Below are 57,671 nucleotides of genomic sequence, written 5' to 3'. Positions count from 1 at the left end.
CTTGAACGAAGTCGCCGTCTTGACCCTGCGCCTGATGGCCCTGGTGCTTTTCGCCGCTGCCGTGACCGCAACGACGACGATCGGCGGCTTCATGGACGAGATCACGGTGCTGCTGACGCCCTTCGAACGCCTGGGCTGGGTGCGCGCTGCCGATGTCAGCCTGGCGCTTGGGCTCGTCCTGCGCTTTGTGCCAGACATTTTCACGCGCTATCAGGCCATTCGCGAAGCACACCGGGCGCGTGGGCTGCCGGTGCGACCGTTGACGATCATCGGACCACTGATCATCCTGACGCTCAAAGATGCGGATACGATCGCCGCGGCGATTGACGCGCGTGGTTTTCGCCGTCAATAAATTCGCGCATCCTAATAAGCAAGGAACCGGAACAGCATGAACACCAGAGATCTCGTCCTTATCGCCCTCTTTGCCGCGATCGTCGTCGTGCTCGGCCTCATTCCGCCGATCACGCTCGGCTTCATTCCCGTGCCGATCACCGCGCAGTCCATGGGCGTGATGCTCGCCGGCTGCATTCTCGGCGCCAAGCGCGGCGCTTTCGCCTTCCTGCTCTTCATTCTGCTCGTCGCCATTGGTCTGCCGGTGCTATCAGGCGGTCGTGGCGGTCTCGCCGTCTTTGCCGGCCCGTCTGGCGGCTTCATTCTCGGCTGGGTCGTTGCCACCTTCGTCACCGGCCTGATCGCGCAGCGCTTCGTCCGGGAAGGCCAGGCTGAACTGCACCAGTTCGTCGGCTTCTTCCTCGCCTCGGTAATCGGCGGCATCGTCGTGCTCTATGCGATCGGCATGCCCTGGGTATCGGCCGTCACCGGCACGCCGCTGCTCGCGGTTGCCACCGGTTCGCTCGCATTCCTTCCCGGCGACCTGCTGAAGGCCGCCATCGCGACGCTTGCCGCACGCGCCGTCTTCGCCGGCTATCCGCTGCTGCCGGTTCGCGCCTGAACCGATGCCGTTTGCCGCCGCCATTGCGCGCCACGCGGAACAAATCCCGCAAGTCCCGGCCTTCCGCATGGAAGGCCGGGTTTTCACATTCCGGGAGCTTGCGCTTTGCGCCGGCCAGCTCGTTTCCGCGTTCGGGAGATTGACGGCAGACACCGGGAATAAAAACGTCCTGCCCGCCACCACAAAGCTGATCGCACTGGAGATCGGCAACCATCCCCTTTTCGCTGCCGCATTCGTCGCCGCAACATCAGGCGGGCATTGCGTTGTTTTGATCGACCCACATCTGCCGGAGACAACGCGGGCGGCAATGCGTGAGCAATTGCGCCCCGACATCACGGTTCGCGCCGACGGCGAGGGGCTGCGGCTCGATGCGACCGCTTCCGGTCAAAGCCTGCTTTTCGCCGCCGGTTCAGACGAAGACATGACGCCGATCGCCATCGGCGCCGATGACGAGCCGTTTCTCGTCGTCTTCACTTCCGGTACCACGGGCATGCCGAAAGCGATCGTGCGCGATCGCGGGTCCTGGCGGCGCAGCCTGAAGATGGGCCAGGATTTTTTTGGCATTAACAGCGACACGCGCACCTTCGCCCCCGGCCCGCTCGCCCATGGGCTGACGCTCTATGCGTTCGCCGAAACGCTTGTTGCCGGCGCCGAATTCGTCGGCATGGCGCATTTCGATGCGGCGCGTGCGTCCGAGACCATCGCCTCGCAGGATGTCAGACGGCTCGTGCTGGTACCGACGATGCTGAGGCGGCTCTGCGCATCGCCTTCCCATGCGGCATTGGCGTCGGTGCAGAAGATCACCGTTGCCGGCGCCAAGCTGACACCCGCCGATCGCGCAGCCGCTGCGACACCGTTTTCGCAAGCTGACATCGTCGAGTATTACGGAGCATCCGAACTCGGCTTCATCAGCGTTGCCGGTCCCGGCGACACAGCATCGGCGACCGCCGTCGGACGCGCCTTTCCCGGTGTCGGCCTAATCGTGCTCGACGAGAGCGAAAAGCCGCTACCGTCAGGCGAAGCCGGCACGATCTTCGTCAACAGCGACCTGATTTCGAGCGGCTATATCGGCACCGGAGATGGTGCGGGCCTCAGGCGTGTCGGCAGGCTCGCAACCGTCGGCGACCTCGGATTCCTTAGTGCCGACGGCACGCTGCATCTCGTCGGGCGCTCCGGCGGCATGGTGCTTTCCGGCGGCAACAACATCTATCCGCAGGAGGTCGAGGCGACGCTTGTCGGGCATGCCGATGTGCATGCGGCGTTCGTTCTCGGACTGGACCATCCCGATCTCGGCAGCGAACTCGTCGCCGTCATCGAGCCGAATGGTGCAACAATCGACCGAGCGGCGCTCGACCGTCATCTCGACAGCCATCTGCCGCGCTATAAACATCCACGACGGATCTGGCTTTGCCATACCTTACCGATGACGCAATCTGGTAAGGTGGCCGCCGGGACTCTCAAGCAATGGATTGTGGACGGACATGACGCCCTTGAGCCCTTCGTCTGACCCATCGCGCACACCGGTGATCGTGGCGGCCCTGCGTACGCCTGTTGGGCGCGTGCGCGGCGTGCTCGCGGAGGTCGAGCCGGCACGGCTCGCTGCGCCGTTGATCACCCGCATCCTCGCCGATGTCGGCCTGGCGGCGGAGGCGCTCGATGACGTCATCCTCGGCAATGCCGCCAACTGCGCCGGCAACCTTGGACGGCTGGCGGCACTTGAGGCCGGACTTCCGGTATCGACACCCGGCCTGACCATTGACCGGCAGTGCGGCGCCGGGCTCGAGGCCATCACCCTTGCCGCCCGTCTCATCCAGTCGGGCGCCGGTCGCTTCTACCTTGCCGGCGGCACCGAAAGCGCCAGTCGCGCCCATATTCGCCTGAGGCCGCCGACGACCCCTGGCGAAGAGCCTCAACCGATCAAGCGTTCGCGCATGGCACCGGACGAGATCGGTGACCCTGACATGGGCGTTGCCGCCGAAAACGTCGCCACAGCCTGCAGCATTTCCCGCGAAAGACAGGATGCGTTTGCGCTCGAAAGCCAGCGACGCGCCGTCGCCGCCCAGGGCGCGGGCCGGTTTACGCGCGAGATCGTACCGATCGAAACGACTGCGGGGATCGTCGAGGCCGACGAATGCCCGCGCGCCAATGCATCGCTCGAAACCCTGCAGCGGCTGAAACCCGTCTTCGTCCAGGACGGCACGGTGACCGCCGGAAATGCCTGCCCGATCAACGACGGCGCAGCGATGGTTCTGGTGACCAGCCTTGCCGAAGCGCGACGCCTGGGGCTTTCCTTTGCGCTCGAATTCATCGATGCGACGACCGCCGGTGTGCATCCCGATCTGCTCGGGCTCGGCCCGGTGCCGGCGATGGAAAAACTGAAAGCGCGCAATCCGGCGCTTGATGTCGATGCGATTGATTTCATCGAATTCAACGAGGCCTTCGCCTCGCAGGTGCTCGGCAGCCTAGATCAACTCGATATTTCGCCGGAACGGGTCAATCTCGACGGCGGTGCCATCGCCCTCGGCCATCCCTATGGCGCATCCGGCGCGATCCTCGTGGTGCGGCTGTTCACGCAGATGCTGGCAGTCCCGCGCGAAACGCAGGCACTGGCGATGATGGGCATCGGCGGCGGCATGGGCGGCGTCGCGCTGTTCCGCAGCCTGCGGCCTACCGAATAGGTTCGTGATGGTTCAGAGAATGTAGCTGCCGAGCCATTCGCGCGTTGCGGCCGGCACCGGCAGCGGCGTGTGCCGTTCGCGATCGACGGCAACCCAGACAATCTCGAGTTCTGCCGCAAGCTGGCCGGCCGCCTCGACGCGCACGGCAAAGCTCACCGAGCTTCCGCCGATCTTGGCGACAGTAACGATGAAGCGCGCCGGCTCGTCATAGCGCAGGCCGCGATGGAAGACACAGGCCGAGCGGCGAACGAGATAGGCAGGCTCATGGACGACCGACGGCCGGTGCCGCCAGAGTTGGGAAAGTGCCGCTTCGGCATGGGCATAGTAGGCGGCATTGTGCATGTGGCCATGCATGTCTATATCGCGAAACGGAATGCGGATTTCCGTGACGTTTTCCCGCTCCCTGCCGTCCATGCGAGGTCCTCTTAGAATGCGCTCCACCCTCGTTAGCCAGTTCGGCGATCCGCGACAAGTGATTGCGCTCGTCGATGCCGAGCGAATCCCGCCGGGGCACGGCGGGGTCGAGATCGCGCTCTCCCTGTCGGCCATCAATCCCTCCGACCTCATTCCCGTCACCGGCGCCTATAGTGCCCGGACGACCCTGCCCTTCGTGCCCGGCTTCGAGGGCGTCGGCACCGTCAACCGCATCGGCGCTGGCGTTACGACCTTGAAGCCCGGCGATCGCGTGATCCCGATCGGCGCAAGCGGCCTTTGGCAGCAATATCTGGTACGGCCGGCCGAATGGTGCTTTGCCGTGCCTGACGATATCGACGACCGCCAGGCGGCCACCAGCTACGTCAACCCGCTGACGACGATCCGGCTCATCGAAGCGCTCAAGTCCCATTTCGGATCGGTGAACGGCCAGAGAATCGGCGTGACCGCAGCGGGTTCGGCCATCGGCGGCATGCTGCTGAAGCTCATGTCGGGCGAAGGCGCAAAACCGATAGGGATCGTGCGCAGCCAACGCAGCGCCGAGCGGCTTGCGTCCGACACACCCGGCAAAATCGTCATCGCCGATAAAGGGCATATCCCTTCGGGCCTTGCCTTCGACGCCATTGTCGACGCGGTCGGCGGCCCGTTTGCCGGCGAGCTCATCGGCCAGACGCTCCAGCTCGGCGCCGCATTCATCCAGTATGGCGCGCTTAGCGGTGTGCCCGTGCCGATACCGGCAATCCAGGCTCGGCCGGATGTACGCTTCTCCTTTCTGTGGCTGAGAACCTGGGTGCACGCCGCCGGTCGGCCAGCGATCGAAGCGGCTTTTGCGCAGAGTTTTGCCGGTCTGCGCACCGGGCTTTTCTCAAGCCGGATTGCGCAAACCTACCCGCTCAGTTGCCTGGATGAGGCCTTGGCGCATCAGGCGGATCCTCGCCGCGACGGCAAGCTGCTGCTTGATACGCGCTGTTGAAAATCAGTGCTTTCGCTTGGGCGCGCCATGGACGTTGGCAGGTTGGAGCACTAGTTTCGGCGCATGACCACGCTGCTCTATGAAAATCCGATCTTCCTGGAACACGAGGTTCCGGAAGGTCACCCTGAAAGGCCGGACCGGCTGAAAGCGCTGAACCTTGCGCTCGAGCACCCGAATTTCGCCGACCTCAAGCGCATAAAGGCGACGAAGGCGAGCGAAGACCTGGTGCTGCTCGCCCATCCGGAGGAGCATCTGCGCACCGTCAAGCGCGCCATCCCCGAAGAGGGCATCGCCAATCTGGAAGCTGACACCTATGCCAGCCCGTTCAGCCTCGAGGCGGCATTGACCGGCATCGGCGGTGCGGTTGAGGCGGTCGATGCAGTTTTCACGGGCAAGGCCGACAACGCTTTCGTCGCGGCGCGTCCGCCCGGCCACCACGCCGAGAAGAACAAGGCCATGGGCTTCTGCTTCTTCAACACCGTCGCGATTGCCGCCCGCCACGCACAGGTGGCGCATGGGGCAGAGCGCGTGGCGATCGTCGACTGGGACGTGCACCACGGCAACGGCACTCAGGACATCTTCTGGGACGATCCGTCGGTGCTTTTCTGCTCCACTCATCAGATGCCGCTTTATCCCGGCACCGGGGCCAAGGACGAAACCGGCGTGAAAGGCAACATCGTCAACGCGCCGCTCTCGCCCAATGCCGGCAGCGAGCATTTTCGCGAGGCGTTCCGCTCTCGTGTGCTGTCGGCGCTGACGAACTTCCGGCCGGATTTCATCCTGATCTCGGCCGGCTTCGATGCCCACTACCGCGATCCGCTGGCGCAGATCAACCTTGTCGCCGAGGACTTCGACTGGGCGACGGGCCGCCTGCACGAGATCGCCGACCGCAGCGCCGGCAACCGCATGGTCAGCCTGCTCGAGGGCGGCTATGACCTGCAGGGACTGGCCGAGTCGGCCGGCATGCATATTTTGAGATTGATGAGAGGGTAACCATGACCACCACCACGCAACCGGACGTTTCGGCCCTCTCCTTCGAGCAAGCCGTCGAAGAGCTGGAGCGCATCGTCTCGGCACTGGAACGCGGCGACGTCGCGCTCGACAAGTCGATCGAGATCTATGAGCGCGGCGAAGCGCTGAAGAAGCACTGCGAGGCGCTGTTGAAGGCTGCCGAAGACCGGATCGAAAAAATCAGGCTCGACCGTGCCGGCAAGCCGCAGGGCGTGGAACCGCTCGACGCGGAGTAAACGACGGGGGATTGGTCAACGTCCGGAAACGCTGCGTCTTCGCCTAGCGCCTACCCGCAACGTGCGTTAGGCGCTAGGCTCAGACCATACGAACAACGGGAGCGTGCACCATGTCCTTCTTTCCAGGCCCCGACCCGCTCGCCGGCGACAAGCCCGCCTGCGACGCCATCGAACACCTGATCATCCCGCGCACCAGCGACATCGGCGGATTGCAGGTTCGCCGCGCACTACCGACAGCGAAGCGGCGGCTTGTCGGGCCGTTCATCTTCTTCGACCGGATGGGACCGGCGCTGTTGCGTGCCGGCGAGGCGATCGACGTTCGGCCGCATCCGCATATCGGCCTTTCGACCGTGACCTATCTGTTCGACGGCGAAATCAAGCATCGCGACAGCCTCGGCACCGAAATGGTCATCCGCCCCGGCGACGTGAACCTGATGACCGCCGGCCGCGGCATCGTTCACTCCGAGCGTTCACCGGAAAACCAGCGCGGGCATGAACGCTCGGTTTCCGGGTTGCAGACCTGGCTGGCGCTCCCCGACCACAAGGAAGAGATCGACCCGATCTTCGACCATACCGAACGGCACATGCTGCCGCAGCTCAATGACGGCGGCATAGATGCCCGGGTGGTGATCGGCAGCTTCGAAGGGCAGAAGTCGCCGGTCTCGGTCTTTACCGACACGATCTATGTCGACCTCAACATCGCGCCCGGCAAAAGCGCGCCGTTTGCCGCCAATTGGGAAGAGCGTGCGATCTATATCCTCTCAGGCGAAGCGATCATCGCCGGCGACCACTTCGCCGACAATCAGCTGCTGGTCTTCCGGCCTGGCGACGAAATCACCGTCACCGCCGGTCCGCTCGGCTGTCATGTCATGCTGTTCGGCGGCGCAGCACTCGGCTCGGCCCGCCACATCTGGTGGAATTTCGTGTCATCGTCAAAGGACCGCATCGAGAAGGCCAAGGAAGAATGGCGCACCGGCCGCTTCGACATCGTGCCCGGCGACGAGGAGGAATTCGTGCCCCTTCCCACCGGTTGAGGGCATCGAACAACCGCGACCGCTTGCCGCTTCCAGTTGCCGCATGCTTCCTTAAATCGATTTCGATTCAGGGAATCATACGGTAGTGTCTAGGACAACGACGCAGGAAAGCCTAATTTTGCATTCAGCAACAATTGCGTCTAAAGAGCCGCTTTAACGGTACCACCAACTATCGCGCACCCGATCCGTGCGGTGCGCATGAGGCATGCAGCGTGACACAACTGCCAACGAACCCGATGCCGGCAACCCCCTTGCTCGACAAGGTGACCTTTCCCGACGATCTGAAGAAGATCGACGACAAGGATCTGCCGCAGCTTGCCGGCGAAGTTCGTGCAGAGATGATCGATGCGGTCTCGCGTACCGGTGGCCATCTCGGCGCGGGCCTCGGCGTCGTCGAGCTGACGATCGCCATCCACAAGATATTCAACACGCCGCATGACCGGCTGATCTTCGACGTCGGCCATCAGTGCTACCCGCACAAGATTCTGACCGGCCGTCGCGATCGCATCCGCACCTTGCGCCAGGAAGGCGGCCTGTCCGGCTTCACCCGTCGCGCCGAAAGCGAATACGACCCCTTCGGTGCCGCGCACTCCTCGACGTCGATTTCCGCCGGCCTCGGCATGGCTGTCGCCGCCGACCTCGACGGCAAGAACCGCAATGTCATCGCCATCATCGGCGACGGTGCGCTTTCGGCCGGCATGGCCTATGAAGCGCTCAACAATGCGGGCGCGCTCGATGCCCGCCTGATCGTCATCCTCAACGACAACGACATGTCGATCGCGCCACCGACCGGCGCGATGAGCGCCTATCTGGCGCGCCTCGCTTCCGGCCGCACCTACATGGGCATCCGCGAAGTCGGCAAGAAACTGACGGCCTATCTCGGCAAGACGGTCGACCGGGCGATCACCCGCGCGGTCGAGCATGCCCGCGGCTACGTCACCGGCGGCACGCTGTTCGAGGAAATGGGCTTCTATCATATCGGCCCGATCGACGGTCACTCGTTCGAGCACCTGCTGCCGGTACTGCGCAACGTTCGCGACAACGCCAAGGGGCCGGTGCTGATCCATGTGGTGACGCAGAAGGGCAAGGGCTATCCGCCCGCCGAAGCCGCTGCCGACAAGTATCACGGCGTCAACAAGTTCGACGTCATCACCGGCGCGCAGGCCAAGGCAAAGCCGAACGCGCCCGCCTACACCTCGGTCTTCGCCGAAGCCCTGACGCAGGAAGCCGGTTTCGACGACAAGATCGTTGCGGTCACCGCCGCCATGCCATCCGGCACCGGGCTCGACAAGTTCGCCCTCGCCCACCCCAAGCGCTGCTTCGACGTCGGAATCGCCGAACAGCACGCGGTGACCTTTGCGGCCGGTCTGGCATCTGAAGGCTACAAGCCGTTTGCCGCACTTTATTCCACCTTCCTGCAGCGCGGCTACGACCAGGTGGTCCACGACGTGGCGATCCAGGGCCTGCCTGTGCGTTTTCCGATCGACCGCGCCGGTTTCGTCGGCGCCGACGGGCCTACCCATGCCGGCTCCTTCGACACGACCTATCTCGCGACCCTGCCCGGCTTCGTCGTCATGGCAGCCGCCGACGAGGCAGAGCTGAAGCACATGGTGCGGACCGCTGTCGCCTATGATGCCGGCCCGATCTCGTTCCGCTATCCGCGCGGCGAAGGCGTGGGCGTCGAAATGCCGGAGCGCGGCCAGATCCTTGAAATCGGCAAGGGCCGCGTGGTCAAGCAAGGCTCCAAGGTGGCGCTGCTTTCCTTCGGCACGCGCCTTGCCGACTGTTTGTTGGCCGCCGAAGATCTCGACGCGGCGGGTCTTTCGACGACGGTTGCCGACGCGCGCTTTGCCAAGCCACTCGACCACGACCTCATCCGCCAGCTTGCCCGCCATCACGAAGTGCTTGTGACCATCGAGGAAGGCGCAGTCGGCGGTTTTGCCAGCCACGTGCTGCAGTTCCTCGCAGAAGACGGCCTGCTCGACGGTGGCCTGAAGGTGCGCCCGATGGTGATGCCTGACATCTGGATGGAGCAGGCAAAGCCCGAAGCGATGTATGCCTTGGCCGGCCTCGACCGCGCCGGCATCGTTTCTACGGTGTTCAAGGCACTCGGCCAGAAGCAGGATATCGGCATCGGCGCTGCCGGCTAAGGCTACGCGATCGAAGGCAGTCCGAAACACCAAAGCCCCGGCGATGAACCGGGGCTTTTGCTTTCTTGTGTGTCGTGGCGACGATCAGAATTCCTGCCAATCGTCCTGCGCCACCGCCGCATTGCCGTAAGACACGGGGCGGGCGGCACTCGCCGAGCGTATCGGTGCAGATGGCGCCGCCATAGTGGTGCCATGGTGCGCAGATCGCTTGGGGCGGTCATGCTGTTCGTGCGGCCCGGCAGCGTGAAGCGGGCGATGAGCTCGCGCAGACGGCCGGCCTCGCTGGCGAGCTGGGCGCTGGCGGCATTGGCCTCTTCGACCATCGCCGCGTTCTTCTGCGTCACCTGGTCCATCTGGTTGACGGCGGTGTTGACTTCGCTGAGCCCCACCGACTGTTCGCGCGCCGAGATGGCGATCGCGTCCATGTGCTGGTTGATGGTGGCCACATGGCCGCCAATCGCCTTCAGCGCCTCGCCGGTATCGCGCACCAGCTTGACCCCGCCTTCGACCTCGACGCTGGAATTGCGGATAAGCTCCTTGATCTCCTTGGCGGCCTTTGCCGAGCGCTGGGCCAGCTCGCGCACCTCCTGGGCAACGACCGCAAAGCCTTTGCCGGCCTCGCCCGCCCGCGCCGCTTCGACACCGGCATTGAGCGCCAGGAGGTTGGTCTGAAAGGCGATCTCGTCGATAACGCCGATGATGTTGGAGATCTGGCCGGAGGAGCTTTCGATCCGGCGCATCGCTTCCACGGCACTCGCCACCACGACGCCGGATTTGGCAGCGCTTGAATTCGCCTCTCCGGCCACGATGCGCGCCTTTTCGGCCCGCCGCGTCGAGCTCGTGACGTTGGCGGTGATCTCGTCGAGGGCCGCCGCGGTCTGTTCCAGCGATGCGGCCTGCTGCTCCGTGCGCCGCGACAGGTCGTCAGCACTTTCGCTTATTTCGCGTGATGTGATTACTTCCCTGTCTCCTTGGGGGTTTTATCACCACGTCTTACCCGCTCTGCCGAGCAGCCGTGCAGCGAGGGGGCTTGCCAATAGGCCGCCAACCCTCCATGAGAAACACATGTCAGAAGAACGCCAGAATGAAGAACACAAGAACAGAGTCCGCCTGGACCAGCTGCTGCTCAACACAGGACTGGTGGCTAGCCGTGCCCGTGCCCGCGACGCGATCCAGCGCGGCACCGTCAAGGTCGACGGCCGCACGGTCACCAAGCCGTCGTTGGCCTTTGCCGAGAGCGTGACCATCACCATCGATGACCCGGCGCAGGACTATGTTTCGCGCGCAGCGCTGAAGCTTGCCGCAGCGCTCGATCATTTCGCGCTCGATCCGACCGGTGAAAGCTGCGTCGATATCGGCGCCTCCACCGGCGGTTTCACCGAGGTGCTGTTGAAGCGCGGTGCCGATCACGTGGTTGCCATCGATGTCGGTCATGGCCAGATCCATCCGCGGATCTCGGGCGATCCGCGCGTCACCAGCATCGAGGGCCTCAACGCCCGGGCGATGACCGAGGACGACATCGACAACCGTGAAGTGACCTTCATCGTTTCCGACGTCTCCTTCATTTCGCTGAAGCTCGCCTTGCCGCCGGCACTCGAGATGGCGCTTCGCGGTGCGCACTGCATCCTGCTGGTCAAGCCGCAATTCGAGGCCGGTCGCGATGCGATCAGCAAGGCCGGACTGCTGAAGGATCCCGACAGCGCGCCGGCGGTTGCCGCCGAACTCGAGCGCTGGCTGGTCGAAGACATGGGCTGGCAGAGCCTCGGGCTGATCCCCTCGCCGATATCAGGCGGCGACGGCAACGTCGAGTTCCTGCTGGCCGGGAAAAAGCCATGAGCACGCTGACCCTGACCATCGCCCGTCTCGGCGCGCAGGGCGACGGCATTGCCGAAACCGAGGCTGGTCCGGTCTATGCGCCCTTCACGCTGCCGGGCGAGAGCGCGGCCCTTGCGGTCAACAAGTCTCAGGGCACGCTGATCTCGCTGCGCGAAGCATCGCCTGACCGGGTCGAACCGCACTGTCGCCACTTCGGCCCGGACGGTCAGAACGGCACCTGCGGCGGCTGCACGTTGCAGCACGCGGCCGACGGCCTCTACCAGACCTTCAAGCGCGACCTGGTGATCAACGCCTTGAAGTCGAAGGGATTGAAGCCTGATGTCGCGCCGCTGATAACAGCCCAACCCGGCGAGCGCCGCCGCGCCGTGTTCACGGCGCGCAAGACCGAAAAAGACCTGCTCCTCGGCTTCAACCAGGCGGAAAGCCACCACATCGTGGCGATTTCGGAATGTCCCGTCACGAGCCCGGGCATCGTCTCGCGGCTCGCCACCATCGGCAAGATCGGCGCGGCCATGGCCGTCAACGCCGAACCGTTCCGCATCACCGTTCTCGAAACGCTTTCCGGTCTCGACCTTTCGGTCGACGGCATCAAGGGATTTGGCGATCGCGAGCGCCGGCGCACCGTCGAGACGGTTCTCGGAGAACGCGGCATTGCCCGCGTCAGCCTCAATGGTGAGATCATCGTCGAGCCGACGAAGCCGGTGATCGAATTCGGCGGCGTCTCCGTCTCGCCGCCGCCCGGCGGCTTCACCCAGGCAACGCTTGCCGCTGAAGAGGCGATGGCAGCACTGGTGCTCGATCATATCGGCAAGGCAAAGCGGGTTGCGGACCTCTTTGCCGGCAGCGGCACATTCGCCCTGCGCATCGCCCGCAAGGCCCGCGTGCACGCGGTCGAAGGCGAGGACAAGGCGCTGAAGGCGCTCGACTTCTCCGCCCGCAACACGCAAGGGCTGAAGCCGGTGACGATCGAGAAGCGCGATCTCTTCCGCCGCCCGCTCATGGCGCAGGAACTGAAGGTTTACGATGCCATCGTCTTCGACCCGCCACGCGCGGGCGCGGACGTGCAGTGTCAGGAAATCGCCCGCTCCGGCGTCAAGAAGATCGTCGCCGTCTCCTGCAATCCGACAACGCTTGCCCGCGATCTCGCGATCCTCGTTGCTGCCGGCTACCGCATCACGTCGGTCACGCCGATCGACCAGTTCCTCTGGTCGGCCCATGTCGAGGCAGTCGCAACGCTCGAGAAATAGAAAAAGGCCCGGATGTCCGGGCCCTTTCTCATCGTTCAGACCGATGCACCCGACCTATGCCGCCCGCCGACGCGACGTTGGTGTCGGCGCATAGGCGCTCTGGGTATTGCCGAGGTTGAACTGGGCCAGAAGCGCATTGAGCGAAGCGGCTTCCGAAGCCAGGCCATGGCTTGCCGCCGTCTGCTCTTCCACCATTGCCGCGTTCTGCTGCGTGCCCTGGTCCATGGTGTTGACTGCCGTGTTGATCTCCTGAAGGCCGGTCGACTGTTCGCGCGTCGCCGTGACGATCGCGCTCACATGCTTGTTGATCTCCTGCACTTCGGCAACGATCGTCTCCAGCGCCTTGCCGGTGTCGCCGACCAGCGTCACGCCGCTGCGCACCTGGTTGCCCGAGGTGGTGATCAGCGCCTTGATCTCCTTGGCGGCATTGGCCGAACGCTGTGCCAGTTCACGCACTTCCTGGGCAACGACGGCAAAGCCCTTGCCGGCATCACCGGCACGGGCCGCCTCGACGCCGGCATTCAGCGCCAGCAGGTTGGTCTGGAAGGCGATGTCGTCGATGACGCCGATGATGTTGGAGATTTCGCCCGACGATTTTTCGATCGCATGCATCGCCTCGACGGCGTTGGCAACGACCTCGCCGGACTTTTCGGCACCGGCCCGGGTGCGGGCGACCAGCACGCCGACTTCCTCCGCCCGGCGGGCAGAATCCTTGACCGTGGTGGTGATCTCTTCAAGCGCAGCTGCCGTCTCTTCGACCGAGGCTGCCTGCTGCTCGGTGCGGCGGGCCAGATCGTCGGCGGCCGAACGGATTTCCGTCGCACCGGCGTCGATGCCGCGGGCATTGGCACCAACGGCGCAGAGCGTGTCGTGCAGCTTGGCGACCGAGTTGTTGAAGTCGGCGCGCAGACGATCGAGACGATCGGCAAACGGATTGTCGATGCGGTAGGCGAGATCGCCGTCGGCCAGGCGGCCGAGACCGCTTGCCAGGCCATCGACGGCCTGCTGCACTTCGGCAGCATCACGGGCATCGCGAGCCTGGCGTTCCAGGCGCTCGCGCTCCGACAGTGAACGGTTGGCGTCGGCCTCGTCTTCGAGCTTGAGCTTGGCGATGGTCGCGTCGCGCAGCACCTGCAGCGAGCGGGCGAGATCGCCGATCTCGTCCTTGCACTCGGCTTCCGACAGGTCGACATCGGTCTTGCCCGCAGCGATTTCACCGGTGACGCCGATGACCGCCGCAACGCGCTTGCGGAATCGGGTGGCAAGCGTCCAACCGACCAGGATCATGATCAAGGCTGCGACGGCGATAACCGCGACGGAGATCATCGCAAGCTGCGAGAGACCGGCAAAGACGGTAGCCTGCGGCACGGATACGACGACGTACCAGGTTGTATCGGGCAGAAGCTTGACCGGCACGGCAACGGCGATGTGCACCGAGCCATCCGTGTGGGTGAGTTCAAACGCCTGCTCGGTCTTGCCCAGAAGCTGGCCCCAACCGCCGGCCTCAAGCCCGGTGTCCTTTAGCGATTTTCCAAGGAATGTCTGATCGGGATGGCTGATGATGCTGCCGCCCTGGCTGACCAGCGAAACGAATCCGGTACCGAACGGGGCCAGCTTGCCCAACTCGTTGGAAAGGTGGTCAAGCGCCATGTCGACGCCATCGACGCCGACGAAGGCATTGTCGAGCTTCAACGGCACCATGATCGACGTCATCAGCACGTCCTTGCCGTCGATCTTGTAGAAGTAAGGCTCGGTGATCATGTCGCGGCCAGTCTTCTTGGGGACCTGATAGTAATCTCCTGCGCCGGGCTTGTCGTAATCGACCAGTGCTTCGTACACGATCTTTTCCCCCGAACGGGCGATATAGGGAACGTAGCGGCCACTGGCATCGTGGCCCGGTTTGCCCGCATATTCCGCATCCTTGCCGTCAAACGCGTTCGGCTCCCAGCCGGTGCTGAGGCCAACGGCGAGCGGGTTGTCCGCGATCAGCTTTTTCAGCAGCGCAACCGTACCTTCGCGAGACGCCGTGCCACTGTCCTTCATGGCATAGAGGGCAGAGCGCATGTTGTTGGCGAGCGTTTTCGTCTCTGCGAACCTCGCCTCGACGTTGGCGGCGCTTGCATAGGCGGCGTTGGTCATCTCCGCAATGCTGCGCTCTTTCAGCTGCTGATAGGATAGCCAGAACACGATGGCAGCCGTGACCATACAGGTCAAAAGGCCAGTCATCACGATGGCAAACATGTTTCGTGCGGTCGCAGTCTTGAGAATCACCGTTCGTCTCCCTTCGCGCGATTGCTTGAAAAAGCAGATCGCGAGCAAACTTCGAACGCGTGATGGAAAGCCAAAACACGCGCAGCGTGAGGCAGGTGTCTGGAACACATCGGTGGCCCTGAGGCGAGCTTTTCGGGAGATGGACCCTATCGGCGGATGTGCGGTGCGAAGTCATTTCGCGGCAATCGGACGGTATGCCTCGACACTTTATCAAAACTTAAAAAAGGAAAGCCGGAACAACGAATTACGGCGCACGCGCCGATTTTCGAAAAACGGGCATCCAAAAACAAAGACCCGGAGTTGTGCTCCGGGCCCTGCTTCGCATCTAAGGTGTTTTACGTCTATGCGGCGCGACGGCGCGGCATAGCTGCCGGCGCATAGGCGCTCTGGGTATTGCCGAGGTTGAACTGGGCCAGAAGCGCATTGAGCGAAGCGGCTTCCGAAGCCAGGCCATGGCTTGCCGCCGTCTGCTCTTCCACCATTGCCGCGTTCTGCTGCGTGCCCTGGTCCATGGTGTTGACTGCCGTGTTGATCTCCTGAAGGCCGGTCGACTGTTCGCGCGTCGCCGTGACGATCGCGCTCACATGCTTGTTGATCTCCTGCACTTCGGCAACGATCGTCTCCAGCGCCTTGCCGGTGTCGCCGACCAGCGTCACGCCGCTGCGCACCTGGTTGCCCGAGGTGGTGATCAGCGCCTTGATCTCCTTGGCGGCATTGGCCGAACGCTGTGCCAGTTCACGCACTTCCTGGGCAACGACGGCAAAGCCCTTGCCGGCATCACCGGCACGGGCCGCCTCGACGCCGGCATTCAGCGCCAGCAGGTTGGTCTGGAAGGCGATGTCGTCGATGACGCCGATGATGTTGGAGATTTCGCCCGACGATTTTTCGATCGCATGCATCGCCTCGACGGCGTTGGCAACGACCTCGCCGGACTTTTCGGCACCGGCCCGGGTGCGGGCGACCAGCACGCCGACTTCCTCCGCCCGGCGGGCAGAATCCTTGACCGTGGTGGTGATCTCTTCAAGCGCAGCTGCCGTCTCTTCGACCGAGGCTGCCTGCTGCTCGGTGCGGCGGGCCAGATCGTCGGCGGCCGAACGGATTTCCGTCGCACCGGCGTCGATGCCGCGGGCATTGGCACCAACGGCGCAGAGCGTGTCGTGCAGCTTGGCGACCGAGTTGTTGAAGTCGGCGCGCAGACGATCGAGACGATCGGCAAACGGATTGTCGATGCGGTAGGCGAGATCGCCGTCGGCCAGGCGGCCGAGACCGCTTGCCAGGCCATCGACGGCCTGCTGCACTTCGGCAGCATCACGGGCATCGCGAGCCTGGCGTTCCAGGCGCTCGCGCTCCGACAGTGAACGGTTGGCGTCGGCCTCGTCTTCGAGGCGGGCACGCTCGACCGCATTGGAACGGAAGACGGCGACTGCGGCGGCCATCGAGCCGATCTGGTCGCGGCGATCTTCGCCGGGGATTTCGACGTTGAGATTGCCGGCGGCAAGCTTCTCCATCGCGCCGGTCATGTCGGTGACGGGGCGGATGACAAGGCGGTTGAGGAAGGTTGCGAGGAAGACGAGCATGACGCCGACGGCGAGAATGGTCGCGACGGTTGCGGCAATGCGGAACTGGTCGATCGCGGAATAGGCGACATCGGCGTCGATGACGAAGCCGACATACCATTCGACCGAGGGCAGGCCCTGAACCGGTACGAAGCTGACGATCATCGGCTTGCCATCGAGTTCGGTGTTCATGATGCCGGAGCTGATCGTCGGGGTGTCGATCGGGAAGGCGTCGGCAAGCGTCTTGGTGACGAGCTTGGAATCCGGGTGAACGAGGATCTGGCCGTCCTTGCTGGCGAGGAAGGCGAAGCCTTCGCCGCCGACGTCGATGCCCTTGACCATCGAGACCAGCGTTTCCAGTGAGAAGTCGCTGCCGGTGACGCCGTAAAGCTTGCCGTCGCGCTTGACCGGAACGGCAGCGCTGATGATGAGGTCGCCGGTCGAGGCGTCGACATAGGGCTCGGTGAGAACACGCGCGTCGGCTTTGACGGCCTGCTGATACCACGGGCGCTGGCGCGGATCGTAGCCCGCCGGCATCGGATTGTCCGGCCAGGTGATGAACTTGCCGCTCTCGTTGCCGACATAGGTCGAGATGAACTCGTTGGTCAGCACGTCGTTCTTGAGGATCGGCTGGACGCCGTTGTCATCGGTCGTCCGACCGGCGGCGTCGGCCACCATCGCCGTCAACGTGACGCGACCGTTGAGCCACTTGGCGACGCTCTGTGCGGCCTGGACGCCGGAGGACGAGATGTTTTCTTCGACCGCCTTGGTGGTTGTGTCGTACTGAAGCGTGTCGATATAGACGGAAAAGCCGGCAAAGGCGGTAACAACGACACCGGACGCGGCGACGAGAATGCGCGTCATGAGGTTCGATCGCTTGGACAAGATGGGCTCCTAACAGGGGCCGGCGTGCTTCGCCGGACATGAGCTCTCGATGATTTTCACGCGCAGCATCGCTCAGCCGCCGGAGTGGCGGTTGGTCAAGCCTCGGGAAAACGTTGAACATGCCAAAAAGGCGGGGCCAGCCATGCCTCATGCGGCCGGGGCCACCCTGGTGAGGGTAGGCCTATCGCGCCGCACGCTAGCGATCGCTATTTAAGAAGCGATTAAAATTGTCATATGCAAGTTCGGGATGCCGGCGGCAACGCGATCTTCACACAGGGACGGTTAAAGGACCGCCCCGACTTTGCTTGTCCGGCACCGAAAGGGATGCCGGGAAAACGTCCTAGCGACGCATGAAGGCCTCGAAAGCAGCCCTTGCCTCGGCGCTTTTCAGCTGCGCTGCGAAGTGCTTCGCCTCTTCGTCGATACGCGTGAGCACATCACTGCGGTCACCGCGGACGAGATCACGGGCGATGCGCAGCGCCTCCGGCGGCTTCTTGGCAAGGCGGGCGGCGAGCGAAAGCGTCTCTTCCTCGACGGCATCCTGGCCGACGATCTTCCAGATCAGTCCGGCTTCGAGCGCGTCGCGCGCTTCCAAGGGTTCGCCGGCGGCAAGCAGAGCGAAGGCACGCTGATGCCCCATGATGCGCGGCGCAATCAGGCTCGACGCCGCTTCCGGCACCAGGGCCAGATCGACGAAGGGCGTCTTAAACACCGAGCGGGCGGAAGTGATGGTCAGATCACAATGCAGGTGGATCGTCGTGCCAATGCCGATGGCAAGCCCGTCGACACCGGAGACGACCGGCTTGGCCGCACCCGCGAGCGCCTTCAGAAAATCGATGACCTCGGTGCCCATGCTGCCGCCCATGGCAAACGCCAGAAAGTCGGCCATGTCGTTGCCGGCGGAAAAGCAGCCTTCGGTGCCGAGGAACGCGGTCACGCGAACGGCCGGATCGCTGCCGGCAACCGTCAGCGCATTGGTCATCTTCGCGTACATGTCGCGCGTGATGGCGTTCTTCTTTTCCGGCCGGTTGAAGCGGATGACCTGCACGCCCGGATAGGCTTCCGGACGTTCGACAAGCACCTGGTCGGTCATGATATTTCCCCTCAACCCAAGACGGCGCGCGCGGCAGCAAGGCTGTCGGCACCGGTAACGACACGATCCTTCAAGGCGGAGGTTTCCGCCAGCATGTTTTCCGCGGCGAACCGACTGAGCGCGATGCGTTGCTCGTCCTTACCGTCAGACGCTTCGGCCAGACCGCCCTTGGCGAGGTAGGCGCCGGTCAAGGCGAGACCGAACAGGCGCTGACAGGCCGTGGCTCCTGCCAGTGCCTCGGAGAGTTTACCGGCCGAAACAGCAGCAATCAGCCATTCCGTCGCCTCGGAGAGATCGTCGAGCGCAGCATCTAGTCGCGCCGCAGTTTCGCCGAATCCCTCACGGTTGGAGGCGCGGACCGCGCCACCTATCTCGCGCAATTCGGCAATGAAGCCACGGACGTGTTCGCCGCCCGAAAGCGGCAGTTTGCGCGTGACGAGATCGATCGCCTGAATGCCGTTGGTGCCCTCGTAAATCGGGGCGATGCGGGCATCGCGCAGGTAACGAGCGGCACCGGTCTCCTCGATGAAGCCCATGCCGCCATGAACCTGGATGCCAAGCGAGGCAACGTCGACGCCGGCATCGGTCGCAAACGACTTGGCGATCGGCGTCAGCAGGCTGGAGCGCTCCTGCCAGAACTTCGCCTTGTCGCCGTCTGCCGCATGGCCCATGTCCACCGCATGCGCACAGGCATAGGCGATGGCGCGCGACCCTTGTGTCAGGGCCTTCATCGTCAGCAGCATGCGGGCAACATCCGGGTGCTCGATGATCGGGCTCATGCCCTGGCCGGACCAGCCGGGCGCCTTGCCCTGCGTGCGTTCCTTGGCAAAGGCGATTGCCTTCTGGGTGGCGGCGTCGGCAATCGCGACGCCCTGCATGCCGACGGCAAGACGGGCGTTGTTCATCATCGTGAACATGCAGGCAAGGCCGCGGTTTTCTTCGCCGATGAGGTAGCCGATCGCGCCTTTCTCTGCGCCGAACTTGCCGTCGCCATAGATCATCGTGCAGGTCGGCGAACCGTGGATACCGAGCTTGTGCTCGAGCGAATGGCAGAACAGATCGTTGCGCTCGCCGAGCGAACCGTCGGCGTTCACCAGGAACTTCGGCACGAGGAACAGCGAAATGCCCTTGGTGCCTGCAGGCGCATCCGGCAGCCGCGCCAGGACGAGGTGGACGATGTTGTCGGTGAAATCGTGTTCGCCCCAGGTGATGAAGATCTTCTGGCCGAAAATGCGATAGGTGCCGTCGTCGCGACGTTCGGCCCGGGTCTTGAGAACGCCAAGATCGGAGCCGGCATGCGGCTCCGTCAGGTTCATGGTGCCGGTCCATTCGCCGGATACCATCTTCGGCAGGTAGGTTGCCTTCAGAGCCTCGGAGCCATGCTTCTCCAGCGCGTCGACGGCGCCCATGGTAAGCGTGGGCCCGAGCGCAAATGCCATCGAACCGGCGTTCCACATTTCCATGGCCGCGACATGCAGCATATGCGGCAGGTTCTGGCCGCCGAATTCTTCCGGAGCCGTCAACCCGTTCCAGCCGCCGCCGATCCAGCTGTGATAGAGATCGCGCCAACCGTCAGGCGTCTGAACCTTGCCATCGACGAGACGGGAACCCTGCTTGTCGCCGACGTCGCCGAGCGGCGCCACTTCCTCGGTCGCGAAACGTCCTGCCTCCGACAGGATCGCATCCACGAGATCCTCGCCGAGGTCGCCGAGAGCGCCGCTTTCCAGCGCCCCGGCCATTCCGGCCACGTGCTTCAGCGTGAATGCAATCTCGTCAACGGGTGCCTTGTACATGATGATCCTCCCAGATACCGGGCGCTTTCGCAGCTGCCGGCGCATCTTCGTTTGGCCGAACACTATTGATTTTTACGTAAACGTCAACGTCAATTCAGCCCGCGTTGTGATGGTTGCCGGTGCGGACGGCATCGTAACAAAACTGTCATCAACGGCGCATAGAAGCCAGTAACGATGGCCCTCGCCAAGGCGTTCAAATGAACCTGATTTCCCCCGAGATACCCGGCCTGGTCTGGGCCTACCGCTTCCTGCCTGGCGAAAGCCGATGCCAGCGCATCGCCAACGATGCCTCGATCGACGGTCTCATCAAGGGCGACGGCTGGGTCTGGCTGCATCTGGCGCTTTCGGACGCGCGAACGCCGGCGCTCATCGAGCGGATCGGCAACCTGCCGCCGGCAGCCGTAACGACGCTGACCAGCCACGACACCCAGGCGGCCATCACTGTCTCCGACGATATCGTGCACGGAACGCTGGTCGATTTCGAGCGCACTTTCGATGCGGTGACGAAGACGATCGGCTGGCTGCATTTTGCCGTCAGCGACAGGGTGATCATCACGACGCGGCTGCACCCGCTGCGCAGCATCGACCGGGTAAAGGCCGCAGTCGAAAAGAGCACCAAATGCGCGCGGCCGATCGACCTCTTCGAGATGCTGGTGGTCGAATTCCAGCGCACGCTGATCTCGCTGGTGCTCGAACTGACCGAAGAGCTGAATGTCATCGAAGATCACGTCTATGGCGAAGCCGGTCACCGGCAGCAGCCGGGCCTGGCGCCATTGCGCCGCACCGTGGTTCGCCTTCACCGGCACCTGCGCACGATCCTTGCTCTCCTTCGCCGCGCCGGCGCGTCGGACGAAGACGAGGTGCCGCCCGGTTTCATCGACGTCACCGAGCGCCTCTACGATCGGCTCGAGGCCGTGGATCGCGACGTCTTCGCACTCCAGGAGCGCGCCCGATTGCTGCACGAAGAGATCGACAGCAAGATTTCCTCCGAAACCAACCGGCACCTCTATATTCTGTCGCTGATGACAGCCTTCCTATTGCCGCCGACGCTGGTCACCGGTTTCTTCGGCATGAACACCGGCGCCCTTCCCTTCGCCGATGGCAGCGGCACGCTGTATGCCGCGCTGTTCATCGCGCTTTCCATGGGCCTTGCGTGGTGGATCCTCAGGCGGATCGGCATTCTCTGACCTTGCCGGCATCAGAAAAGGCCGGACAATGCCCGGCCTTTTTGCTGTCTCTTCCTTGCCCTCTTAGCTATTGGGCGAGTAGCACTGCCGGCGCGCCGCGCCGTAGGGCTGGTAGGTGTTGTCGTAGGCCCGGTAGGAGCGGTAGCGGTCGTAGCACCATTGCACATGGCGGCTGCCATAGGCAGGCGCAGGCCGCGTGTAGCGCGGCGGCTGGGCAACGGCTCCGCCGATGATCACGCCGGCGCCGAAGGCCGCCATCGGGTACCACCAGCCATTATAATAACGATAGCCCGGACGGCGATAGTTATAGCCGCGATAGCCATTGTAATAATAATATCCGCCGCGCCGTTCGTAGCCGGGGCGGTGATACTGGACCTCGGTGGCATCACTCTGCCGTTCAACACGCAGCGGAGCCGGCATGAAAGCCTGGGACGGCACAGCCGAAGTCATCAAGACCGCGGCAGCAATCGCTGCGGCGAACCACTTGCCTGTCATTGTTCTCATATAACTCTCCATACGAGCACTTGCGCCGCTTCCGACGCCAGCGAGCCACCTTCACAACCGCCAGTTTGCGCGATTTCAGCCGCGTGTCGATACGTATCCTGATTACGGTCCGATCGAAAACGGTCGCCGGCTAACGTCTAAGTGACGGGTTTTGTTCCATGTTCCGGCATACAAAGTTGACTCGCCTGCCGCCTCGACGGACGGCGAAAGAGACTGGCTTCACGCCTGTGACAGTACACATGGAGCTCCAGATATCGGACCGACAAGGGACAGCGACAGCAATAGAAGCACCCTCTGATATACAGCCATAAGTCTCTATACATTCGCCACCGTCTCAAGCACAGTCGGCTCGGGGACTGGGATTTACGATCAATTAACTGTAGAGTCGGCAATCTCACTGAATGGCAAAGCGGTATATCTCCACCTTACGGATGATTCTGCGCCTCGCGACCCTCCTGGGTCTGGCTTTCGCGGCGGTGAACGCACGCGCCGGCGAACTGGAGCCCTGGAAGTCGAAGTCCAACGCCATCATCGTCGACGCTTATGAAATGAACAGCATCGACTGGGAGACAATGCTTTCCGACAAGCGTATCTCCGGCTTCATCGCCAAGGCCTCCGACGGCCTGCCGGAAAGCTTCTCCTGCACCGGCGATCATGGCGGCGACACTGTCGCCCACTGCAAGACGATGTGGCGCAAATACGCCGTCAGCCGCGAGCTCTACCAGACACGGCGGATGATCGCCCGCTCCCATGGGCTGCTGTGGGGCGCCTATCATCTTGCCCGCCCCGGCAACCCGGTCGATCAGGCCAACCATTTTCTCGATTATGCGAGCCCGCGCGACGACGAGTTGATGGTGCTCGATCTCGAAGGCATCGACCCGGACAAATTCATGTCGCTCGAAGACGCGGCTATCTTTGCCGGACATATCAAGACCCGCACCGGCCGCTACCCGATGCTCTACACCAATCATGTCACGGCCAAATACATCGCGGCCAACCGCGCGAAGCACCGACTGCTGTCGCGACTACCCCTGTGGTATGCCCGCTACAAGCCGGATATCCGCAATGTGTTTCCGATCGGCAACTGGGACAGCTATGCGCTGTGGCAATTCTCGTCAGGGATCAATTGCGGCAAACGCCGCTGTCCCTATCGTGTGCCCGGTACACTTGACGACATCGACGTCAATGTCGCGGCTATGAGCAGCGCCACCTTGCGACCGATCTGGGCCGGCGGCGCCCTGTTGCCGGAAAAGGCACTGCCGCTCGTTCTCATTGCCAGAGCCGACGACGGGGTCGGCGCCGCCAGCGCTGCCCAGGCGACGGCGAAAATCGAAAGCCAGCCGTTGCTTATCAGCCGCGCCGAAGCTGCCAGCGCCGCCGGCGAAGGCGTCGACATGATGGCGACCGGGTCGATCGATTTCGGTCGGCACGACCGCGCCGTGCGGCTGGCGGCCGCGGCCAGCCGCTGACGGGTCGGTCGCGGAAAGAACACGCTCCCCGCGACCATCAAGCATTGTCAGGCTTCGATCTGTACATCTCCAAGCGGCCGCGAGCAGCAGGCGAGGATGTAGCCCTCATCGATTTCGTCGTCGAGAATACCTCCGTTGTGGTTCATCTCGACCTCGCCGGCGACTTTCATCACCCGGCACGTACCGCAGATGCCGCCTTCACAGGCCGCACCGATCCTGACGCCGTTGGCCCGCGCCGCCTGCAGGATCGTCTGGCCGGGCTTGGCCTCGATCTCCTTGCCGCTCATGGTGAAGACCACCTTGGCGCCTTGCGCTTCGGCGTCGGCTGCCGCCCCTGCCCTGACTGCTATCTCCTCGGCTGCCGGTGCTGCCGCCGGCTGGAAGCTTTCCTCGTGATAGCGGCTCATGTCGAAACCGGCCGCCTTCAGCAACTCGCGCACGCCGCGCATGAACGGCTCCGGACCGCAGCAAAACACTGTGCGCTCCATGAAGTCGGGTGCAAGCAGCGGCAGCTTGGCGCCGTCGATGCGGCCGCGCAGCCCGTGCCATCCGTGCCTTGACTCATGCCCCTCGACCACGAAGCCGAGGTTTAGCCCGGACATCTGGCGCGCCAGCACTTCCAGTTCCGAGCGGAACAGAAGGTCGTCTGGCCGGCGGGCGCAGGAAATGAAGGTGACGTCGGTCTCGGGAACGCAGTCCGCCATCCAGCGCGTCATCGACATCATCGGCGTGACGCCGGAGCCTGCCGATATGAAGAGATATTTTTCGCCGGGATGGCGCACGAAGCTGAAATCGCCGAGCGGACCGAACGCCTTCAGCCGCATGCCGGGCTTCAGGTGATCGAACATCCAGCGCGTGCCGATGCTATCGGCTTGCGCCTTGACGGTGACGGCGATCGACAACGGCCGGGAGGGCGTCGACGACAGCGTGTAGGTGCGCATGACCGGCTCGTCGGCGACCGGCAGCTCGAGCGTGACGAACTGCCCAGGCAGATAGCGGAACCAGGCCGGCTTTTCCGCCCGGAAGGTAAAGGTCATCACATCGGCGGTCTCGATCACGGCCGATGTGCATTCGAGCATGTTCTGCCTGTCGATCCAGACATGAAGCTCGTCGAAATGATGGAACGAGGATGCCATCTGCATGTCAGGCGACCCGGGAAAGCGGAGCAGCCTCGCCCTGCAGGCGCTGTTCCATGAACTTGCAATACCACTCGACGAACTGCATCACGCCGCCTTCGTGTTCGGGCGAATAGGGGCCTGACTGGTAGGCCGGCGAGCGAATACCAAAGGCGTTCTCCTCGACGATCTGGCGGTCCTGATCGTTGGTCTCGGTCCAGACATGCGTCAGTTGCTCGAGATTGTAGTCGACGCCTTCAACCGCGTCCTTGTTGACCAGCCACTTGGTCGTCACCTGCGTCAGCTCCGGGCCGAGCGGCAGGACGCGGAAGGTGATGGCGTGGTCGGCCAGCACATGGTTCCAGGTCGAGGGATAATGGAAGAGCAGGAGCGTGCCGATATGCTTCTGGCTAACGTCTGCCGACAGTTGCCGCCGCACGGCGCGGGCGCCGGACATGGTGTAGCTCTCGGCGTCGTCGATCAACGGCATGCGCGCCGAGCGGAACTGGCCGGTCTCGGACATCCGGAACTCGCTCGGCAGTCCGGCTGCTTCGCATTTCGCCCAATGCGCGGCAATGACGGGATCATCCTTGGCGCCCTGCACACCGGTCGCCGTCGGCGCTTCGGGATAGGTGCGGCAAAGTTCGGGGTGGTTGGCGGCACAATGGTAGCACTCCCGGTTGTTTTCCCAGACGAGTTTCCAGTTGCCCTTTTCGATGATCGTGCTTTCGAAGGCGACCTTGGTTTCACCCAGGCGGTGCGGCGCAAGATAGGGCGCGACCATGTCGCGGAACGGGCCGAAATCCATCGGCTGCTCGGACAGGTTGATGAAGATGTAACCGCCGACGGTCTCGCAGTGGATCGGCTTCAGGCCGTGGGCCGCCTTGTCGAAATCCTCGCCCATCTGGCGGGCAAAGAGCAGCGCGCCGTCGAGCTCATAGGTCCATTGGTGATAGGGACAGACGAGCTTGGCCGAAGAGCCCTTGTGCTGCGCGCAGACGCGAGAACCGCGATGACGGCAGGAATTGTGCAGGGCGCGGATCGTGCCCTGTCGGTCGCGAACGATAATGACAGGATAATCGCCGACCTGGACGGTGAAATAGTTACCGGCACGCGGGATCTCGCAGTCGTGGCCGATGAACAACCAGTCCTTGTACCAGATGCTTTCGAGATCCTGCCTGTAGTAGTCGGGGTCGATGTAGAAGGCCCGGTCGAGGCTGTAGCCGTCGCGTCGACCCTTCAGCTTGCGGAGCATATCGCCCTTGATGTCCATGTCCTGTCCTCGTTCGCCTTGTTTCGGAGAGGCAGGACTGGAACCCGCACGGGCGCATTGCCTGTGCGATGACGGCTCCGATCCGGCTGCCCGCCGCAACCCGTTACGGTCTGTTCGCGTCAAGGCTGGTTTCCGGGCTCAGGAGCCGTCCGCAAGGACCAGCCCGGCGCCTTCCCGGACGGAACCGTCCAGTGGCTTTGTGCCGTGGCTTTCGCTCCACCACCGTTGCGGGGGCAGCGCCGGGTTTTGACCGGCTTCCCAATTCTCCGCCTTCCCTAAAAGACAGCACCTTGAGTAGGCATATCTAATCGCGGAAGCCATCGTCGTAGCTGCCGATTAACGACATCCGATTCCAGAAAGACGACACAGCACATCAAGCGCACCAAACGCCCTGTGATTGATCATTTTTCATTGTAAACAATAGGATAGCTCAAGGATTGAGCAATTGTCGCTTTTTCCGGCAAGGCTTGCGAGAAAGCGCGGATCCTTCGCCATTTTGCGACATGTCTTCCCGTGACGCGGGGCAAGGCCCACCGACGCGAGTGAAATCTTCCATTAACCATAATGCATTAGCGTCGCCTGACGGAGAAACCGGCCGAACCGGCAAACAGCGCATTGAAGTTCATGGCAAAGCTCAAATACTACGACGCCGCAGCCGAGAAGCTGCCAACGATCGCTCCGAAGACAGCGGTCCACACCGAGTTCCTGCGCACCGGCCGCATAGAAAGGCGTCAATGGTCGCAGCGCGAGCGGCGTTATCTGAGCTATGACGAGGTTGCCGAGCGCACCGCCCACAAGCTGACGACCGCCGGCGAAACGACGCACAAGCGGATGAACGGCTTCCATACCTCGATCCAGTTTCCCAAGATGATCTTCCACCGCACGCTCACCGGTCGGCCGCATCTCGGCTATTGCCATGTCACGGCGGCGAGAACACATCTCGCCCCGTCCAAGGACGTCACCTGGTCGTTCTATTTCGCCAACTTCTTCTGTGACCTCGGCGACGAGAAACACTTCTTCGAACGCATCCAGACCGGCTATTCCCGAATGTACTTCGCCGTTGCCATCGAGCCCGATGCGCCAGAGGGGCAGATGACCATCAATCGCAGCGTTCGCGACAACGGGCTGCTCTTTCGTACCGACGACCCGAAAGTCGCGCTCAAGAACGTGCTGATGCTCGGCGCGCGCGACGAGGCATTGAAGCGCATCATTCGCAGCCTCTGAAGCGCAGACCCGGTTGCCTGAAGAAAATCGTTCTGTTTTCACCGTGGCTCCTTTAAGGAAGCCTCGGAAAGGGAAACGGAAGCGACATGGCCGAAATCATCGATACACGGACCGAGCCGGAACGGGCGATCGAGCGTGCCTGTGCGGTGCTTGCCGAAGGCGAGCCCGTCGCGATTCCGACCGAGACGGTCTACGGCCTGGCAGCGGACGCCACCAATCCCGATGCGATCAGCCGTATTTATGAGATGAAGGGGCGTCCACGCTTCAACCCACTGATATCGCATGTGTCAGACATGGCGATGGCTGAAGCCCATGTGACATTCGATTCGTTGTCGCGGCGCCTGGCCGAAGCGTTCTGGCCCGGCCCGCTGACGTTGATCCTGCCCCAGCGCACAACAAGCACCGTGCACGCGCTTGCCTCGGCCGGCCTCGACACGCTCGGCATCCGCATGCCTGATGGCTTTTCACGTCGGGTGATTGCCCGCTTCGGCCGCCCGCTCGCCGCACCGAGCGCCAATACGTCGGGCAAGATCAGTCCCACAAGCGCTGCCCATGTGGAAGCCGATCTCGGGCCGCGCCTCAAGCTCATTCTCGACGCCGGCTCTGCGGAGATCGGGCTTGAATCGACGATCATCAAGGTCGAGGACGGCGCGCTGCGCCTGCTGCGTCCGGGCGGTCTCGACGTCTTCGAAATCGAAAGGCTGACCGGCCTTACCGTCTCGAGGCCGCAGAGCGCCGGAGCGACTATCGAGGCCCCGGGCATGCTCGCCTCGCACTACGCGCCGGGCGCAGCTGTCCGGCTCGACGCCGCCGACGTGCGTCCGGGAGAAGCGCTGATCCGGTTCGGCAATGCGTCGCTCCCCGGCGAAGAGCACGCCGCGATCGTACTCGACCTCAGCCCGGCAGGCAGCCTGCGCGAGGCAGCTGCCAATCTTTTCGACTATATGAAGAGGGCGGATGCCAGCGGCTCCGCAACCATCGCCTTCGGCCCCATCCCTTCGGAAGGGTTGGGAGAGGCGATCCTCGACCGGCTGCAGCGTGCTGCCGCCCCCAGAGACTGACCGACAGGCACTTTTACAGCGCCGTGCGTCAAATATGACGCGCAAAGGACGCTGTAACGCTCTAAACCCGCTGCATAATTTTGTCCTTAATTCGATTCCGATTTAAGGAATTATGCAGTAGCGCCGTCGGGCGCATTTGCGAAGGCAGGGCCATGACGACGACGCTCCCCTCTCCCGAACTGATCGCCTCCTTCATCGACATCGTCGGCAGCGCCAATGCCTTGACGAACCCGGCGGACCTCGCGCCCTACCTCATCGAATCCCGCGGGCTCTACAAGGGCACCACCCCGATGGTGCTTCGCCCCGGTTCGGTCGAGGAGGTGTCGCGCATCATGAAGCTTGCAAGCGCGACCCGAACGGCAATCGTTCCACAAGGCGGTAACACCGGCCATGTGGCGGGTCAGATCCCGCGCGAGGGCAAGGCCGATATCGTCCTGTCGCTGCAGAGGCTGAACCGGATTCGCGACATCGACCCCGTCGGCAATGTCATCGTTGCCGACGCCGGCTGCATCCTTGCCGATATCCAGAAGGCGGCCGATGATAACGATCGACTGTTTCCGCTGTCGCTCGGGTCGGAAGGCTCGGCCCGCATCGGCGGCAACCTCTCGACCAATGCCGGCGGCACCGCAGTGTTAGCCTATGGCAACATGCGCCAGCTTTGCCTCGGCCTCGAAGTGGTTCTGCCGACCGGCGAGATCTGGGACGGGCTGCGCCGGCTGAAGAAAGACAATACCGGCTACGACCTGCGCGACCTGTTCATCGGCGCCGAAGGTACGCTCGGCGTGATCACCGGCGCGGTGCTCAGGATGTTTCCGAAGCCCCTTGGCCATCAGGTGGCCTTTGCCGGCGTCGGCAGCGTCGAACATGCGCTGGCCCTCTTCGACAAGGCCTCGAGCCTCTGCGGCACTGCGCTCACCGGCTTCGAACTGATGCCGCGCCTCGGCGTCGAGTTCACGACAAAGCATATTCCAGGCGTGCGCGACCCGATGGAAACCGTTCACCCGTGGTATGTACTCATCGACATTTCCACCTCCGATTCCGCCGAGAGTGCCGAACGCATGGTGCACGAACTGCTGGAGCAGGGCATCGTCGCCGACCTGGTCGAGAACGCAGTGATTGCGACCAGCGAAGAACAGCGCAAGGCGCTGTGGCACATGCGCGAAAGCATGTCGCCAGCGCAGAAGCCGGAAGGCGGCTCGATCAAGCACGACGTTTCCGTCCCCGTATCGAGCATCCCCGCCTTCATGAAGGAGGCCGATACGGCCGTCATGCAGGCGATGCCGGGCGCACGCATCTGCTCATTCGGCCATATGGGCGATGGCAACGTTCACTACAACATCTCGCAGCCCCTCGGCGCCGACAAACAGGCATTCCTCGACCGTTGGCGGGAAATGAACGCCATCGTTCATGGCATCGTGCTGAAGTACAACGGCTCGATCTCGGCCGAACACGGCATCGGGCAGTTGAAGCGCGACGAGCTCGCCGAGGTCCGCCCCGAGATCGAAATCGAGTTGATGCGCCGCATCAAGCACGCGTTCGACCCGGCGGGCATCATGAACCCTGACAAGGTGTTGCGGGCAGACTGACGACGCTTTTTACCGGCCGCCGGCTCTCAGCTGTGCAAGCGAGAACAATGCGTCGGCACTGATGCCGCCGCCGCTGCCGCCCGTCAGGATGGCAAGCCCCGGATTGACGTCGGTGTTGTTCTCGACGTCATAAAGCGCGGTAAAACGCTTCAGCAGCTTTTCGAGTTCCTCGGGATCCTGAAGGTCCTTGATATCCATGAGGCGCTCGATGTAAGCGGCCTGCATCTCGATCTTGGCGCTCGCGAGGCCCTCGGGCATGCTGTAGGCGGTCCGAACAACCTGCATCAGTGCGTTGTCGGCGAGCAGGTCGTAGGGTGTGGTGATTTCCGGCGCCTTGCGCTTGAAATAAAGCGCCAGCCGAACACCGGCATTGTCCTCGCCCTCGCTCTCCTCAAGCGTCTGGTTGAGGTAGAGGTCGAACGTCATAGTGAGCCCACGCCGCGTCTGTATCTGCCCGGCTTCGCCTGTAACTATCTTTCCGTCCTTGTCGAAATTGAAGGCGGAAACGATCTCGCGATACTTCAAGCCGTTCGGATCGGTGTTGATGAAGCTCTTGCGATCGTTGAGGTCGGAGGTGAACATCTGCTTGAGGTAGTCGGTTTTGACACCCTCCGGGTCAATGCCGGCGCCGATCAGCACGATATCGACGAGGCGCTTGTCCTTGAGGAAATCGTCAAGCGTCTCGATCTTCTGAATCTGCGTCGTGTAGTACTTGCTTTCCCCTTCCGCCTTCGCCTTGGCGGTCTTCTTTTCGTCCTCCGTGCCGAAGCGCGATTTCTCGACGATGTAGGCCTTGGCAGTATTGACGATGTCGGCCTCGTTCTGCGCCAGCTTGGGTGAGCCAAGCGTACCGTCCGCGTTGAAATTAAACGCTTTCACCAGCTTGATATAGCGTTCATCACGCAAGGAGTTGGCGTAGCTCGTCGGATTGTTGAGATCACTGGTCAGAATCTGCTTCAGCTTGCGCGGTGTCAGGTCTTCGTTTTCGAGGCCAAAGGCGCTGAGTACGAAGGACCGCAATTCGCTGTTGCCAACGAGACTATCGACGTTGCTCATGGTCTTGATCAGCAGCTTGTAGCGGCTGATCTTGCCCTCGTCCTCTGCATCGTCCGCGTCGTTGTAGTGGACCATATAGCCGCTGGTGGTGGTATTGGTCTGTTCGGCGGTCTGTGCCTTGGCGCCTGCCGGCAGCGTCCCGTCGGGCTGGAAATTGAACGCGGCATGCAGGGCCTTGTAGGCCTTGTTGTATTCACCGCCAAACTTGTTGACGTAGCTGTTCGGGTCGTTGATGTCGCTGGTGAGAATGTTCTCGATCGTCGCGCTCACGGTGGTGGTGGGCAAGCCGAAAGCCGTTCTGACGTAGTCCGCGATGCGCGGGTCGGCCACAAGCTCCGCAACGGTCGTGATCGAACCGATCTTCTGCTCGAAATAATCCCGGTTAAGGATGGCTCCCGATGGCGTCAGCCGAGGGCTGCTGAAGATATAGGCCTCATTCAGCATCTTCTTCTTTTCGTCGGTGATCGCCTTGCTGCCCGCGGCCACGCTACCATCGGCTTCGAAGTTGAAGGCGCCGTTCAATTGCCTGTAGGCATCGAGCATGCTGATCTGCCTATTCAGCATGTTCACTTCGGTCGAAAGTTGATTCATCAATGCGGTCGACTCGTTACCGACCGGCGGCAGCTTGGTGTTGAGATCGGCGACGATGGCGTTCTTGGCGTCGATCTGCGCCTGGATCCCAGGCTTGTCCGCCGCTGGCGCCTCTGCAAGCTGTGCCGTCAGCGTCGCGATGTCCTTCATCGCAGTTGCCCGCGTGTCAAAGTCAGTCAGCGTCTTCGTGGCTTCGGTAAGCCGGGTCTGCGCCGTGGTCTGGGAATTGGCAAGATCCGCCGGCTCGGCGGTCAACGCGTATCTGACCTGATCATAGGAGTAGTTGCGCGCATCGATGCCAAAGATGCCGAAGGCATAGGAACGCAAACGTTCATTTCCGAGGAACTGATCGACGTTGGTGACGAGATCCATAGCTGCGTTGAAATAGGCGTTGTCTCCTTTGAGAACAGTGTCGAGATTGGCGACCCGTTCATTATAGAGACCGATCAGTGCATCCTGTTGCGCCGTCGTCTGTGCCGCGGCTGACGATGTGCTGAAGCTGAACGCTTCGGCAAAGTTGCGATAGCGTTCGTCCGTGAGGCGGTTGGCAAAACTGTCCGTATCCTTCAGATCGCTTTCAAGCACCTTGCGCATGAAGGCCTTGGCATAGGTCATGTCTTCGAGACCGTGTGCCTTCATGGCGTAGGAATAGAGCCGGTAATCGTCGAGGAAATCGTCGACCGTTTTCACGTTGCCGATATTTTCCTTGTAGTACTGCGCTTCGCGCGCGACCAGCGGCCGGTCGGCAACACGATCGAGGCTGGTCCTCAAGTCGCTCGTGATCCGGCTGTAATTGAGATAGGTCGAAACCATGCCTGCTGCCCCGTCGCTTAACCCAGGGGCGGGTCACACCAATCCCCCGAAACAGAATTCTGACACGGCATGATTGCACGACAGGCTTGTGTGTGGCTTTTCGCCGGCCGCGACCAGGCCATTGCCAAGAATGCGAGCCACCGCGTTGACGAAACGGAAACCTTGGCTGCTCGGCTTTTGCTAACCATCGAAAAACGCAAAGTTTTCTTAACCGCGATTTTTAAGTCGGCCGGAAGGGGAGCCGCCTATTCTCCAGCCCATAGAGGACGAAAAGTCCCGAAGAGAAGACCGGAAATCGGCTCTCAAGGAAAAACAAGGGCGATTGAAATGCGCAATACACTCTCTCAACCCGCATGGGTCGAAAACACGCTCCGGCTCGATCCGAAGCGCTTTCCTCAGCAGGCAAGCTACGTCCTGCGTGGCCACACAGGCAATGTCACGATCAGCCTGGACGAGCGTGGCGCGGTTCTGCGCAAGGTGCTACCATCAAGCGGCCTGCCGCTTTCGATCGCACTGCCGGCGCGGGCATTCAAAGGGGTCGCGGCACGCGCGATCGACCACGGCGACGGAGACGTTACAGTGACGCTTGAACTTCATCATGACGATCCGGACCTTTGTGTTCCGCTGCTCGTTGCACATGATCTTTCCGACATTGCTGCCGATTGGCGCGCCTGGGCCGAAGCCTATCGCATTCCGATGCTGATGGTCGAAGCCGATGGCGTCGCTCGCGCCCTCGAAGAGCATCTCGGCGAGGTTCGCACCGCACCGCTCAAGCCGCGGCGCCGCCACTCCTTCTTTGCCGACCGCAGGCCGCGCTTCCTCGTGCGCCGCTCCACCGGCCGGCTTGGCGTCAACATGAAGATCGACGGGCGCGAAATCATCGCCCGCAGCTAGGGCTTAACCGAATACCTCCAGTGCAAAAGCCGGCCGTTCCCTGCGGCCGGTTTTTGTATGCAGCAAGTCTGAAGTGCTACAGCGTCCTTAGCGCGTCATACTTGACGCGCGGCGCTGTAACGCCAAAACGTTCACAGCCAAATCGCGGGTGTTCCTTCGGAAACAGCCGCCTCGCCTTCTTCGTGCCATATCCGACCCATAGCCAAGGTCACGAAAGAAGGAGATACCCGATGCGCAAGTCTCTTGCCGCCACCATTGACGCAATCGTTGCGATTTTCCGTGCGCGCACCGAGGCGAAGAAGCGCAAGGCTGCCAGCGCAATCAGCTGGGGCTGAGCGATCAGGCTCTCGCAGATCTCTCGGGAAAGTGCCGGCGGACGTGTATCAAACATTTCGGATAGACTGCAGGATCCTCCGCCAAAACGGAGGGTTTTTCATATCAGCCGAACGAAAAGGGCCGCGACCAGCCCGGCGAAAATGATCAATCCCACGACACCATTGAACTTGAACAATGCGAGGCATTGCGAAGGGTCGTGGATGTTCAGCACCAGGATCTGATAGATCAGCAACACGGCCGCGATCAGCAAACCGAGATAGGCAAACAGCCCGGCCCCTGCGGCGAGAAACGCCAGAAGCATCAGCGCGATGGCAAGTCCATAGAGCCCGATCAACCAAGGGCGTGGATTGTCGCCGAAGCGGCGAGCCGTCGACCGCACCCCGATAAGTTCGTCATCTTCCCTATCCTGGTAGGCGTAGATCGTGTCGTAGCCGATCGTCCAGGCGATCGCCGCGCCGTAGAGCAGCACGGGCGCAAACGAAAGCGTCCCGAACTCGGCCGACCAGCCCATGATCGCCCCCCAGGAAAACGCAAGGCCGAGGAAGAACTGCGGCCAGTCGGTAAACCGCTTGGCGAAGGGATAGATTGCGACAAGCCCCAGCGACAGGATACCGAGCCAAATGGTGACGGCATTGAATTGTAGCAGCACCACCAGCCCGACAAGTGCCTGCAGCACCATGAAGGCCTTTGCCTGAAAGCGGGAGACCCGGCCCGATGGCAAGGGGCGCGAGCGCGTTCGCGCCACTTCCATGTCGATGTCATGATCGACGATGTCGTTGAAGGTGCAGCCCGCGCCGCGCATGGCGATGGCGCCGGCGATGAAGAGGAAGCTATGAAAAACGAACCGGCCGAGCGAAAATTGCCCCGCTGCCGCCGCCGTGCCCGAGGCCAGAGCGACCGACCACAGACAGGGCCACATCAGCAATTGCCAGCCGATCGGGCGGTCCCAGCGAGCAAGTTGCGCATAGGGCCACAGCGCACGCGGCAGCACGCGGTAGACCCAGTTGTTCGACGGCGCGTCGTGGACGCGCCCGGAATCGGCGGAGGACGTGTTCATGCCTCCTGTTTGACGCTACGCGCCGGGGCGGTCAAGCGGTTCGATGCCGCACCGTCCCGCCGCTTGGCGCCACCGTTCAGGGAAGCGTGAAGTCGAAGCGATAGGTGGCCGACAGGCCAACGAGGAACTGGTTGCGGCTGCCGCGCTCGCGCACGAGGCTCGAGTCGGCCGCCGGGCCCATCAGGCGGCGATATTCGGCATAGGCACCGGTCTCAAGCTTTTCCGTTGCCTGCCAATTGATCGCCGCACCAACACCGACGGAATCAATGCCGCCATGCGGATTATAGGTGCTGAGGCCTGATGCTGCCGATTCGGCATCGTTCACGCCGTAATAGGCGCTGAAATAGTCGCTGGTGGCGGCCGTCATACGCGGACCGGCAGAAATGCGCACATTGCTGCTGATGTCGGTAAAGGCATCGGCGGTGACATCGGCGACGATACCGTGGTGGCTGCGAATGCCCTGTCGGACTTCCGCGCGCACGCGCAGCCAATCGGTCGGATAGACCTCGGCGAAGCCGCCGAGTTCTCCACCGAACTTGACGGGGGCGAGCCCCCTAAGGTCGCTGGAGGTATTCTCGTCGCGCTCGAAGATCAGCTTGCCGGCGACGCCGGCGCGGAACCCGCCCTGGTCCAGCAGCGCATAGGACATGTTGTCGTTGCGCGACGAGAAGCGAACGGTGCTGCCGGCCTTGCCGAGCGATATCAGCGGCGCGGCCTGGAACATGCGCTTGGAGGCGCCTTCGTATTTCGGGCCGAGAAAGCCGGTGGCGCCGACCTTCAAGTACCAGTCGCCCGACCAGAAATACTGGCCGTCAGCAGCCGAGGCGGTGCCTGCGGACAACAAAAGGGTTCCAGAAAGGAGAAGAAAAGAACGGATACGCAAGGAACAACTCCGGAAGAATCATTCGCCGGGGCGAAGTTTGAACGTGCCCTGCGCGCCGGCCATTGGCGCCATCTGAAAGGACACGGGGGCGACTTATTGCCCCTTGTTCCTACGATTCCGTTAACCAGGTCAATTCAACTCCCGTTTGCCATGCCGGCGACGATGCCTACCGGCCCTGGTACATTTTCAGGTAGTGACTGGGGGCGCTTCCAAGCATGCGGCGAAACATCGTGGTGAAGGCCGCAACGTTCTCGTAGCCGGCATCAAGCGCGACATTGGTGACGGATTCACCGTCCGCAAGGCGCGGCAACGATGCGAAGATGCAGGCCTGTTGGCGCCAGGTGACGAAACTGACCCCTGTCTCGTTGCGGAACATCCGCGTGAATGTCCGTCGGCTGAGACCCAGGCGATCGGCCCACTGGTCGATATTGGCGGTCGCCGACGGTGCCTCCAGGAACTGCCGGCAGAGAAGCGCCAGTTTCTGCTCACGCGGGAAAGGCAGGCCGAGCGGCCGCTCATGCAGAAGAGCGATCTCTTCGAGCAGGAGATCCATGATCAGCTGTTCCCGCCGTTCCGACATGGTCTCGCTCTCGACGCTGACAAGCGCATCGACCAGGCTGCCCGCAAGCGGGGTGATTTCCATTACCATCGGCCGTTCGGCGCGCAGCAGCGATGGGGTGAAATAGATCGAGTGCATGCGCACATCGCTGATCATCTCGGTCGAATGCTCGACCCCCGCGGGGATCAGTAAGGCGTGCCCCGGCGGGACGAGCCAACGTCCGTGGGCGGTACGCACAAGGACAACGCCTTGCCGCGCCCACCACAATTGCGTGCGGGTATGGCTGTGGAGTGGAACGGTCAGGCCCGCGCCATAATCGCGGCCGAGAGCGAGCACGGCGGAGTTTCCGGTCTCGATCCAGTCCAGGTTCCTGAAATGGTCGGCGTCGGGCAGTTCGGGCAAATTTATTCGATGGATCGGCATTGGCCCACTCGCGAAAGAACTCGACCACATCACAAAAGCAGGCCATGGGCAAGATCAGTAGAGATATCCGTCGCCGCACACAACCATCGAGACGGCAAGGAAACATCCATGGCAACGGTTACTTCAACGGGGAGCATAACCCCGGAAAAGACGGCATTCTCCGTCATCCTGGCAGTCAGCTTCTGCCACATGCTGAACGACATCATGCAGTCGCTGCTGACGGCGCTCTATCCCTTGCTCAAGGCGAACTATTCGCTCGATTTCGTGCAGATCGGGCTTCTGACCTTCACCTTCCAGTTGACAGCCTCGATGCTGCAGCCGGCCGTCGGCATCATCACCGACCGCTGGGCACTGCCCTATTCGCTGCCGGTAGCGATGCTTTCCACCTGCTCCGGCCTCATCCTGCTCGCCAACGCGCATGATTTCCCGATGCTGCTTCTGGCTGCAAGCATGATCGGCGTCGGCTCGGCGATCTTCCATCCGGAATCTTCGCGGATCGCTCGCCTCGCTTCGGGCGGGCGGCATGGCCTGGCGCAATCGCTGTTCCAGGTCGGCGGCAATGCCGGTAGCGCCATGGGGCCGCTGCTCGCAGCCTTCATCGTCATCCCCTTCGGCCAGGGCAGCCTCAGCTGGTTCTCGATCGTCGCGGTCATCGGATTCTTCGTGCTCACCTGGGTCAGCACCTGGTATGTGCGCCACCGTCGCTCGTCGATGAGCAAGCCGGCGCCGAGCCGCGCCTTGCCGCTGCCGAAGAACCGCGTGATCTGGGCCGTCGCCGTGCTGGTGCTGCTGACCGCCACCAAGAACGTCTACATGGCCAGCATCTCCAGCTATTTCACCTTCTTCGTCATCGAGAAGTTCAGCGTTACCGTTCAGCAAGCACAGCTGATGCTGTTCCTGTTCCTGGGCGCTGCCGCCGCCGGCACTTTCCTCGGCGGTCCGATCGGCGACCGTTACGGCGCGCGCTTCGTCATCTGGTTCTCGATCCTCGGCGTCATCCCCTTCGCGCTGATGCTGCCCTATGCGAACCTCTTCTGGACGGGCGTGCTGTCGATCATCATCGGCTTCATCTTCTCCTCGGCGTTTTCGGCGATCGTCGTTTTCGCGCAGGAACTAGTGCCGGGACGCGTGGGGCTGATTGCCGGTGTCTTCTTTGGTTTCGCCTTCGGCTTCGGCGGCATGGGTGCGGCTCTTCTCGGCATTTTTGCTGACCGGCAGGGCATCGAGTTCGTCTACACGGTCTGCTCGTATCTACCGCTGCTCGGCATTCTGACGATCCTTCTGCCGAGGATGCCCGCGCGGCATTAGGCAGACATCCAGCAGCAGACTTTTCAACGGGCGCCGCCATGCGGCGCCCGTTCTGTTTTTCCGCCCGGCAACGCCTTGCTCCAACCATGCTATTTCCCGCAGCCCTGCGTAATCATTCATCAATTTTTGCGCGCTACGGTCGCTGGATGGGGCTTGGGCAGGGGTAGACAATGCGAGGGCGATCGGCGATTCCCGCCTTTTTGACGACGTTGCTCCTGGCAACGGCGGGGCAAGCCGAAACGCTCAACCTGCTGATCTGGGAATCCTATATCGATCAGGCGATCCTCGACCGCTGGACGGCAATAACCGGCGTAGGAATCCATCAGGTCTACTACGACAACGGCGATACCCGCGACGAGGTGTTGGCCGACCCGAACAGCATCGTCGATCTGGTGGTGACCGGCGAGAACGGCGCCGCGCTCTTTGGGCGCAGAGGCGTGCTCGAGGCTGTCGACGAGACCAATGTCGCCTCGCTCAGGGATTATGACGAAAGCTGGCGCAAGCGCTGCTCGAACCATGGCCTGCCCTATCTCTGGGGCACGATGGGCCTTCTCTACCGATCGGACATGCTGCCTGAAGCGCCCACGTCCTGGCGCGACCTGATGCAGCCGGCTCCGGCGCTGACCAAGCACGTCGCCATGTACGACGACCACAACGAGGCCTTTGTCGCCCCCCTCATGCTGCTCGGCGAGTCGATCAACACCAACGACCAGGCAACGCTCAAGACCGCCTTCAACCTGATGAAGCAACAGGCACCGGCGGTTCTGACCTATGAATACGTCATAAGCTCGATCCAGAACCAGGCCATCGGCAAGGACATCCATCTGGCGCTTGGCTATAGCGGCGATCAGCACGTCCTAAACGAAAAGGCCGGTACACCGGGCATCTGGCGCTATGTCGTGCCCAAGGAAGGCACGCTTTCCTGGCTCGATTGCATGTCGGTCGTCGCCAAGTCGCCGAACAAGGCACGGGCGCTCGCCTTCCTGGACTATATCGGCTCGCCCGGAAGTGCCGCCGCAAACGCACAGGCGCTCAATATGCCGACGCCGAGCAAAGCCGCCTTTGCGTTGTTGCCGGAGGCGATGCGCGCGGACCAGGCGATCTACCCGTCGCCAGACATTCTGGCCAAGAGTCAGTACCAGCAGGAACTGTCAACGACGTCGGTGCAGCTGCGCCGGCGCATCATCAGCACATTGGCGAATTTCCAGTGACCCTCGGCAAGCGCGCACTCATCCTGATCTTTCCCGTGGTGCTGGCCGGCTATCTGCTGGCGGCGATCTCGGTCCATGTCACCCAGAGCCGATCGATCCGGGCGCTGGAACATGCCAAGCTGTCCCAGCGGCTGGAACATGCCGCCGCCGTCTTCCAGAACGAGATCGGCCGCAGCAAGGGCTTTCTCAATGCGCTCCTGAACAGCAATTCGCTGCGCCAGTACATCTCTGAAACCGACAAGAACTACCGGGCCAATGCGCTCGGCGTCCGGCTGCAGGAAAGTGTCAAGTCGCTCTCCGACGACCCGACGGGCTACGTGTCCCTGTCGATCCTGACATCGAACCTGCAATCAGAATACTATTTCGAAAACAGCTGGGATCCCTTCGCCGAAATCGACGAGGCGCAGCTCAATCTGGCACGGCGACTGATACGCGAAGAAAAGCTTGTCGACTGGACCTACCTCTACGACGGCGGGCACAAGGCGCGGATCGTCTATTCCTACTTCCTCGATCCCGTTACCTTCACGCGACCGCTGCCGAGCAAGAAATCGGGCGCGCTGCTTATCCAGGTGGCGATCCAGCCGGATCGTTTCCTCGACATGCAGGAAACACTCAAGCAGGAATACGGCGCCGACGTCGTCCTTCAGCCGTGGCCGCTCGCGATTACCGACGACCTTTCGGCAAGCGTGCATCTCGGGCCATCGCTCTATGCGACGCTGACGGTTTCGAGCAATCATTTCGACCGGCTGATGGCCCAGCAGAAACTGCTGCTGGCATTTGGTGCCGTGGCGATGAGCCTGTTTTCGATCTGGCTGATCATCGTTCTCATCCGGCGGTTCATCACCGACCCGATCGCCAAGCTCGACGCCAACGTTATGGCCGTCATGGTCGGCGCCCATGACGAGATCCGCAACATGGAGGAGAAGGGCGAGATCGGGCGACTGACGGAAAACATCAGAGAGCTGCATCGCCAGTCCGAACAATCGCTCAAGCTGGTGCAGCGCAGCTCCTGGACCGACACGCTGACCGGCATCAGCAATCGCGGTCATTTCAACGCGGTTGCCGCCGGCATCGTGCGCGAGGCCATTGTCTCGGGTGAAAAATGCAGCCTGCTGTTCATCGACATCGACAACTTCAAATTCGTCAATGACAAGCATGGCCACGAGATCGGCGACGAACTCTTAAAGACCCTGGCAACGCGCATCGCCGAGAATGTCGAAGCGATCACCGAGCGACGCGGCCAGAAGCCGGCGATCCTGGCGCGGCTCTCAGGCGACGAATTCGCGGTGCTGGTCCGCTCCCGACCGGGCGACGGCACGGTCCGCGAAGTCGCTGCGGCCATCCTGGCGCTGTTCGAAGATGGCTTCGAAGTCTCCGGCAAGAGCTATCCGGTGACGGCCAGCATCGGCGCTGCCATCTGCCCGGATGACGCGACCAACCTTGCCGAGCTGATTTCAAATGCGGACGCGGCGATGTATCAGGCAAAGACTAGCGGCAAGAACCGCTCTTCCCGGTTCTCGCGCGCCCTGCACGACAAGCGCACCCGTCTGCGCCAGATCCAGGACGAGTTGCGCTCGCTCGATCCGGACGAGCAATTCCATCTGGTCTACATGCCGATCGTCGACACCGACGGTCGCGTGACCGGCTGCGAAGCGCTGCTGCGCTGGTATTCGCCGGTACTCGGTAACGTGACGCCGGACGAATTCGTGCCGATCGCCGAAAGCTCCGGCCTCTTCACCAAGATCGACTGGTGGGTGATCAACCAGGCCATGTCCGACTGCCGGCAGCTAAAGGCACTCTTCGGTCCCGATACGATCCTGGCGATCAACATTTCCTCGGCCGAACTGCATTCGAAGGCGATTGCCGACTATTTCTCCGATTGTATCAACCGCCATGGACTGCAGCCGCAATCGATCGAAATTGAGCTGACCGAGACTTTCGCGGTCAAGTTCAGCGACCAGCTCCGCCGCAACATCGACGAACTGCGCCAAAAGGGCTTCCGCCTGTCGATCGACGATTTCGGCGCCGGCTATACCTCTGTCCAGCAGATCATCGAATACACCGCCGATACGATCAAACTGGACCGGGCGCTCGTTTCTAACCTCACGGCATCGCAATCACTGCCGGTTCTGAGGGCGTTGATCGCGCTGTGCCACGCCAAGGACGTTGCCGTGGTCGGGGAAGGCGTCGACACGCCGGAGAAACTCTCGATGCTGACTGCTGCAGGGTGCGATCTCTTCCAGGGCTACCTTATCAGCAAGCCGCTACCACTTGAGGATCTCGGCATCTGGGCGCTGACGCGCACCGCCCGCTACGGCCAGGAGCAGGATGATCGCAAGAACCAGCAGGCAATCGCCTGAGCGCATGTCGGTCTACTCTCTCCCGTGACGCTCCGGACAAGGTGCACTCCGAGGCGGGAATCGTGCGCCATAGCCCCCTGCCCCCTTGACCTGACAGCCGCCTCGCCTTAACCGCAACGCAACAATTTCGGCATGTCGGGGGCAGGCAATGAAGGTTCTTCTGATCGGATCGGGTGGACGCGAACATGCGCTGGCATGGAAGATCGCGCAGTCGCCGAAATTGACCAAGCTCTATGCCGCGCCCGGCAATCCTGGCATTGCCGAGGAAGCAACGCTCGTTGCGCTCGACACCGACAATCATGCCGCCGTTGCGGACTTCTGCCTGAAAGAGGCGATCGATTTCGTCGTGGTCGGGCCGGAAGGCCCGCTCGTGGCCGGCCTTGCAGACGTGCTGCGCGCTGCCGGTGTCGCCGTCTTCGGCCCTTCCGCTTCCGCGGCCCAGCTTGAAGGTTCCAAGGGCTTCACCAAAGACCTCTGCGCCAGATACGATATCCCGACCGGCGCCTACGGTCGCTTCACCGACGCTGAATCCGCCAAGGCCTATGTGTGCGAGCAGGGCGCGCCGATCGTCATCAAGGCCGATGGACTCGCCGCCGGCAAGGGTGTGACCGTTGCCATGGAACTCGACGAAGCGCTCGCTGCTGTCGATGACTGCTTCGATGGCGCCTTCGGCGCGGCCGGCGCGGAAGTGGTGGTCGAAGCCTATCTCGACGGCGAGGAGGCAAGCTTCTTCTGCCTCAGCGACGGCAAGACCGCGCTCGCGCTTGCCTCGGCACAAGACCACAAGCGCGTCGGCGATGGCGACACCGGCCCGAATACCGGCGGCATGGGCGCCTATTCGCCAGCGCCTGTGATGACATCAGAAATGACCGAGCGCACGATGAAGGAGATCATCGAGCCGACCATGCGCGGCATGGCGGAGAGCGGACATCCCTTTTCCGGCGTGTTCTTCGCCGGGCTGATGATCACCGCCAAGGGGCCGGAGCTGATCGAGTACAATGTGCGTTTCGGCGACCCGGAATGCCAGGTGCTGATGATGCGCATGAAGAGCGACCTCTTGCCACTGCTTTATGCCGCGGCGACGGGCACGCTTGCGGGCATGGAAGCCGAATGGCGCGACGAAACGGCACTGACGGTGGTCATGGCGTCGAAGGGATATCCGGGCAGCTACGACAAGAACTCGCCCATTGCTGCGCTGCCCGAGGCCTCGCCTGAGACCAAGGTGTTTCACGCCGGCACAGCGATGAAGGACGGCAGCCTGGTTGCAACGGGCGGGCGGGTGCTGAACATCACGGCGATCGGCGAAAGCGCAAGCGCTGCCAAGGACCGCGCCTATTCGGCAGTCGACGGCGTTTCCTGGGACAACGGCTTCTATCGCCACGATATCGGCTGGCGCGCGGTTGCCCGCGAGAAGGCCTGACCGCCGCCGGTAAATGCGCCGGATCATTCAATTTTTACCAATTCTCCTGACGGGAAAGTAAGAGAGAACGCATATTCTTGCCGACTGCATGGTTCCTTAAATCGTAGCCGATTTCAGGACAAAACATGCAGCAATTCAAAGTGCTACAGCGACCTTTGCGCGTCTGATAAGACGCGCGGCGCTGTAGAACAAACTCGGAGAGAAGACCGATGCGCCTGTTGCTGATCACCACCGCCGTTGCGCTCGCCGCCGGCAGCGCCTGGGCACAGTCGATCGAAGCTGTCGTTTCCGGGGAGGCCGTCAATTCCAGCGTGGCCTCTGTCTCCTGCGCACAATGCCCGCCGCTGCAGATCAAGAAGAAGGTCACCTATGTGGTGCCTGAGATCGAGAATGGCAGCGAGAAGGTCGAGCTCAAGCAAATCAACGGTGAGATGCGGCTTGTGCGCACCGAAGCCTGGCTCGGCGGCTCGCCGGTTGTTTTCGTCAGCAAGCCTTCTGAGGAGGCTGTCAAAGCAGCCGCGAACGGAGCCGAACAGGCGGATACGGCGACCGCTGCGGCCGATATCGATATCGCGAACCCGGGCAATCATGACTTGGCTGCGTCTGTGATCGACGAGACCGCCAAAACTGCCGCGGTTCAGACCCTTACACAGGCAGAGCCGGCAGTCGCGGCATCTGTGGCCGCCGAAAGCTCACGGCAATTTGATCCGACCGGCCTCGAACTTCGGCTAAACTGAGGGCCTAAACGGGAAAGTTCCCTGCCCCGGCCAGCCTCCCCTGCATTCAAGGGCTGACGGGCAATTCGCTGAAACAGCGAGAGATTGCGCCCCTGAGAGAAGCAGGGGCGCAATCTTTTTATCTGGGCTCGTGTTATCTGGGTTGGCGTGGGCCATCGATCCGCTCGACCAAGGCTTCAATCTCCCTGTCGGAATAAACCTCGATACCGTTCCTTGCGACCCCCTGCCCCGCGTGGCGTGCGCCGGAAAACGTGCCGTCGTAGACGAAACCCGATCCGCAGGACGGGCTGCCGTCGATCAACAGCGCGAAACGACAGTCCGTTTCGCGCGCGAGCGCCAGCGCATTCTCGGCGGCGTCCAGAAACTCACCGGTGATATCGCGGCCGGTATTCTCGACGACGGTTGCCCCGCCGTCGAGCACGTTGGTGCCGGACATGCCGGACGCGATCTCGGCCGGCGGACGCGGCACCGGCATGCCGGCCGACATTTCGGGACAGATGGTGACGAGCCGGCCCTCTAGGCGCCAGCGGTCGATGGCCGGATGGACGAGCGGCTTCGACGCGCCATCGTAGCGCACGGCATGGCCCATGAGGCAGGCGCTGACGAGGATCTTCGCCGTCATGCACACCTCCCCCGTCATCCCGCGATCTTGGAGAAATCGGCAACCGTGCCGGTCGCCGAGCGGATGAGACCGAGCAGTGCCAGGCGGTTTGCCCGAATCGACACGTCATCGTCATTGACGAGAACGTCGTTGAAGAACTGGTCGACCGGTTCGCGCAGCTTCGACAGGGCCTGCATGGCGGAGCGGAAGTCCTCCTTGACGATCGCCTCGCGTGCCTCGCCCGAGCCCAGCTGAACCGCAGCGTGCAGCGCCTTTTCGGCGTCGAGACGGAAGAGATCAGCGTCGACGGCGTCGGCCACGGCCGTACCTTTTTTCTCTTCGGCTGCGAGGATCTGCGTCGCGCGCTTGGTGCCGGCGAGCAGGTTCTTGCCCTCTTCGTCGGTGATGAAGGCGGTCAGCGCCTCGACGCGACGGGCGATCATCAGCAGATCGTCCGCATCCGACGTCAGCACCGCATCGATCAGGTCGTGACGGGCGCCGAGATCGCGCAGATAGACCTTGAGGCGATCGTGGAAGAAGGAGAGCAGGTCCGCCGACACATCGCTCGTCAGCGCCGGCTTCTGCGCCCGCAGGGCGGTCAGCGCGATCTCGAGGAACGGCGTGAGCGGCAGGCGCGCCTTGCTTTCAAGGATGAGGCGGATAACGCCGAGCGCGGCGCGGCGCAGGGCGTATGGATCCTTGGAGCCGGTCGGCTTTTCGTCGATCGCCCAGAAACCGACGAGCGTGTCGAGCTTGTCGGCCAGCGCCACGGTCACGGCGACGGCATCGGTCGGCGCGCGGTCCGAGGGGCCATTCGGCTTCCAATGATCTTCGATTGCCGTTGCGACGGAAGCGTCTTCGCCCTGGAGCAGCGCATATTTGCGACCCATGATGCCCTGAAGTTCGGGGAACTCGCCGACGGCTTCGGTGCGCAGGTCAGCCTTTGCCAGCACCACGGCACGATCGACCAACTTGGCGTCGGCGCCGGTTACCTTGGCAAGCTCGGCGGCAAGCGCACGGATGCGGGCAACACGTTCGCCCTGTGTGCCGAGCTTGGCATGGAAGGTGACGTTCAGCGCATCGAGTTTCGCCATGCGCTGGTCGAGCGGCTTGTGGAGATCGAGGTCGAATTTTTCAGCCGACGGCTTCAATGTTTCCAGGTCCGGCAGGTTGCCCTGGTCGCGGTGCCAGAAGTGGGCGGCGTCCGACAGGCGGGCGCGCACGACCTTGCCGTTGCCGTGAACGATCTCCTTGCCGCCGTCCTTCGCCTCGATGTTGGAAACGAGGATGAACTTGTTGGAGAGCGTTTCCGCACCCGGCGCGCGGGTCACGAAACACTTCTGGTTGGTCTTGATCGTCAGGCGGATGATTTCCGAGGGGATTTCGAGATAGCTCTCTTCAAAGCTTCCCATCAGCACCTGCGGCCATTCGACGAGGCCGGAAACCTCCTCGAGCAGGCCTTCGTCCTCGACGAGTTCGAGGCCGTTGGCAAAGGCGATATTATGTGCGTCAGCCGAGATCATCTGCTTGCGGCGTTCGCCGTCGAGCACGACCTTCGCCCGCTCCAGCTTCTCGGCATAGTCGGCAAAGCGGCGCACGGTGATCGCTTCGGGCGCGTGAAAGCGGTGGCCGTAGGTGACGTTGGAGGCGACGATGCCGTCGACCTCGAAGGGGATCACATGGGTTTCGTCGGTTTCCGAGCCGAAGGTGCAGACGATCGACTGCAGCGGACGGACCCAGCGCAGAGCGCCCGGCTTGGCCGAGGCAGCCCCGGAGCGCATCGGCTTCGGCCAGGGAAAGTTGCGGATGATCTCGGGCATCGCCTCAGCGACGATCTCTTCGGCCGGACGGCCCGGCTTGACGATATGGGCGACGTAAAAATCACCCTTCTTCGGATCGCTATGGACATGGGCCTCGCTGATCGAAGAAAGGCCGGCACCGCGCAGAAAGCCCTCGATCGCCTTTTCGTTGGCGTCGGTACGCGGACCCTTGCGGTCTTCGCGCACATCGGCGGAACGGGCATTGAGGCCGCGGATATCGAGCGTCAGCCGGCGTGGCGTCCAGTATTCACGCGCACCCTCATAGGTCAAACCCGCTTCCACCAGCGCATCGGTCAGCAGCTTCTTGAGGTCGCCGGCCGCCTTGCGCTGCAAGCGGGCAGGAATTTCCTCGGAGCGGAGTTCGATAAGAAGATCGGGCATGGGAGATGACTTTTTCTGTTCCGGACGGTTGGCGCCGACTTAGCAAGCTCTGGCGAAAATGTCACCAAGCCCGACGATGAATTTGATTTAGAGGCAGGAGGGTCGCGGTACGATCACCAGCCGCCGCCGCCGCCACCGCCGCCACCGCCGCCGGAAAAACCGCCGCCCGTGGAAAAGCCCGACGACGAGGATTTCGGCGGGGGCGGCAAGGAGGAGGTCATGGTGTCGGCCATCGAGCCGGCAAAGCCGCCGATCCGATCCCCGAACGAACTCGATCCGAAGCCATCGCCATGGTACCAGGCAGGCTGGTAGGCGGCAGTGGCAGCTGGCCCGGCAGCGGCAGCCAGCAGCCAGTGATCGAAGGTTTGCGTCCACGGCTTTTCCACCCCAAGCGCAACGGCATAGGGCAACAGGGTCTCGAAATGCCGGGGCGACATTTCGGGCGCACCTTGCATATTCATCCGATCCTTCTCGGCAAGCGTCATGTATTGCCTGAGGCCGTCGATGCCATCCATCATCCGGGTACCGAGCGGCGTCGGCGCGCCCATCAGGAAGAAGAACAGCACGTTGACAAGTACGATGCCGCCGATCGCAAACAGCAGCGGCAGCTCGTCGGTCTCGGAGGCGGAGTAGAAGACGACCGCAAGGATGCTTGAAAAGATGGTGAAGGCGACGAAGCCGATGAAGGCGATCACCACGATCGACATGATCCGGCTCATCAGGCTCTTTTCGCGCCGCAGGGATTTGCCGAAGGAAACGGCGAAGATGGAAACGAAAAAGGCGATGAAGACGGGGACGATCACCAGCGGGATGCTGTCCTCGCTCAAATCGCCGAACAGGAACACCGCGGCGATCGCAAGAACCGAAAGCAGCACCCCGGCAATGATGTAACCGGTGTTGGCCAGATAGTATTTGCCGCGGTGCTCGCGCTCCATGGCATTGCGGAAGTCGGCACCCGTCGCCTGCACCTTCGTGCCATTGGCCCTGTCGATCTTCAACTTGCCGCCGGCGGCATTGACGGCCTTCATCAGGCTCGCCTCGCCGGTCGGCAGCTTTTCGCTGCTGCCCTTGCCGGTCGCGGCAATGATGATGGCGCTCTTCAGATCTTCAAGGACGACATGGCCCTTCACCGCGAGGCTGAGCGCCGATGCCGACAGAGCCGTCCACCCCTCGCCGGAAAAGCCCCTGTTGTCGATATAGTTGACAAGCGCCGGCGAAATGCCCTCAGGCGCGTCCCAGCGCGGCACCATCACGCCGCGCGCCGGGTCCCGGCCCACCTTCAGCCAGGCGCGGCCATAGTAGAGCGCCACCACCACGAGACCTGCTCCAGCAATGACAAGCGCCATATGATCGCGCAGCCACCAGGTGTTTTCCTGGCTCATGGTCGGCTGGTCGATGCTGCCCTTCGGCATCTTGACCGCGATCGTCAGACCCTCCTTCGGCTCGAGCCGCCGGGTGGTTGCAAAGAAGATTTCGCTGCCTTCCTCCGACGCCAGCGCGTCCTTGCCGGTTGCGCCATAACCGCCGGTGAAAACGTCGAGTGCCTCGGGCCGCACCCCTTCCGGCAGATTGACGGTTGCGCTCGCCTCGTCGATCGGGAACGCCCATTCGGTGCCGGTCACGTTCCAGTAGAGTTCGTCATGATCGTCGAAGAAGCGGATCTGCCGGCTGGTCTCATAGGTGAACTGGAACGTATGCTCGCCGTGTGGCAGAAAGACCTCGGCAGAGCCGGTGTAGATGCGGATGCCGCCCGAGATCGATTCGGTGCGGTAGGGCTCCTCCTCGCCGTCGCGTTCGACCGAAAGCAGCTTGAAATCCACCTTGCTGCGGCGGCCCTTGGCATCGGTGAAGGTCAGCGGCAGGTCACGAAAGATGCCCCGCCGGATCTGGTTTCCCTCGACATTGGCGGTGATCGTCTCGGTGACCGTCAGCGTTCCGTTCTCGGCGACATCGATCACCGAATGATAGGACGAAAACACCTCGTCCGCCCGGCCGACACCCGCTGTCGCCAGCAGGAAGAAGAAGATGCCAAGCAGGGCGACGAAACGGGTCATGCGGTCTCAGACCTTTCGATCGATCTTGAGGAGCGGTTTCATGGTTTTTCGCGTCTCATGGCGGAAAACCGCTTCGCACTCTTCCTGGAAAAGCTTTGAGGCGCGAGATCAAGGACGATCACCGGTGAAGGTAACGCCAAGCGATGCAAGCGCATCCCAATAGGCAGGATAGGTCTTGGCGACGCAGCCGGGGTCCTCGATGGCAATGCCGTGGATCTTGAGCCCGGCAAGGGCGAAGCTCATGGCGATGCGATGGTCGGCAAAGGTGTCGATCGACGCCGGCAATGTCTGGCCGGCGAGCGCCGGATCGGAGGAGACGATGAGATCGTCGCCCTCTTCGTGGGCAAGCCCCGGACGGATCGCGGTCAGGCCGAGCGACAAGGCACGGACACGGTCGCATTCCTTCACGCGCAGATTGGTGAGCCCGACGAAGCGCACGGGCGTCTCGTTGAAGGCGGCAAGAACGGCGATCGTCGGTATCGCGTCCTGCATCTGCGATCCGTCGATGACGGCGGGAAGATGCGGGAAGCTGGAAATGACGGCGTGGGCGCGTGCGTCAGGCTGCGAGAACACCGAGGCAGGAACGCCGAGATCGATGGCCCCTCCGGTCAATACTTCCGCGGCCCAGAGATAGGTCGCGGCCGACGCGTCAGGCTCGATCACGAAGTCGGCGGCGCGATAGCCCGTCGGCGCGACCTGCCAGATGGATGGGCTCAACTGCTCGACCTCGGCGCCGAACGCACGCATCGCCGCAACCGTCAGATCGATGTAGCCGCGCGCGCCGATTTCGTCGCCGGCAAGCTCGATGCGGACAGGGCCCTTGGCGCCAGGGGCAGCCATCAGCAGAGCCGATACGTATTGGCTGGAAAGGCCAGCGTCGATTTCGATCCGTCCGGCGGGAAAGCCGCCCTTGCCATTGACGGTGACCGGCGGGCATCCGGTTTCGGACGTCACCTCGACGCCGAGCGTGCGAAGCGCGTCGACGAGCGGCTTGATCGGCCGCTTGCGCATGTGCTGGTCACCATCGACGACAACCGGGCCGTCGACCAGAGCGGCGGCGGCTGTCAGGAAGCGCGTCGCAGTTCCCGCATTGCCGAGGAACAGGGGCGCGGACGGCGACGCAAGCCGGCCGGTTCCGGTAACGACGAATGTCGTGTCGTCCGGTTCGCTGACCTCAACGCCCATCGCCCGCAAGGCATCGGCCATATAGCGCGTGTCGTCGCTCTTCAGCGCACCCGTCAGCCGGCTCGTGCCCTTGGCCAGACCCGCGAGAAGCAGCGCCCGATTGGTGATCGACTTCGAACCCGGCGGGCGAACGTGGCCGCGCAGGGGGTGGTCGGTCGGCAGGATGGTCAGCTTCTTCACGGTATCACTCATGCTCGGGTCTCTTTATGCAAGTAGCGCCGAGGCTGTCGGCCTCGGCAGGCGTGTCTCTTATCAGCAGGTGGCGTAATCGGGTAACGTCCCCGATCAGAATTTGACTTGCGGCACCGCGCGATCCGCCTCGTTGGCGATCTCGAAATAGCCGGCCTTCACGAAGCGGAAGGCGTTGGCGATGAGGTTCGACGGGAAGCTCTCGACCTTGACGTTCAAGTCGCGTGCCGCTCCGTTGTAGTAGCGGCGCGACATCTGGATCTCGCCCTCGATCGTCTCCAGCGAGCGCTGCAGTTCCGCGAAGTTCTCGTTGGCCTTGAGATCCGGATAGGCTTCGGCGAGGGCAAAGAGCTTGCCGAGCGCTTGCGACAGGGCGCCTTCAGCGGCTGCCCGCCCCTCGACATCACCTGCTGGAACGGCCTGAGCGCGATTGCGCATCGCGATCACCTCTTCGAGCGTCGACTTCTCGTGCGCTGCGTATCCTTTAACCGTCTCGATCAGGTTGGGGATGAGGTCGGCGCGTCGCTTGAGCTGCACGTCGATACCCGACCAGGCTTCCTCGGCGATCTGCCGTGCCTTGACGAGGCCGTTGTAGACGAAAACGAGATACAGGATCACGGCGACGCCGATGGCCAGACCAATCATGGGATACCTCCAAAAAACTCGGCAGAGATTAGCACCGGCTTTCCAGCTTCAAAGACCTTTCTGCAGCATTCGGGCGGAGAAACGCACTCCTCCCCAAATGCAAGCCGAAGGCGCTGAACACACTGTTCACCGCTACGGCCTATCCCCAGACCAAAACACCTCGATTCCTGTTCCATCGGGAACCGCAGGGATCCGGACGATGGGCGATAGTCGCGCCATCGAACAACCCCGGATACGAAGTGAAGACCATGAAAACGCTCGCAACCCTCATCAACGTGATCGCCTTTTCGGCGCTCTTCGTTGCCTATGCGAGCGTCGGTTCGGCCGAAAGACCGACTGGTGTCCGCCGGGCGCTGCAGACCTACTCCGGTCAGGTTTACACCGGCACCTACCCCACGCTGAAGCCCGTCTGGAAGATCAGCGTCGACGCCAGCGACACGATCTGAGATCTACAGCGTCGCGCGTCTTATTAGACGCGCGACGCTGCAGCACTTTGAATGGCTGCATGTTTTTATCCTTAAATCGAATAGGATTTAAGGAAACATGCAGTAGCCTCGAGCTATCCGCGTCGCAATCGCGTCGGCAGCTTCATCTGCGCCGAGATTGGTGACGTCGAGCTCGATGAGCTGGTCGCATTTTCCTTTCAACAGAGCGTGCCGGCCTCTGAGATCGATCAGCACCTGCGGATCGGTCAGTTTGTGGACCTTGGAGCGGCCGGCGCGCGTCAGCCGCTTCAGGTTTTCCTCTATCGAACAGTCGAGAACGACCGCGACGAAACGGGCGCTGCGCTCGCTAGCCAGCGCCACATAGTCTTCGAACGCCCGGCTGTCGAATGCGTCATCCGACAGCGCATCGGTGAAGAGGAAGGATTGACCGGCATCGGCCTGGCGCACATGGTCGAGCACCGCCGTTCTGATCGTCGCCCGCAGCGACCAATAGAGCGGCGTGCCCCTGGTAAACAGTGCCTCGGCCGGATTGATCAGCGTATGGTTGTCGGCAAGCCTCGCGCCGAGATGATCGGCGAGATGGCGTGCGATGGTCAGCTTTCCGGTGCCCGGCCAGCCATTGATATGAACGATGAGGCTGGCTGGCTCGGCGATCAAGCGGCGTCCCGGTTGAGGTTCGCGCCGCCGGCATCGGTCAGCAGGAACGCCTCGCCACAGGCCTTTGCCAATGTGCGGACGCGCAGAATGTAGCTTTGCCGCTCGGTGACCGAAATCACCCCGCGCGCATCGAGCAGGTTGAAGACGTGGCTCGCCTTGATGCACTGGTCGTAGGCGGGGAAGACACACTTGTGCAGGTGGTTGTTTGTGCCGTTGCCCGGCGCGCCGGCCGCCAGCAGAGCCTGGCACTCTACCTCGGCATCGATGAAGTGCTGATGCAGCATGGCGGTGTTGGCGTATTCGAAGTTGTACCGCGAATATTCCTGCTCCGCCTGCAGGAACACGTCGCCATAGCTGATCTTCTCGTCGCCTTCGCGGCCGTTGAAGTTCAGATCATAGACGTTGTCGACGCCCTGGACATACATCGCCAGACGCTCGAGACCGTAGGTCAGTTCACCAGCAACCGGAGAGCATTCGATGCCGCAGACCTGCTGGAAATAGGTGAACTGCGACACTTCCATGCCGTCGCACCAGCATTCCCAGCCAAGGCCCCAGGCGCCCAGCGTCGGGCTTTCCCAGTCGTCCTCGACGAAGCGGATATCGTGCAGCAACGGGTCGAGGCCGATCGCCTCCAGCGAGCCAAGATAAAGCTCCTGCAGGTTGGACGGGTTCGGCTTCAGGATCACCTGATATTGATAATAGTGCTGAAGACGGTTCGGGTTCTCGCCATAGCGGCCGTCGGTCGGGCGACGGGACGGCTGGACATAGGCTGCGCGCCACGGACGGGGACCGAGCGCACGCAGCGTCGTTGCCGGATGAAACGTACCGGCACCGACTTCCATGTCGTAGGGCTGCAGCACCGCGCAACCCTTGTCGGCCCAATAGTTGTGCAGCGTCAGGATCAGAGCCTGGAACGAGCGCTTGGGGTTCATGTGGTCGGGCAGCGAGGCGGTGGTCATGGGGAACGTCCGAATTCTTCACGAAATGAGAGCCGGACAGGTGCCACGCCGGGCGACAGGGGTCAAGCGCTGAGGCGGCTCTCCGTGCACGCAAAGGTGCACGAAAAATCTCAGTCGTCTTCGCGCTTGAGCCGGTATTCGCCGGTCTCGGGATCCTTGACGAGGGTTCCGCTCGCGCCGGTCTGCTGCTCGCGGCGCGTCTGGTCGCGCTGACGCGTCAGCTTCTGGGCATCCGCAATGAACTTGCGGTAGCCGATCCATAGAACGAAGCCTGCGATCAGGAGCAGGATAAGCTGCGGCATCTTTCCTCCCTACTGCATATTTTTATCCTTAAATCGAAGTCGATTTAAGGATAAAAATATGCAGCCATTCAAAGTGCTACAGCGACATTTGCGCGTCTAATAAGACGCGCGGCGCTGTAGGCTCGTCGCACCGGTCGCGGCTCAAAGCCCGAAACGCGCCCACAATGCCCTTTCCTCTACTGCTTCGGCAAGACCCGCCATCGCAGAAGCCGCGATCGGTGCAGCGATATCGCCGGCAATCGATGCGCCGGTCTGGCGCCGCCCGAAAAGGCTGCGCGCCGGCTGGATCAGTTCGAGCCGCGCCTTCTCGCCATAGCGCTTCTTCACCTCGCCGCGCAGATCGCCGAGGCCGTCGATCAGACCCAGTTCCAATCCGCGCCGCCCAGTCCAGAAAAGCCCGGAAAAAACGTCGGGATGGTCGGCCAGCAGCTGTCCGCGGCGGGCCTTCACCATCTGGATGAAGGTGTCGTGGATATCGAGCTGCAGGCTCTTCAGGAACTCGATGTCGCGTTCTTTCTCTGGCTGGAACGGGTCGAGCATGACCTTGTTCTCGCCGGCGGTATAGACGCGCCGCTCGACACCGATCTTCTTCAACAGTTCCGGAAAGCCGAAGCCGCCGGAGACGACACCGATGGAACCGACGATCGACGTCGGATCGGCGATGATCTCGTCGCCGGCAAGCGCGATCATGTAACCGCCGGAAGCGGCCACGTCCTCGACGAAGACGAGCACGCGCTTCTTCTTTTCCTGGGCGAGATCGCGGATGCGCTGGTAGATCAGTCGCGACTGCACCGGCGAACCGCCGGGAGAGTTGATCGAAATCGCAACGGCCGGAGCCTCCTTCACCGCGAAGGCCTTCTCCAGCAGCGGCGCGACTGAGGCCAGATTGAGTGCCGGACGAAACTGGCCACCACCGGCCATGATTGCGCCGTGAAGCCGCACGACGGGGATGGCAATGCCATCCCGCCGAAAACGCCTCGGCATCAGCCTTTTGAAGAACCCGGCCATTTCAACTCCTGCAATACGAACACTTGTTCCTGCATGTATGCACTGGTCGTCCAAACGCAATGCCGGATACGGTAAATCAACGGCGCCGATAGGCAGCGCGTCCGTTGTTGAGATCGTCGACATCGCCGGCAAAGCGATGGGCGCCCTCCTCGTGCACCATCAGCGGCGCTCGCAGCACCAGCCGCTTGCGGCTCTGCTTGATCGCGGTCACGAGGATGCGCACGGCATTCTCGCCGGTGCGCGGATGCAGCGGCGTAATCTCGATACCGCCGAAGCGGCGGCCACAGGCGGCAATGATATCCGCGATCGATTCCGGCCGGGCGATCAGCGACAATTGTCCGCCCGGCTTCATGATCGCACCCGCCGTCTTGATCCAGATCTCGAACAGGCCGTCGCTCATCGCATGCGCCTCTGCCTTGAGGCTGTCCGGCGTGCGGCGGTCGGAAGCATCGTTGAAAGGGGGGTTCATGATCACGTGATCGAAGGCATCGTCGGGCAAGCCGGCGGCACGGCGCGCCCTGCCGGTAAGCGCAACGTCCGCCTCGATCACCGACACCCGCTCGGCGAAACGCCCGTTTTCGGGAAGCGCGAGGCTTCGGCGTGCAAACGCCGCCATGGTCGGCGAACGCTCCACCAGCACGACCTCGGCCAGATCGAGCCGCGAGGCGACCGCCATGCCGGCCGCACCCGCTCCGGCGCCAAGGTCGGCCACACGGCAGGCGCGGTCAGAAGCAACCAGCGAAGCGAGCAACATCGCATCCATGCCGGAGCGATGTCCCTGCCCCAGCGGCTGCACGACATGGAACCTGCCGCGGTGGAATGCATCGACCGTCTCAGACTCGACAAGCGTCATAGGTCCTTCGCTCATGGCCGATCGTCACACATAGGCGCCGACGAACCGCTGATCATGCCCGCAACTCCGCTTCCAACCCCGCTTCGACGAGGATGCGGCGCGCGGCATCGGCATCGTCGTCCGGCACGAGGAAACGGCGCGGCAGCAGGCCCAGCGATCCCTCCAGAATGCTCATGCCCTGATCGGCGATCAGGCTGTTGATACCGGCGTCCTTCATCAAGCTCTCGGCAAAAGAGAGCAGAACGACGTCGTTGGTGCGGATCAATTCCTTCATCCAGCGGTTTTTCCTGTCCTATTTCAGCAAGCGGGACAATTCGCCTCTTGCCGCACGTGCCCCCCCTTCCTATTGTCGAAAGCGACAATGAAAACAGGAGTCCCGGTGTTGGGCGTAGTGATACCGCTGGAAGACAGCAAAAACAAACTGGCGTCCGTGAAACCGCTCGTTGACTTGACGTCTCCCGACATGGAACGCGTCAACCAGCTCATCCTGTCGAGGGCCGGGTCCGACGTCCAGATGATTCCTGAGGTCGCCAACCACCTGATTTCCTCCGGTGGAAAGCGCCTGCGACCGATGCTGACGCTCGCCTCCGCCGCGATGTTCGGTTACGAGGGCGACGCTCACGTCAAGCTCGCCACCAGCGTCGAGTTCATGCATACGGCAACGCTGCTGCATGACGATGTCGTGGACGAAAGCGACCTGCGCCGCGGCAAATCCACCGCTCGGACGATCTGGGGCAACCAGGCAAGCGTGCTCGTCGGCGACTTCCTGCTCGGCCAGGCCTTCCGCATGATGGTCGATGTCGGCTCGCTCGATGCGCTCGACGTGCTGTCGACCGCTGCGTCGGTGATCGCCGAGGGCGAGGTGCTGCAGCTTTCCGTCGCCAAGAACATGGAGACGACCGAGGACGACTATCTCCAGGTCATCCGCGCCAAGACCGCAGCGCTGTTCGCCGCGGCCGCAGAAGTCGGGCCGATCGTCGCCCAGACCAGCAAATCCGACCGCAATGCGCTCAAATCCTACGGCATGAATCTCGGCCTCGCCTTCCAGCTCGTCGACGACGTGCTCGACTATGGCGGTTCTGCCAGCGATCTCGGCAAGAATGTCGGCGACGATTTCCGCGAAGGCAAGATCACCCTTCCGGTGATCCTGTCCTATCGTCGCGGCACACCGGAGGACCGCGCCTTCTGGCGTCAGGCGATCGAAGGCGGCGACAGCAGCGATGCCAACCTTGAAAAGGCGCTCGGCCTGATCAAGCGATATGGGGGCTTAAGCGATACCATCGCCCGTGCCCAGCACTATGGCACGATCGCGCGCGATGCCTTGGCACCGCTCCCGGTTTCGCCGTGGAAATCGGCGCTGGTCGAGGTCATCGACTTCTGCATCGACCGGGTCAGCTGACGCGCGCGCCCGGCCGAACCTGGACATCCAAGAGGAATTTCTTGCCGCGTTGCGCCAAAAAAGCCATTCTGTTCCTCAAGAGTTGTGCCAGGCAACACGTGGCTGATTCCAAAACAACCCTCAGTCGTGCGCAAGGCCGAGAGATCGGCAATGAAAGGTTTGACATGCGGCAAAAGACGATCCTCCGCCTTCTCAGCGGCGCTGCACTGATAGCTCTTGCCTCGGTCAGCGGCAGCTACCAGGCTTTCGCCGAGGAAAAGGCCGCCGTCGAAGAGACCGAGCCTTTCGACATCACGTCCGTCAACACCTTTGCAGGTGCGTTCCTGGCTGCCCGCACGGCCGACACGGACCGTGACTTTGCCGCAGCCAACGAGCTTTACCGCATCGCCCTGCAGTTCGAGCCGAACAACAACGAAGTCAAGCAGCGGCTGATGATCACCCTGCTGATGGCCGGCAAGTTCGACGATGGCGCCAAGATCGCCGAGCAGTTGAAATCCGATCCCGCTGTCGAGCGCATCACCACCGTCATCCGTGCGATCGAGGCGATCCGCAAGCGCGAATACCGCAACGCGCAGAAGCTCTTGAACTATGAGGGCCCGAACGACCTCGACCGGCTGATGAACGGCCTGCTTTCGGCCTGGGCCAAATTCGGCCAGGGCAAGCCCAAAGAGGCGCTGGCGCAGGTCAACGGTCTCGAAGGACCGGACTGGTTCCGCGTATTCAAGAATTATCATGCCGGCGCGATCGCCATCGCTTCCGGTGACAAGGCCACCGCTCGCGCCAAGCTCAACGACGCGATCCTCGATCGCGAAGGCGGCAGTGCTGCGCCTGACACGTTCATGCGGGCGGTCGAGGCATTGGCGCGCTTCGAGGCGCGCGAAGGCAACAAACAGAAGGCGCTCGACACGGTCGCCGTCGGCGAGAACATGGTCAACAACTACACCCCGCTCGAGGCACTTCGGAAAAACATCGAGACCGGCCTACCCCAGGAGCAGCAGGTTAAGAACGCATCGCAGGGTGCGGCAGCCGTGCTGTTTTCCATCGGCGGCGCGCTCAACCGTGAAGGCGCCGAAGACATCGTCTCGCTCTATCTGCAGACGGCGCGTCGTCTCGACCCTGACAGCGCCGACATTCTCGTGATGCTTGCCGGCATCGCCGAGAACCTGAAAAAGCCGAAGGAAGCGATCGAGCTTTACCAGAGCGTGCCCGAGGCTTCGCCGATGCGCCGCCTGTCCGAGCTGCAGCTTGGCCTCAGCCTTGCCAGCATCGGCAAGGTGGATGAAGCCAAGAAGCACTTGAAGGCGCTGATCGACGTCGACCCGAAGAATATCCGCAACTATCTCGCCTATGGCAGCGTGCTTTCCGATGCCAAGGACTACAAGGAGATGGGCGAGCTTTACGACCGCGCCGTCGACGCGATCGGCCCTGTGCCGAAGCGCAGCGACTGGACCGTGTTCTTCCAGCGCGGCATCGCCTATGAGCGCCAGAAACTCTGGGACAAGGCCGAGCCGAGCTTCCGCAAGGCCCTGGAACTCAACCCGGATCAGCCGCAGGTGCTGAATTATCTCGGCTATTCCTGGGTCGACATGAACATCAATCTGGAACAAGGGCTCGACATGATCCGCAAGGCGGTCGAGTTGAAGCCGGACGACGGCTACATCGTCGATTCGCTCGGCTGGGCCTATTTCCGCATGAACCGCTTCGACGATGCGGTGGTCGAGCTTGAAAAGGCAGCCGAGCTGATGGCCGGCGACCCGACCATCAACGACCATCTCGGCGATGCCTATTGGCGCGTCGGCCGCAAGCTGGAAGCCGTGTTCCAATGGACCCAGACGCTTGAGCTGAAGCCCGAAGAGGAAGAGATCCCGAAGATCAAGGCCAAGATCGAAAACGGCCTGCCGGCGCTTAAGGAAGTGGTTCCGGCCTCTGCCGACGCCAAGGAAACAGCGCCGAAGAAG

48 protein-coding genes, 1 pseudogene and 1 riboswitch (2 of these 50 cut by a window edge) are annotated in these 57,671 nt (G+C 62.5%); of the genes and pseudogenes, 25 read left to right on the top strand and 24 right to left on the bottom strand.

Annotation, left to right across the window (positions count from 1 at the left end):
- The 4 genes in view from J3R84_RS02680 to J3R84_RS02665 are tightly spaced (at most 36 nt apart) and all read left to right on the top strand, a layout consistent with a single transcriptional unit that may run on beyond the window.
- A protein-coding gene (locus tag J3R84_RS02680) for an energy-coupling factor transporter transmembrane component T family protein (protein WP_025426156.1) crosses the window boundary here: on the top strand, positions 1-352 show its 3' portion. The gene continues 254 nt to the left of window position 1, outside the view; the window shows 352 of its 606 coding nt (coding positions 255-606); its start codon lies off the left edge, out of view; it ends in the stop codon at positions 350-352.
- Between the two features lie 36 nt (positions 353-388).
- Entirely contained in the window at positions 389-952 is a 564-nt protein-coding gene (locus tag J3R84_RS02675; RefSeq protein WP_025426155.1) for a biotin transporter BioY, read from the top strand.
- Between the two features lie 4 nt (positions 953-956).
- Positions 957-2,459 (top strand): class I adenylate-forming enzyme family protein, encoded by a 1,503-nt coding sequence (locus J3R84_RS02670; protein WP_025426154.1) that lies wholly within the window; start codon positions 957-959, stop codon positions 2,457-2,459.
- Complete coding sequence (locus tag J3R84_RS02665; protein ID WP_025426153.1) at positions 2,443-3,630, top strand: thiolase family protein; 1,188 nt, start codon at positions 2,443-2,445, stop codon at positions 3,628-3,630. The genes J3R84_RS02670 and J3R84_RS02665 overlap by 17 nt, the downstream gene beginning before the upstream one ends.
- 12 nt (positions 3,631-3,642) lie before the next feature.
- On the opposite strand, the gene J3R84_RS02660 is transcribed toward J3R84_RS02665, so the two are convergent.
- A complete protein-coding gene (locus J3R84_RS02660) occupies positions 3,643-4,044 on the bottom strand; it encodes an acyl-CoA thioesterase (RefSeq protein ID WP_025426152.1) in 402 nt (133 codons plus the stop codon).
- Between the two features lie 16 nt (positions 4,045-4,060).
- On the opposite strand from J3R84_RS02660, the gene J3R84_RS02655 reads away from it, so the two are divergent.
- The 5 genes from J3R84_RS02655 to dxs all read left to right on the top strand — a co-directional run bounded on the left by J3R84_RS02655 (position 4,061) and on the right by dxs (position 9,466).
- Positions 4,061-5,035: a zinc-dependent alcohol dehydrogenase family protein gene (locus J3R84_RS02655; protein ID WP_203527623.1), complete on the top strand. Its 975-nt coding sequence runs from the start codon at positions 4,061-4,063 to the stop codon at positions 5,033-5,035.
- Positions 5,036-5,098: 63 nt separating this feature from the next.
- Positions 5,099-6,028: a histone deacetylase family protein gene (locus tag J3R84_RS02650; protein WP_025426150.1), complete on the top strand. Its 930-nt coding sequence runs from the start codon at positions 5,099-5,101 to the stop codon at positions 6,026-6,028.
- Between the two features lie 2 nt (positions 6,029-6,030).
- The gene (locus tag J3R84_RS02645) at positions 6,031-6,282 is read left to right on the top strand and encodes an exodeoxyribonuclease VII small subunit (protein WP_025426149.1); all 252 of its coding nucleotides are present in this window, start codon (positions 6,031-6,033) and stop codon (positions 6,280-6,282) included.
- 110 nt (positions 6,283-6,392) lie between these two features.
- Positions 6,393-7,316 carry a pirin family protein gene (locus tag J3R84_RS02640; RefSeq protein WP_025426148.1) on the top strand — a complete coding sequence of 308 codons (924 nt, stop codon included), beginning with the start codon at positions 6,393-6,395 and terminating at the stop codon, positions 7,314-7,316.
- A 236-nt stretch (positions 7,317-7,552) separates the two neighbouring features.
- Positions 7,553-9,466, top strand: a complete 1,914-nt coding sequence (dxs, locus tag J3R84_RS02635; RefSeq protein ID WP_038575941.1) for a 1-deoxy-D-xylulose-5-phosphate synthase — start codon at positions 7,553-7,555, stop codon at positions 9,464-9,466.
- 2 nt (positions 9,467-9,468) lie between these two features.
- Here dxs and J3R84_RS02630 read toward each other — a convergent pair.
- Positions 9,469-10,416: pseudogene (locus J3R84_RS02630) on the bottom strand (methyl-accepting chemotaxis protein); the annotation flags it as partial.
- 115 nt (positions 10,417-10,531) lie between these two features.
- Here J3R84_RS02630 and J3R84_RS02625 point away from each other — a divergent pair.
- Together J3R84_RS02625 and J3R84_RS02620 are read left to right on the top strand one after the other, a co-directional pair.
- The gene (locus J3R84_RS02625) at positions 10,532-11,302 is read left to right on the top strand and encodes a TlyA family RNA methyltransferase (protein ID WP_025426145.1); all 771 of its coding nucleotides are present in this window, start codon (positions 10,532-10,534) and stop codon (positions 11,300-11,302) included.
- Positions 11,299-12,549, top strand: coding sequence for a class I SAM-dependent RNA methyltransferase (locus tag J3R84_RS02620; RefSeq protein ID WP_203527625.1), 1,251 nt, complete (start codon positions 11,299-11,301; stop codon positions 12,547-12,549). The genes J3R84_RS02625 and J3R84_RS02620 overlap by 4 nt, the downstream gene beginning before the upstream one ends.
- A 54-nt stretch (positions 12,550-12,603) precedes the next feature.
- On the opposite strand, the gene J3R84_RS02615 is transcribed toward J3R84_RS02620, so the two are convergent.
- The 4 genes from J3R84_RS02615 to J3R84_RS02600 form a co-directional block, all read right to left on the bottom strand.
- Positions 12,604-14,820: a methyl-accepting chemotaxis protein gene (locus J3R84_RS02615; RefSeq protein ID WP_239637566.1), complete on the bottom strand. Its 2,217-nt coding sequence runs from the start codon at positions 14,818-14,820 to the stop codon at positions 12,604-12,606.
- A gap of 341 nt (positions 14,821-15,161) precedes the next feature.
- Entirely contained in the window at positions 15,162-17,261 is a 2,100-nt protein-coding gene (mcpU, locus tag J3R84_RS02610) for a methyl-accepting chemotaxis protein McpU (protein WP_025426142.1), read from the bottom strand.
- 340 nt (positions 17,262-17,601) lie between these two features.
- Positions 17,602-18,354, bottom strand: coding sequence for a crotonase/enoyl-CoA hydratase family protein (locus J3R84_RS02605; RefSeq protein ID WP_025426141.1), 753 nt, complete (start codon positions 18,352-18,354; stop codon positions 17,602-17,604).
- A gap of 11 nt (positions 18,355-18,365) precedes the next feature.
- Positions 18,366-20,147 carry an acyl-CoA dehydrogenase family protein gene (locus tag J3R84_RS02600; protein ID WP_025426140.1) on the bottom strand — a complete coding sequence of 594 codons (1,782 nt, stop codon included), beginning with the start codon at positions 20,145-20,147 and terminating at the stop codon, positions 18,366-18,368.
- A gap of 197 nt (positions 20,148-20,344) precedes the next feature.
- Here J3R84_RS02600 and J3R84_RS02595 point away from each other — a divergent pair, with 197 nt between their 5' ends.
- A complete protein-coding gene (locus J3R84_RS02595) occupies positions 20,345-21,334 on the top strand; it encodes a transporter (RefSeq protein WP_025426139.1) in 990 nt (329 codons plus the stop codon).
- 63 nt (positions 21,335-21,397) lie between these two features.
- On the opposite strand, the gene J3R84_RS02590 is transcribed toward J3R84_RS02595, so the two are convergent.
- Positions 21,398-21,829 (bottom strand): BA14K family protein, encoded by a 432-nt coding sequence (locus tag J3R84_RS02590; protein ID WP_025426138.1) that lies wholly within the window; start codon positions 21,827-21,829, stop codon positions 21,398-21,400.
- 410 nt (positions 21,830-22,239) lie between these two features.
- Here J3R84_RS02590 and J3R84_RS02585 point away from each other — a divergent pair, with 410 nt between their 5' ends.
- On the top strand, positions 22,240-23,307 hold the full coding sequence (locus tag J3R84_RS02585) for a glycoside hydrolase family 25 protein (RefSeq protein ID WP_057211590.1): 1,068 nt from the start codon (positions 22,240-22,242) through the stop codon (positions 23,305-23,307).
- Between the two features lie 47 nt (positions 23,308-23,354).
- Here the strand turns inward: J3R84_RS02585 and J3R84_RS02580 are convergent, their stop codons facing one another.
- Positions 23,355-24,449, bottom strand: a complete 1,095-nt coding sequence (locus J3R84_RS02580; RefSeq protein ID WP_057212461.1) for an FAD-binding oxidoreductase — start codon at positions 24,447-24,449, stop codon at positions 23,355-23,357.
- Position 24,450: 1 nt separating this feature from the next.
- Positions 24,451-25,695, bottom strand: coding sequence for an aromatic ring-hydroxylating oxygenase subunit alpha (locus J3R84_RS02575; RefSeq protein ID WP_025426135.1), 1,245 nt, complete (start codon positions 25,693-25,695; stop codon positions 24,451-24,453).
- 106 nt (positions 25,696-25,801) lie between these two features.
- Positions 25,802-26,003, bottom strand: a riboswitch (cobalamin riboswitch).
- A gap of 316 nt (positions 26,004-26,319) precedes the next feature.
- On the opposite strand from J3R84_RS02575, the gene J3R84_RS02570 reads away from it, so the two are divergent.
- From J3R84_RS02570 to J3R84_RS02560, 3 genes are all read left to right on the top strand, one after another.
- Positions 26,320-26,919 (top strand): DUF6656 family protein, encoded by a 600-nt coding sequence (locus J3R84_RS02570; protein ID WP_025426134.1) that lies wholly within the window; start codon positions 26,320-26,322, stop codon positions 26,917-26,919.
- Between the two features lie 86 nt (positions 26,920-27,005).
- On the top strand, positions 27,006-27,980 hold the full coding sequence (locus tag J3R84_RS02565; RefSeq protein ID WP_025426133.1) for an L-threonylcarbamoyladenylate synthase: 975 nt from the start codon (positions 27,006-27,008) through the stop codon (positions 27,978-27,980).
- Between the two features lie 152 nt (positions 27,981-28,132).
- Positions 28,133-29,566: an FAD-binding oxidoreductase gene (locus J3R84_RS02560; RefSeq protein ID WP_203527627.1), complete on the top strand. Its 1,434-nt coding sequence runs from the start codon at positions 28,133-28,135 to the stop codon at positions 29,564-29,566.
- A gap of 9 nt (positions 29,567-29,575) precedes the next feature.
- On the opposite strand, the gene J3R84_RS02555 is transcribed toward J3R84_RS02560, so the two are convergent.
- Complete coding sequence (locus J3R84_RS02555) at positions 29,576-32,026, bottom strand: DUF1217 domain-containing protein (RefSeq protein WP_025426131.1); 2,451 nt, start codon at positions 32,024-32,026, stop codon at positions 29,576-29,578.
- Positions 32,027-32,353: 327 nt separating this feature from the next.
- On the opposite strand from J3R84_RS02555, the gene J3R84_RS02550 reads away from it, so the two are divergent.
- Positions 32,354-32,920 carry a DUF6101 family protein gene (locus J3R84_RS02550; protein ID WP_025426130.1) on the top strand — a complete coding sequence of 189 codons (567 nt, stop codon included), beginning with the start codon at positions 32,354-32,356 and terminating at the stop codon, positions 32,918-32,920.
- Between the two features lie 433 nt (positions 32,921-33,353).
- Here J3R84_RS02550 and ubiA read toward each other — a convergent pair whose 3' ends face one another.
- From ubiA to J3R84_RS02535, 3 genes are all read right to left on the bottom strand, one after another.
- Positions 33,354-34,313 carry a 4-hydroxybenzoate octaprenyltransferase gene (gene ubiA / locus J3R84_RS02545; protein WP_025426129.1) on the bottom strand — a complete coding sequence of 320 codons (960 nt, stop codon included), beginning with the start codon at positions 34,311-34,313 and terminating at the stop codon, positions 33,354-33,356.
- 76 nt (positions 34,314-34,389) lie between these two features.
- Entirely contained in the window at positions 34,390-35,196 is an 807-nt protein-coding gene (locus J3R84_RS02540) for a MipA/OmpV family protein (protein WP_025426128.1), read from the bottom strand.
- Between the two features lie 166 nt (positions 35,197-35,362).
- Positions 35,363-36,178: an AraC family transcriptional regulator gene (locus J3R84_RS02535; protein ID WP_025426127.1), complete on the bottom strand. Its 816-nt coding sequence runs from the start codon at positions 36,176-36,178 to the stop codon at positions 35,363-35,365.
- Positions 36,179-36,286: 108 nt separating this feature from the next.
- Between J3R84_RS02535 and J3R84_RS02530 the strand changes: the two genes are divergently transcribed.
- From J3R84_RS02530 to J3R84_RS02510, 5 genes are all read left to right on the top strand, one after another.
- A complete protein-coding gene (locus tag J3R84_RS02530) occupies positions 36,287-37,486 on the top strand; it encodes an MFS transporter (RefSeq protein ID WP_057211584.1) in 1,200 nt (399 codons plus the stop codon).
- A 170-nt stretch (positions 37,487-37,656) separates the two neighbouring features.
- The gene (locus J3R84_RS02525; protein ID WP_057211582.1) at positions 37,657-38,697 is read left to right on the top strand and encodes a polyamine ABC transporter substrate-binding protein; all 1,041 of its coding nucleotides are present in this window, start codon (positions 37,657-37,659) and stop codon (positions 38,695-38,697) included.
- Positions 38,694-41,057 (top strand): putative bifunctional diguanylate cyclase/phosphodiesterase, encoded by a 2,364-nt coding sequence (locus J3R84_RS02520; RefSeq protein ID WP_025426124.1) that lies wholly within the window; start codon positions 38,694-38,696, stop codon positions 41,055-41,057. Before J3R84_RS02525 ends, J3R84_RS02520 begins: the two co-directional genes overlap by 4 nt.
- Before the next feature lie 148 nt (positions 41,058-41,205).
- Entirely contained in the window at positions 41,206-42,477 is a 1,272-nt protein-coding gene (gene purD / locus J3R84_RS02515) for a phosphoribosylamine--glycine ligase (protein ID WP_025426123.1), read from the top strand.
- A 209-nt stretch (positions 42,478-42,686) separates the two neighbouring features.
- Positions 42,687-43,214: a plant virulence effector HPE1-like domain-containing protein gene (locus J3R84_RS02510; protein WP_025426122.1), complete on the top strand. Its 528-nt coding sequence runs from the start codon at positions 42,687-42,689 to the stop codon at positions 43,212-43,214.
- 133 nt (positions 43,215-43,347) lie between these two features.
- Here the strand turns inward: J3R84_RS02510 and J3R84_RS02505 are convergent, their stop codons facing one another.
- The 5 genes from J3R84_RS02505 to J3R84_RS02485 all read right to left on the bottom strand — a co-directional run bounded on the left by J3R84_RS02505 (position 43,348) and on the right by J3R84_RS02485 (position 50,089).
- Positions 43,348-43,836: a 2-thiouracil desulfurase family protein gene (locus tag J3R84_RS02505; RefSeq protein ID WP_203527629.1), complete on the bottom strand. Its 489-nt coding sequence runs from the start codon at positions 43,834-43,836 to the stop codon at positions 43,348-43,350.
- A gap of 14 nt (positions 43,837-43,850) precedes the next feature.
- The gene (gene glyS, locus J3R84_RS02500; RefSeq protein WP_203527631.1) at positions 43,851-46,016 is read right to left on the bottom strand and encodes a glycine--tRNA ligase subunit beta; all 2,166 of its coding nucleotides are present in this window, start codon (positions 46,014-46,016) and stop codon (positions 43,851-43,853) included.
- Between the two features lie 113 nt (positions 46,017-46,129).
- Complete coding sequence (locus J3R84_RS02495) at positions 46,130-48,070, bottom strand: DUF2207 domain-containing protein (protein WP_203527633.1); 1,941 nt, start codon at positions 48,068-48,070, stop codon at positions 46,130-46,132.
- A gap of 108 nt (positions 48,071-48,178) precedes the next feature.
- A complete protein-coding gene (gene aroA / locus J3R84_RS02490; RefSeq protein ID WP_025426118.1) occupies positions 48,179-49,447 on the bottom strand; it encodes a 3-phosphoshikimate 1-carboxyvinyltransferase in 1,269 nt (422 codons plus the stop codon).
- 93 nt (positions 49,448-49,540) lie between these two features.
- Positions 49,541-50,089: a LemA family protein gene (locus J3R84_RS02485; protein WP_025426117.1), complete on the bottom strand. Its 549-nt coding sequence runs from the start codon at positions 50,087-50,089 to the stop codon at positions 49,541-49,543.
- A gap of 248 nt (positions 50,090-50,337) precedes the next feature.
- Between J3R84_RS02485 and J3R84_RS02480 the strand changes: the two genes are divergently transcribed.
- Entirely contained in the window at positions 50,338-50,535 is a 198-nt protein-coding gene (locus J3R84_RS02480) for a hypothetical protein (protein WP_025426116.1), read from the top strand.
- An 87-nt stretch (positions 50,536-50,622) separates the two neighbouring features.
- Here J3R84_RS02480 and J3R84_RS02475 read toward each other — a convergent pair whose 3' ends face one another.
- The 6 genes from J3R84_RS02475 to J3R84_RS02450 form a co-directional block, all read right to left on the bottom strand.
- Positions 50,623-51,192 (bottom strand): AAA family ATPase, encoded by a 570-nt coding sequence (locus J3R84_RS02475; RefSeq protein WP_025426115.1) that lies wholly within the window; start codon positions 51,190-51,192, stop codon positions 50,623-50,625.
- Complete coding sequence (locus J3R84_RS02470) at positions 51,189-52,151, bottom strand: glycine--tRNA ligase subunit alpha (protein ID WP_025426114.1); 963 nt, start codon at positions 52,149-52,151, stop codon at positions 51,189-51,191. Before J3R84_RS02470 ends, J3R84_RS02475 begins: the two co-directional genes overlap by 4 nt.
- A 110-nt stretch (positions 52,152-52,261) precedes the next feature.
- Positions 52,262-52,453, bottom strand: coding sequence for a membrane protein (locus J3R84_RS02465; RefSeq protein ID WP_025426113.1), 192 nt, complete (start codon positions 52,451-52,453; stop codon positions 52,262-52,264).
- 141 nt (positions 52,454-52,594) lie between these two features.
- On the bottom strand, positions 52,595-53,461 hold the full coding sequence (locus J3R84_RS02460) for a S49 family peptidase (protein WP_025426112.1): 867 nt from the start codon (positions 53,459-53,461) through the stop codon (positions 52,595-52,597).
- A 76-nt stretch (positions 53,462-53,537) separates the two neighbouring features.
- Positions 53,538-54,314, bottom strand: a complete 777-nt coding sequence (locus tag J3R84_RS02455; RefSeq protein ID WP_025426111.1) for a tRNA1(Val) (adenine(37)-N6)-methyltransferase — start codon at positions 54,312-54,314, stop codon at positions 53,538-53,540.
- Between the two features lie 52 nt (positions 54,315-54,366).
- The gene (locus J3R84_RS02450) at positions 54,367-54,588 is read right to left on the bottom strand and encodes a putative signal transducing protein (protein ID WP_025426110.1); all 222 of its coding nucleotides are present in this window, start codon (positions 54,586-54,588) and stop codon (positions 54,367-54,369) included.
- 108 nt (positions 54,589-54,696) lie between these two features.
- Here J3R84_RS02450 and J3R84_RS02445 point away from each other — a divergent pair, with 108 nt between their 5' ends.
- On the top strand, positions 54,697-55,713 hold the full coding sequence (locus J3R84_RS02445) for a polyprenyl synthetase family protein (protein WP_025426109.1): 1,017 nt from the start codon (positions 54,697-54,699) through the stop codon (positions 55,711-55,713).
- A gap of 164 nt (positions 55,714-55,877) precedes the next feature.
- On the top strand, positions 55,878-57,671 hold the 5' portion of the coding sequence (locus tag J3R84_RS02440; protein ID WP_203527635.1) for a tetratricopeptide repeat protein. The gene runs 39 nt beyond the window's last position; 1,794 of the gene's 1,833 nt are visible here — the first part of the coding sequence; the start codon lies at positions 55,878-55,880; its stop codon lies off the right edge, out of view.

Source organism: Ensifer canadensis (genome assembly GCF_017488845.2).
Classification (GTDB): domain Bacteria; phylum Pseudomonadota; class Alphaproteobacteria; order Rhizobiales; family Rhizobiaceae; genus Ensifer; species Ensifer canadensis.
This window is presented reverse-complemented; position numbering and strand designations above follow the sequence as displayed.

Excerpts from the sequence above, each read along its gene's own strand:
- J3R84_RS02645 (WP_025426149.1), top strand. The coding sequence starts at position 6,031 with ATGACCACCACCACGCAACCGGACGTTTCGGCCCTCTCCTTCGAGCAA.
- J3R84_RS02530 (WP_057211584.1), top strand. The coding sequence starts at position 36,287 with ATGGCAACGGTTACTTCAACGGGGAGCATAACCCCGGAAAAGACGGCA.
- glyS (WP_203527631.1), bottom strand. The coding sequence starts at position 46,016 with ATGCCCGATCTTCTTATCGAACTCCGCTCCGAGGAAATTCCTGCCCGC.
- J3R84_RS02670 (WP_025426154.1), top strand. The coding sequence starts at position 957 with ATGCCGTTTGCCGCCGCCATTGCGCGCCACGCGGAACAAATCCCGCAA.
- J3R84_RS02510 (WP_025426122.1), top strand. The coding sequence starts at position 42,687 with ATGCGCCTGTTGCTGATCACCACCGCCGTTGCGCTCGCCGCCGGCAGC.
- J3R84_RS02620 (WP_203527625.1), top strand. The coding sequence starts at position 11,299 with ATGAGCACGCTGACCCTGACCATCGCCCGTCTCGGCGCGCAGGGCGAC.
- J3R84_RS02455 (WP_025426111.1), bottom strand. The coding sequence starts at position 54,314 with ATGACGCTTGTCGAGTCTGAGACGGTCGATGCATTCCACCGCGGCAGG.
- ubiA (WP_025426129.1), bottom strand. The coding sequence starts at position 34,313 with ATGAACACGTCCTCCGCCGATTCCGGGCGCGTCCACGACGCGCCGTCG.
- J3R84_RS02465 (WP_025426113.1), bottom strand. The coding sequence starts at position 52,453 with ATGCCGCAGCTTATCCTGCTCCTGATCGCAGGCTTCGTTCTATGGATC.
- J3R84_RS02565 (WP_025426133.1), top strand. The coding sequence starts at position 27,006 with ATGGCCGAAATCATCGATACACGGACCGAGCCGGAACGGGCGATCGAG.
- J3R84_RS02555 (WP_025426131.1), bottom strand. The coding sequence starts at position 32,026 with ATGGTTTCGACCTATCTCAATTACAGCCGGATCACGAGCGACTTGAGG.
- purD (WP_025426123.1), top strand. The coding sequence starts at position 41,206 with ATGAAGGTTCTTCTGATCGGATCGGGTGGACGCGAACATGCGCTGGCA.
- J3R84_RS02505 (WP_203527629.1), bottom strand. The coding sequence starts at position 43,836 with ATGACGGCGAAGATCCTCGTCAGCGCCTGCCTCATGGGCCATGCCGTG.
- dxs (WP_038575941.1), top strand. The coding sequence starts at position 7,553 with ATGCCGGCAACCCCCTTGCTCGACAAGGTGACCTTTCCCGACGATCTG.
- J3R84_RS02585 (WP_057211590.1), top strand. The coding sequence starts at position 22,240 with ATGGCAAAGCGGTATATCTCCACCTTACGGATGATTCTGCGCCTCGCG.
- J3R84_RS02625 (WP_025426145.1), top strand. The coding sequence starts at position 10,532 with ATGTCAGAAGAACGCCAGAATGAAGAACACAAGAACAGAGTCCGCCTG.
- J3R84_RS02550 (WP_025426130.1), top strand. The coding sequence starts at position 32,354 with ATGCGCAATACACTCTCTCAACCCGCATGGGTCGAAAACACGCTCCGG.
- J3R84_RS02495 (WP_203527633.1), bottom strand. The coding sequence starts at position 48,070 with ATGACCCGTTTCGTCGCCCTGCTTGGCATCTTCTTCTTCCTGCTGGCG.
- J3R84_RS02560 (WP_203527627.1), top strand. The coding sequence starts at position 28,133 with ATGACGACGACGCTCCCCTCTCCCGAACTGATCGCCTCCTTCATCGAC.
- J3R84_RS02660 (WP_025426152.1), bottom strand. The coding sequence starts at position 4,044 with ATGGACGGCAGGGAGCGGGAAAACGTCACGGAAATCCGCATTCCGTTT.
- J3R84_RS02640 (WP_025426148.1), top strand. The coding sequence starts at position 6,393 with ATGTCCTTCTTTCCAGGCCCCGACCCGCTCGCCGGCGACAAGCCCGCC.
- J3R84_RS02485 (WP_025426117.1), bottom strand. The coding sequence starts at position 50,089 with ATGATTGGTCTGGCCATCGGCGTCGCCGTGATCCTGTATCTCGTTTTC.
- J3R84_RS02525 (WP_057211582.1), top strand. The coding sequence starts at position 37,657 with ATGCGAGGGCGATCGGCGATTCCCGCCTTTTTGACGACGTTGCTCCTG.
- J3R84_RS02600 (WP_025426140.1), bottom strand. The coding sequence starts at position 20,147 with ATGTACAAGGCACCCGTTGACGAGATTGCATTCACGCTGAAGCACGTG.
- J3R84_RS02650 (WP_025426150.1), top strand. The coding sequence starts at position 5,099 with ATGACCACGCTGCTCTATGAAAATCCGATCTTCCTGGAACACGAGGTT.
- J3R84_RS02480 (WP_025426116.1), top strand. The coding sequence starts at position 50,338 with ATGAAAACGCTCGCAACCCTCATCAACGTGATCGCCTTTTCGGCGCTC.
- J3R84_RS02575 (WP_025426135.1), bottom strand. The coding sequence starts at position 25,695 with ATGGACATCAAGGGCGATATGCTCCGCAAGCTGAAGGGTCGACGCGAC.
- J3R84_RS02460 (WP_025426112.1), bottom strand. The coding sequence starts at position 53,461 with ATGGCCGGGTTCTTCAAAAGGCTGATGCCGAGGCGTTTTCGGCGGGAT.
- J3R84_RS02595 (WP_025426139.1), top strand. The coding sequence starts at position 20,345 with ATGAACCTGATTTCCCCCGAGATACCCGGCCTGGTCTGGGCCTACCGC.
- J3R84_RS02450 (WP_025426110.1), bottom strand. The coding sequence starts at position 54,588 with ATGAAGGAATTGATCCGCACCAACGACGTCGTTCTGCTCTCTTTTGCC.
- aroA (WP_025426118.1), bottom strand. The coding sequence starts at position 49,447 with ATGAGTGATACCGTGAAGAAGCTGACCATCCTGCCGACCGACCACCCC.
- J3R84_RS02675 (WP_025426155.1), top strand. The coding sequence starts at position 389 with ATGAACACCAGAGATCTCGTCCTTATCGCCCTCTTTGCCGCGATCGTC.
- J3R84_RS02590 (WP_025426138.1), bottom strand. The coding sequence starts at position 21,829 with ATGACAGGCAAGTGGTTCGCCGCAGCGATTGCTGCCGCGGTCTTGATG.
- J3R84_RS02535 (WP_025426127.1), bottom strand. The coding sequence starts at position 36,178 with ATGCCGATCCATCGAATAAATTTGCCCGAACTGCCCGACGCCGACCAT.
- J3R84_RS02605 (WP_025426141.1), bottom strand. The coding sequence starts at position 18,354 with ATGACCGACCAGGTGCTTGTCGAACGTCCGGAAGCCTATCCGGGCGTG.
- J3R84_RS02655 (WP_203527623.1), top strand. The coding sequence starts at position 4,061 with ATGCGCTCCACCCTCGTTAGCCAGTTCGGCGATCCGCGACAAGTGATT.
- J3R84_RS02570 (WP_025426134.1), top strand. The coding sequence starts at position 26,320 with ATGGCAAAGCTCAAATACTACGACGCCGCAGCCGAGAAGCTGCCAACG.
- J3R84_RS02580 (WP_057212461.1), bottom strand. The coding sequence starts at position 24,449 with ATGCAGATGGCATCCTCGTTCCATCATTTCGACGAGCTTCATGTCTGG.
- J3R84_RS02470 (WP_025426114.1), bottom strand. The coding sequence starts at position 52,151 with ATGACCACCGCCTCGCTGCCCGACCACATGAACCCCAAGCGCTCGTTC.